General features: G+C 65.4%; 51 protein-coding genes and 1 tRNA gene (1 of these 52 running past the window's edge). 21 read left to right on the top strand and 31 right to left on the bottom strand.

The genetic code is table 11. From position 1 onward, the window contains the following. Window positions 1–367, bottom strand: the start of a protein-coding gene (locus ABIC78_RS00260; protein WP_062783137.1) for a DEAD/DEAH box helicase. It extends 1,199 nt beyond the left edge of the window; 367 of the gene's 1,566 nt are visible here — the first part of the coding sequence; the start codon lies at window positions 365–367; its stop codon lies off the left edge, out of view. Between the two features lie 298 nt (window positions 368–665). Between ABIC78_RS00260 and ABIC78_RS00255 the strand changes: the two genes are divergently transcribed. After that, a complete protein-coding gene (locus ABIC78_RS00255) occupies window positions 666–866 on the top strand; it encodes a DUF1289 domain-containing protein (protein ID WP_354487150.1) in 201 nt (66 codons plus the stop codon). A 214-nt stretch (window positions 867–1,080) separates the two neighbouring features. Beyond that, window positions 1,081–1,668 (top strand): TMEM165/GDT1 family protein, encoded by a 588-nt coding sequence (locus ABIC78_RS00250; RefSeq protein WP_022675603.1) that lies wholly within the window; start codon window positions 1,081–1,083, stop codon window positions 1,666–1,668. A 110-nt stretch (window positions 1,669–1,778) separates the two neighbouring features. On the opposite strand, the gene ABIC78_RS00245 is transcribed toward ABIC78_RS00250, so the two are convergent. The 7 genes from ABIC78_RS00245 to ABIC78_RS00215 form a co-directional block, all read right to left on the bottom strand. Then, a complete protein-coding gene (locus ABIC78_RS00245; protein WP_028657678.1) occupies window positions 1,779–2,399 on the bottom strand; it encodes a MarC family protein in 621 nt (206 codons plus the stop codon). A gap of 1 nt (window position 2,400) precedes the next feature. Beyond that, window positions 2,401–3,165, bottom strand: a complete 765-nt coding sequence (locus ABIC78_RS00240) for a hypothetical protein (protein WP_054131616.1) — start codon at window positions 3,163–3,165, stop codon at window positions 2,401–2,403. Between the two features lie 75 nt (window positions 3,166–3,240). Continuing rightward, window positions 3,241–4,134: a bifunctional methylenetetrahydrofolate dehydrogenase/methenyltetrahydrofolate cyclohydrolase FolD gene (folD, locus tag ABIC78_RS00235; RefSeq protein WP_022675600.1), complete on the bottom strand. Its 894-nt coding sequence runs from the start codon at window positions 4,132–4,134 to the stop codon at window positions 3,241–3,243. A 4-nt stretch (window positions 4,135–4,138) separates the two neighbouring features. Beyond that, complete coding sequence (locus ABIC78_RS00230) at window positions 4,139–4,432, bottom strand: YggT family protein (protein WP_022675599.1); 294 nt, start codon at window positions 4,430–4,432, stop codon at window positions 4,139–4,141. A gap of 113 nt (window positions 4,433–4,545) precedes the next feature. Beyond that, window positions 4,546–5,136: a hypothetical protein gene (locus ABIC78_RS00225; RefSeq protein ID WP_108338588.1), complete on the bottom strand. Its 591-nt coding sequence runs from the start codon at window positions 5,134–5,136 to the stop codon at window positions 4,546–4,548. 88 nt (window positions 5,137–5,224) lie between these two features. Then, window positions 5,225–6,139 carry an acetylglutamate kinase gene (argB, locus tag ABIC78_RS00220; protein ID WP_022675597.1) on the bottom strand — a complete coding sequence of 305 codons (915 nt, stop codon included), beginning with the start codon at window positions 6,137–6,139 and terminating at the stop codon, window positions 5,225–5,227. Window positions 6,140–6,204: 65 nt separating this feature from the next. After that, window positions 6,205–6,885 carry a queuosine precursor transporter gene (locus ABIC78_RS00215; RefSeq protein ID WP_028657676.1) on the bottom strand — a complete coding sequence of 227 codons (681 nt, stop codon included), beginning with the start codon at window positions 6,883–6,885 and terminating at the stop codon, window positions 6,205–6,207. 101 nt (window positions 6,886–6,986) lie between these two features. On the opposite strand from ABIC78_RS00215, the gene ABIC78_RS00210 reads away from it, so the two are divergent. Continuing rightward, entirely contained in the window at window positions 6,987–8,255 is a 1,269-nt protein-coding gene (locus tag ABIC78_RS00210) for a NupC/NupG family nucleoside CNT transporter (RefSeq protein WP_022675595.1), read from the top strand. Window positions 8,256–8,374: 119 nt separating this feature from the next. On the opposite strand, the gene mutS is transcribed toward ABIC78_RS00210, so the two are convergent. Continuing rightward, window positions 8,375–10,975, bottom strand: a complete 2,601-nt coding sequence (gene mutS, locus ABIC78_RS00205) for a DNA mismatch repair protein MutS (RefSeq protein WP_459541057.1) — start codon at window positions 10,973–10,975, stop codon at window positions 8,375–8,377. Between the two features lie 196 nt (window positions 10,976–11,171). Between mutS and ABIC78_RS00200 the strand changes: the two genes are divergently transcribed. Together ABIC78_RS00200 and ABIC78_RS00195 are read left to right on the top strand one after the other, a co-directional pair. Continuing rightward, window positions 11,172–12,800: a hypothetical protein gene (locus ABIC78_RS00200; RefSeq protein WP_354487144.1), complete on the top strand. Its 1,629-nt coding sequence runs from the start codon at window positions 11,172–11,174 to the stop codon at window positions 12,798–12,800. A gap of 90 nt (window positions 12,801–12,890) precedes the next feature. After that, on the top strand, window positions 12,891–15,155 hold the full coding sequence (locus tag ABIC78_RS00195; protein ID WP_354487142.1) for an NADP-dependent malic enzyme: 2,265 nt from the start codon (window positions 12,891–12,893) through the stop codon (window positions 15,153–15,155). A 72-nt stretch (window positions 15,156–15,227) separates the two neighbouring features. On the opposite strand, the gene thiS is transcribed toward ABIC78_RS00195, so the two are convergent. Together thiS and ABIC78_RS00185 are read right to left on the bottom strand one after the other, a co-directional pair. Then, window positions 15,228–16,238 carry a sulfur carrier protein ThiS gene (gene thiS, locus ABIC78_RS00190; protein ID WP_309804919.1) on the bottom strand — a complete coding sequence of 337 codons (1,011 nt, stop codon included), beginning with the start codon at window positions 16,236–16,238 and terminating at the stop codon, window positions 15,228–15,230. A gap of 40 nt (window positions 16,239–16,278) precedes the next feature. Continuing rightward, entirely contained in the window at window positions 16,279–16,653 is a 375-nt protein-coding gene (locus ABIC78_RS00185; protein WP_062783115.1) for a MerC domain-containing protein, read from the bottom strand. A 157-nt stretch (window positions 16,654–16,810) separates the two neighbouring features. Between ABIC78_RS00185 and ABIC78_RS00180 the strand changes: the two genes are divergently transcribed. The 3 genes from ABIC78_RS00180 (at window position 16,811) to rpsI (ending at window position 19,106) form a co-directional block, all read left to right on the top strand. Then, a complete protein-coding gene (locus ABIC78_RS00180) occupies window positions 16,811–17,920 on the top strand; it encodes a COX15/CtaA family protein (protein ID WP_169041631.1) in 1,110 nt (369 codons plus the stop codon). A 158-nt stretch (window positions 17,921–18,078) separates the two neighbouring features. After that, entirely contained in the window at window positions 18,079–18,558 is a 480-nt protein-coding gene (gene rplM / locus ABIC78_RS00175; protein WP_022675321.1) for a 50S ribosomal protein L13, read from the top strand. 2 nt (window positions 18,559–18,560) lie between these two features. Continuing rightward, the gene (rpsI, locus tag ABIC78_RS00170; RefSeq protein WP_022675320.1) at window positions 18,561–19,106 is read left to right on the top strand and encodes a 30S ribosomal protein S9; all 546 of its coding nucleotides are present in this window, start codon (window positions 18,561–18,563) and stop codon (window positions 19,104–19,106) included. A 107-nt stretch (window positions 19,107–19,213) separates the two neighbouring features. Here rpsI and ABIC78_RS00165 read toward each other — a convergent pair whose 3' ends face one another. From ABIC78_RS00165 to coaBC, 4 genes are all read right to left on the bottom strand, one after another. Beyond that, window positions 19,214–20,317, bottom strand: a complete 1,104-nt coding sequence (locus tag ABIC78_RS00165) for a helix-turn-helix transcriptional regulator (RefSeq protein WP_354487136.1) — start codon at window positions 20,315–20,317, stop codon at window positions 19,214–19,216. Window positions 20,318–20,393: 76 nt separating this feature from the next. Further along, the gene (locus ABIC78_RS00160) at window positions 20,394–21,527 is read right to left on the bottom strand and encodes an aminotransferase class I/II-fold pyridoxal phosphate-dependent enzyme (RefSeq protein ID WP_354487134.1); all 1,134 of its coding nucleotides are present in this window, start codon (window positions 21,525–21,527) and stop codon (window positions 20,394–20,396) included. 8 nt (window positions 21,528–21,535) lie between these two features. Beyond that, window positions 21,536–22,015 carry a dUTP diphosphatase gene (gene dut / locus ABIC78_RS00155; protein WP_354487132.1) on the bottom strand — a complete coding sequence of 160 codons (480 nt, stop codon included), beginning with the start codon at window positions 22,013–22,015 and terminating at the stop codon, window positions 21,536–21,538. Then, window positions 22,012–23,259, bottom strand: coding sequence for a bifunctional phosphopantothenoylcysteine decarboxylase/phosphopantothenate--cysteine ligase CoaBC (gene coaBC, locus ABIC78_RS00150; protein ID WP_354487130.1), 1,248 nt, complete (start codon window positions 23,257–23,259; stop codon window positions 22,012–22,014). Before coaBC ends, dut begins: the two co-directional genes overlap by 4 nt. Window positions 23,260–23,410: 151 nt before the next feature. Between coaBC and ABIC78_RS00145 the strand changes: the two genes are divergently transcribed. Together ABIC78_RS00145 and ABIC78_RS00140 are read left to right on the top strand one after the other, a co-directional pair. Next, window positions 23,411–23,830 (top strand): hypothetical protein, encoded by a 420-nt coding sequence (locus ABIC78_RS00145; RefSeq protein ID WP_062783100.1) that lies wholly within the window; start codon window positions 23,411–23,413, stop codon window positions 23,828–23,830. Between the two features lie 6 nt (window positions 23,831–23,836). Continuing rightward, a complete protein-coding gene (locus ABIC78_RS00140; RefSeq protein WP_022674587.1) occupies window positions 23,837–24,241 on the top strand; it encodes a hypothetical protein in 405 nt (134 codons plus the stop codon). 101 nt (window positions 24,242–24,342) lie between these two features. Here the strand turns inward: ABIC78_RS00140 and ABIC78_RS00135 are convergent, their stop codons facing one another. From ABIC78_RS00135 to ABIC78_RS00125, 3 genes are read right to left on the bottom strand one after another with little or no spacing between them, the layout of a single operon-like run. Continuing rightward, the gene (locus tag ABIC78_RS00135) at window positions 24,343–25,479 is read right to left on the bottom strand and encodes an acyltransferase family protein (protein ID WP_354487127.1); all 1,137 of its coding nucleotides are present in this window, start codon (window positions 25,477–25,479) and stop codon (window positions 24,343–24,345) included. Then, on the bottom strand, window positions 25,476–27,110 hold the full coding sequence (gene ubiB, locus ABIC78_RS00130) for a 2-polyprenylphenol 6-hydroxylase (protein WP_084390759.1): 1,635 nt from the start codon (window positions 27,108–27,110) through the stop codon (window positions 25,476–25,478). Before ubiB ends, ABIC78_RS00135 begins: the two co-directional genes overlap by 4 nt. A 15-nt stretch (window positions 27,111–27,125) precedes the next feature. After that, the gene (locus ABIC78_RS00125) at window positions 27,126–27,863 is read right to left on the bottom strand and encodes a class I SAM-dependent methyltransferase (protein ID WP_354487125.1); all 738 of its coding nucleotides are present in this window, start codon (window positions 27,861–27,863) and stop codon (window positions 27,126–27,128) included. A 60-nt stretch (window positions 27,864–27,923) separates the two neighbouring features. On the opposite strand from ABIC78_RS00125, the gene mutM reads away from it, so the two are divergent. Continuing rightward, window positions 27,924–28,736, top strand: a complete 813-nt coding sequence (gene mutM, locus ABIC78_RS00120) for a bifunctional DNA-formamidopyrimidine glycosylase/DNA-(apurinic or apyrimidinic site) lyase (RefSeq protein WP_354487123.1) — start codon at window positions 27,924–27,926, stop codon at window positions 28,734–28,736. A gap of 135 nt (window positions 28,737–28,871) precedes the next feature. Beyond that, entirely contained in the window at window positions 28,872–30,644 is a 1,773-nt protein-coding gene (locus tag ABIC78_RS00115; RefSeq protein ID WP_354487121.1) for a diguanylate cyclase, read from the top strand. A 281-nt stretch (window positions 30,645–30,925) separates the two neighbouring features. On the opposite strand, the gene ABIC78_RS00110 is transcribed toward ABIC78_RS00115, so the two are convergent. The 3 genes from ABIC78_RS00110 to ABIC78_RS00100 form a co-directional block, all read right to left on the bottom strand. Next, window positions 30,926–31,825 carry an HNH endonuclease gene (locus ABIC78_RS00110; RefSeq protein WP_354487119.1) on the bottom strand — a complete coding sequence of 300 codons (900 nt, stop codon included), beginning with the start codon at window positions 31,823–31,825 and terminating at the stop codon, window positions 30,926–30,928. Window positions 31,826–32,202: 377 nt separating this feature from the next. Further along, window positions 32,203–33,051, bottom strand: a complete 849-nt coding sequence (locus ABIC78_RS00105; RefSeq protein WP_354487117.1) for a hypothetical protein — start codon at window positions 33,049–33,051, stop codon at window positions 32,203–32,205. Window positions 33,052–33,128: 77 nt separating this feature from the next. After that, window positions 33,129–33,749: a DUF2026 family protein gene (locus tag ABIC78_RS00100; RefSeq protein ID WP_354487115.1), complete on the bottom strand. Its 621-nt coding sequence runs from the start codon at window positions 33,747–33,749 to the stop codon at window positions 33,129–33,131. A 128-nt stretch (window positions 33,750–33,877) separates the two neighbouring features. Here ABIC78_RS00100 and ABIC78_RS00095 point away from each other — a divergent pair, with 128 nt between their 5' ends. From ABIC78_RS00095 to ABIC78_RS00075, 5 genes are all read left to right on the top strand, one after another. Further along, window positions 33,878–34,651: a hypothetical protein gene (locus ABIC78_RS00095; RefSeq protein WP_354487113.1), complete on the top strand. Its 774-nt coding sequence runs from the start codon at window positions 33,878–33,880 to the stop codon at window positions 34,649–34,651. A 217-nt stretch (window positions 34,652–34,868) separates the two neighbouring features. Further along, a complete protein-coding gene (locus ABIC78_RS00090) occupies window positions 34,869–35,057 on the top strand; it encodes a hypothetical protein (RefSeq protein ID WP_354487111.1) in 189 nt (62 codons plus the stop codon). Then, the gene (locus ABIC78_RS00085; RefSeq protein ID WP_354487109.1) at window positions 35,054–36,199 is read left to right on the top strand and encodes a phosphoribosyltransferase-like protein; all 1,146 of its coding nucleotides are present in this window, start codon (window positions 35,054–35,056) and stop codon (window positions 36,197–36,199) included. Before ABIC78_RS00090 ends, ABIC78_RS00085 begins: the two co-directional genes overlap by 4 nt. A 181-nt stretch (window positions 36,200–36,380) precedes the next feature. Beyond that, entirely contained in the window at window positions 36,381–37,532 is a 1,152-nt protein-coding gene (locus ABIC78_RS00080) for a reverse transcriptase family protein (RefSeq protein WP_354487107.1), read from the top strand. Between the two features lie 131 nt (window positions 37,533–37,663). After that, window positions 37,664–39,148, top strand: coding sequence for an ApeA N-terminal domain 1-containing protein (locus tag ABIC78_RS00075; protein WP_354487105.1), 1,485 nt, complete (start codon window positions 37,664–37,666; stop codon window positions 39,146–39,148). Between the two features lie 51 nt (window positions 39,149–39,199). Here the strand turns inward: ABIC78_RS00075 and ABIC78_RS00070 are convergent, their stop codons facing one another. Further along, window positions 39,200–40,288 carry a DUF4238 domain-containing protein gene (locus tag ABIC78_RS00070; RefSeq protein ID WP_354487103.1) on the bottom strand — a complete coding sequence of 363 codons (1,089 nt, stop codon included), beginning with the start codon at window positions 40,286–40,288 and terminating at the stop codon, window positions 39,200–39,202. A gap of 443 nt (window positions 40,289–40,731) precedes the next feature. Between ABIC78_RS00070 and ABIC78_RS00065 the strand changes: the two genes are divergently transcribed. Further along, entirely contained in the window at window positions 40,732–41,541 is an 810-nt protein-coding gene (locus tag ABIC78_RS00065) for an IS5 family transposase (protein WP_354487102.1), read from the top strand. Between the two features lie 58 nt (window positions 41,542–41,599). Here ABIC78_RS00065 and ABIC78_RS00060 read toward each other — a convergent pair whose 3' ends face one another. Then, entirely contained in the window at window positions 41,600–42,844 is a 1,245-nt protein-coding gene (locus tag ABIC78_RS00060) for a tyrosine-type recombinase/integrase (RefSeq protein WP_354487100.1), read from the bottom strand. A 164-nt stretch (window positions 42,845–43,008) separates the two neighbouring features. After that, window positions 43,009–43,082 (bottom strand) — tRNA-Gly (locus ABIC78_RS00055). A 164-nt stretch (window positions 43,083–43,246) separates the two neighbouring features. Between ABIC78_RS00055 and ABIC78_RS00050 the strand changes: the two genes are divergently transcribed. Continuing rightward, the gene (locus ABIC78_RS00050) at window positions 43,247–45,367 is read left to right on the top strand and encodes an acetate--CoA ligase family protein (RefSeq protein ID WP_354487098.1); all 2,121 of its coding nucleotides are present in this window, start codon (window positions 43,247–43,249) and stop codon (window positions 45,365–45,367) included. A 67-nt stretch (window positions 45,368–45,434) separates the two neighbouring features. Here ABIC78_RS00050 and ABIC78_RS00045 read toward each other — a convergent pair whose 3' ends face one another. From ABIC78_RS00045 to lgt, 6 genes are all read right to left on the bottom strand, one after another. Then, window positions 45,435–45,968: an adenine phosphoribosyltransferase gene (locus ABIC78_RS00045; protein WP_168353322.1), complete on the bottom strand. Its 534-nt coding sequence runs from the start codon at window positions 45,966–45,968 to the stop codon at window positions 45,435–45,437. A gap of 106 nt (window positions 45,969–46,074) precedes the next feature. Then, window positions 46,075–46,893 carry a cytochrome c1 gene (locus ABIC78_RS00040; RefSeq protein ID WP_022678058.1) on the bottom strand — a complete coding sequence of 273 codons (819 nt, stop codon included), beginning with the start codon at window positions 46,891–46,893 and terminating at the stop codon, window positions 46,075–46,077. Between the two features lie 33 nt (window positions 46,894–46,926). Then, the gene (locus ABIC78_RS00035) at window positions 46,927–48,201 is read right to left on the bottom strand and encodes a cytochrome b (RefSeq protein ID WP_022678057.1); all 1,275 of its coding nucleotides are present in this window, start codon (window positions 48,199–48,201) and stop codon (window positions 46,927–46,929) included. An 11-nt stretch (window positions 48,202–48,212) separates the two neighbouring features. Continuing rightward, window positions 48,213–48,806 (bottom strand): ubiquinol-cytochrome c reductase iron-sulfur subunit, encoded by a 594-nt coding sequence (gene petA, locus ABIC78_RS00030; RefSeq protein ID WP_054132825.1) that lies wholly within the window; start codon window positions 48,804–48,806, stop codon window positions 48,213–48,215. Between the two features lie 238 nt (window positions 48,807–49,044). Continuing rightward, window positions 49,045–50,097 (bottom strand): class I SAM-dependent methyltransferase, encoded by a 1,053-nt coding sequence (locus ABIC78_RS00025; protein ID WP_354487093.1) that lies wholly within the window; start codon window positions 50,095–50,097, stop codon window positions 49,045–49,047. A gap of 7 nt (window positions 50,098–50,104) precedes the next feature. After that, the gene (gene lgt / locus ABIC78_RS00020; RefSeq protein ID WP_354488094.1) at window positions 50,105–50,941 is read right to left on the bottom strand and encodes a prolipoprotein diacylglyceryl transferase; all 837 of its coding nucleotides are present in this window, start codon (window positions 50,939–50,941) and stop codon (window positions 50,105–50,107) included. A 298-nt stretch (window positions 50,942–51,239) separates the two neighbouring features. Here lgt and ABIC78_RS00015 point away from each other — a divergent pair, with 298 nt between their 5' ends. After that, window positions 51,240–54,035, top strand: a complete 2,796-nt coding sequence (locus ABIC78_RS00015; protein ID WP_354487091.1) for a [protein-PII] uridylyltransferase — start codon at window positions 51,240–51,242, stop codon at window positions 54,033–54,035. Between the two features lie 14 nt (window positions 54,036–54,049). Then, window positions 54,050–54,631 carry a YqgE/AlgH family protein gene (locus ABIC78_RS00010; protein ID WP_062788697.1) on the top strand — a complete coding sequence of 194 codons (582 nt, stop codon included), beginning with the start codon at window positions 54,050–54,052 and terminating at the stop codon, window positions 54,629–54,631. Between the two features lie 19 nt (window positions 54,632–54,650). Here the strand turns inward: ABIC78_RS00010 and ABIC78_RS00005 are convergent, their stop codons facing one another. Continuing rightward, complete coding sequence (locus ABIC78_RS00005; RefSeq protein ID WP_354487088.1) at window positions 54,651–55,901, bottom strand: surface lipoprotein assembly modifier; 1,251 nt, start codon at window positions 55,899–55,901, stop codon at window positions 54,651–54,653. Window positions 55,902–56,423 lie beyond the last annotated feature (522 nt).

Genomic DNA, 56,423 nt, shown 5'->3' with positions numbered 1-56,423 from the left:
CCAGGCGGCGGGCCTGCTTGCCGATGGGAATGCCGCCGAACACGCAATCGACCGTCAGGCGCAGGTTCTTGGCATAGCCCTTCATGTTGTCGGCAATCTGGGCAGCCAGTTCGCGCGTGGGCGACAGCACCAGCATGCGGCACGACGCCGGCTTGCGCGGCTGCGGATCGGCGGCCAGGCGGTGCAGCGAGGGCAGCGCGAAGGCAGCGGTCTTGCCGGTGCCGGTCTGCGCGATGCCGAGCAGATCGCGCCCTTCGAGCAGCGCGGGAATCGACTGGCGCTGGATCGGGGTGGGATCGGTGTAGCCCTTGGTTTCAAGCGCGCGGAGAATCGGCTCGGCAAGGCCAAGGTCAGAAAAATAGGACATGGAGTTCCAATGCTTTGCAATGCCTCCCAAGGCCGGCCACGACAATGCGCGACAGGCCCGATGGGTGCAGGGTCGAACGTGCGACCCCTTGCGTGATAAAGGGAGGCGGGTGGGGCACGATGCGCGCAGCCGGGGCGGATCGTTTCCGTAGCGACGGTCGATCTCACGCTTGCCCGGGCCTCTGTCACCTGCCGCTGGATCGCGGCGGGCGCATCGCACCTGCTGCCGCGTCCTTAGGGGCAATGGCGGCAATGCGCAAGGAAATTGCGCTGCGCTGCACCCAGGCCTAGGGCGTGGCATGGATTCTTCCGGCCATCCTGCCCCACCCGCCAGCCCCTGCACGGGGGTGTGCAGCATCGCGCCCGATAGTGGTCTGTGCCGTGGCTGTGCCCGCACCATGGCCGAAATCACCGCATGGTATCGCGCCGGTGCTGAAGAAAAGCGTGCGATCCTGGCACGTTGTGAAAAACGCCTTGCCACCGGCTACGTGGCACCCTAACCGATCGGCCACGTCACTTGGGGAGTAGCCACCGCGCGTCGCGCGCGGCGCCCAGCGTCAACATGCTTGGTCGAGAGATCATGGCGCGGGCAGAGGCAGGCCGGACACGGCCCGCTGCGGGCAAGACCAAATGGCAGCTGTGTGATTCGCTCGGCCGGGCGGAAACACGCGCTGTCGTTTGTCTTCGTCTCGCCCGGCCCGGAACGTATCACCCATGGCACCCTTGTTCGAAGCCTTCAGCACCTCCACCGCCGTGGTCGCGCTGGCCGAAATCGGCGACAAGACCCAGCTTCTCGCCATTGTCCTGGCCACGCGGTTCAAGCGGCCAGTGCCGATCGTGCTGGGCATCCTCGCTGCCACGCTGGTCAACCATTTCCTGGCGGCCCTGGTCGGCATGGTCGCGGCCGACCTGCTCGATGGCCTGTGGTTCCGCTATGCCATTGCGGGCGGCTTCATCGCCATGGGCCTGTGGACCCTGGTGCCCGACAAGCTCGATGACGAGGACGACGCGGCGCGGCCGGCGCGCTTTGGCGCGTTCCTGACCACGGTGGTGGCGTTCTTCCTGGTGGAAATGGGCGACAAGACCCAGGTGGCGACCATCGCGCTGGGCGCGCGGTTCCACGATGCCGTGGCGGTCACGGCCGGCACCACGCTGGGCATGATGCTGGCCAATGTGCCGGCGGTGTTCCTGGGCAATGCCCTGATCGCGCGCGTGCCGATGAACCTGGTGCGCATGGTTGCCGCCGCGCTGTTCATCGTGATCGGCAGCTGGCTGCTGGCGCAGACGGCTGGTCTGGTTTGAGGGTTGGGGCGCTGCGTTGGCGCCCTTCGACAGGCTCAGGGCGAACGGGGGGCATTATCCCCCGGAACCGTTCGGGCTGAGCTTGTCGAAGCCCTTGTCGCGAACAGCGCTTAAAACTGGGTGCGCAGCCCGTCGATCACGAATTGCGCCGCAAGGGCCGCCAGCAGCACGCCCAGCAGGCGGGTGACCACCGCCTCTACCTGCTCGCCCAGCACGCGGATGATCGGGCGGGCGGCCACCAGCGCAACAAAGCTGAGCACCATGACGACGCCCAGCGCGGCGAGCACCACTGCGGTTTCCTCGGTGCCGTGGGCGCGCGCGGTCAGCAGCATGATCGAGGCGATCGAGCCCGGCCCGGCCAGCATCGGCATGGCCATGGGAAAGACCGAGACGTCTTCCACGTGGGGCTGGGCATTGCGCACCTTTTCCGCGCGTTCCTCGCGCCGTTCGGTGCGCTTTTCGAACACCATGTCGAGTGCGATCAGGAACAGCATGATGCCGCCGGCGATGCGAAAGCTGGCGAGTTCGATGTGCAGCGCGCCGAGCAGGGCTTCGCCGAACAGGGCAAAGACCACCAGGATGCCGGTGGCGATCACGCAGGCGCGCAGCGCCATCTGCGTGGCCTGGCGCGCGCTGGCATGGGTGGTCAGCCCGGCATAGATCGGCGCGCAGCCGGGCGGATCGATCACCAGAAACAGCGTGGTGAAGGCGGACAGGAACAGTTGCAGCATGTCAGCCACCTTGGCGCTGGTCGGGGGCGGCGTCCAGATGGACAATGTCGGCCATCACGCCGTCTTTCCACTGCCAGGCGCGAAACGCGCGGCTGCCATCGGGCCGCACGGTGGATCGCCAGGCCAGGGTGCCATCGTTGGATTGCGCGGTCTGACTGTCGGACCCGGCGGGCGCGTCGTCAGCGGGAATCGCGCCAGCCAGGGGGCGCTGCACGATGGGCGCGTTCTTGGCGGGCTTGGGCGCAGGGCGATCGTCTGCGCCGGCTGGCATCGGCCGGGCCGGGCAATCGGCCACCAGGCCGATCAGGAATTCGGGCGCATCGGGCAGGCTGGCGGCCGTGCCCTCCAGCGACAGGCGCCATTGGTAGTTGCCCTTCTTGGCGTGGCGCTGCCACACCGTGGCATACCAGCCGCCGGTTCCGGTGGCGGTTTTCCAGCGGCCACGGGTGATGCCAAAGCTGCCGTCGCAGGCGATCCACGCGGCATCGGGCTGATGCGGGTGGCCCGGCATGGCATCCTTGCGGCGCAGCAGGGGATCGGCTGCCTGGCGTGGCGGCAGGATAAGCTCGGCCCCTTCGGCCATGCTGGTGGCCAGTCCCTCGCGCGGGCCCTTGGCCTGCATGGCCTGGGCCGTAGCGATATCGGCGCCGATCAGCGCGCTGGGATTGGCGATCATCCGCACGCGTCCGCCGGCCGGCTGGGCCAGGGCGGGGGCGGCAAGGCAGAAGGCAAGCGCAAGGGCGATGCCGGGGGCACGAAACAGCATGCCCCGGTTCTATCGGATGCCGGCCCGGGGGCCAAGCAAGCACTTGGCAATGAAACGTTCCGCCAAGAACCGTGATCAGATCGCGTCAGGCGCCAGGGCCAGGCCGGCGTGGCGATAGGCCGCCACCAGCGTGTTGCGCAGCAGCACGGCAATGGTCATCGGGCCGACCCCGCCGGGCACCGGCGTGATCGCGCCCGCCACCGCAGCGGCTTCGTCATAGGCAACATCGCCGACCAGGCGCGTCTTGCCTTCCACGGCACCGGCCACGCGGTTGATGCCCACGTCGATCACCGTGGCGCCAGGCTTGATCCAGTCACCCCGGATCATTTCCGGGCGGCCAACGGCGGCCACGACGATATCGGCGCGGCGCACCACATCGGGCAGGTTGCGGGTGCGGCTGTGCGCCACGGTCACCGTGCAGCTTTGCGCCAGCAGCAGCTGGGCCATCGGCTTGCCCACAATGTTGGAGCGGCCGATGACCACGGCATCGAGCCCGGACAGATCGCCCAGCCGGTCTTGCAGCAGCATCAGGCAGCCCAGCGGCGTGCACGGCACGAAGCCGGCCTGGCCCACGGCCAGGCGCCCGGCATTGGTGACGTGAAAGCCATCCACGTCCTTGTCGGGGTTGATCGTGGCGATCACCTTCTGCTCGTCAAGATGGCGGGGCAGCGGCAACTGCACCAGAATGCCATCAACGGCGGGATCGGCGTTTAGCTGTTCGACCAGGGCCAGCAGCGTGGCTTCGTCGGTATCGGCGGGCAGCTTGTGTTCGAAGCTGGCCATGCCGGCTTCCACCGTGCTCTTGCCCTTGGAGCGGACATAGACCTGGCTGGCCGGGTCTTCTCCCACCAGCACCACGGCAAGGCCTGCCTGGCGCCCGGTGGCCTGGGTGAATTCGGCCGCCAGAGTGGCGATGCGCGCGCGCAGGTTGGCCGCAAAGGCCTTTCCATCGATAACGTTGGCAGTCATGAAATCAGTACCCCGAGGCGGCCAGGCCGTTGAGCAGGATCGACAGCAGGCGCAGCAGCACGATCAGCACCATGGGCGAAAAATCGATACCGCCGGTGTTGGGCATGAAGCGGCGGATCGGCGCCAGCAGCGGATCGAGAATGGCATTGAGCGCGCGCCAGATCGCGACGACCGCGTTGTTGCTGGTGTTGATCACGTTGAAGCTGATCAGCAGGCTCATCACGAACTGCACGATCACGACCATGCTGACAACGCTGATCAGGTAATCGATCATCTGGACAAGGGTATAGAGCAGCACGGGCGGCGTTCCTTATGGCGGCAGCGGTGCTGCGCTTTAGCCCAGGCTAGGCCCCAAGGGCAATCGGGTGAACGCCGCCCTTTTGCGCAAGATTTCGTTGGGTCTTGGCCCGCTCAGGGCATCAAGGTGGTGCTGTCGATGTGCCAGCGCAGCTGCTCGGCGGTGGCGCCCGGCACATCGTTGACCCGGCGCAGCACCACTTCGCCGGTCAGGCGGCGGGCGCCGTCGATGATCGTCACCGGGGCCGTGTAATAGATCGATCCGGCGGCGCCTTCGGACTGGCCGGGATCGATCGTCACGCGCGGTTGCACCAGCTTGCCCCAGCGCGCGGTGAATGCCTTGGTGTCGAGCCCGCTGCCCTTGCCGTGATCGCCCCAGAACGCGCGGACCGAGGCCCAGTCGCGCGCTTCCACCGCCGTGCCCCAGGCGGCCAGCACCTTGCCCGGATCGCGCCGCGCGTTGAGCGCTGCGGCGTAAGCAGGATTGGGCGCCGGATCGGCTGCGGCTGCGTCAGTCGCGGCAGGCTTTGACGCTACATCGGGCGCGCTGTCTTCGCTCGGCAGGTCAGAAGGCGCCACGATCCAGGCCGGCGGGGTGGTTTCCGCACTGTCTGGCGCGTTGGCAGAGGCTTGCGGTGCGGGATCAGGCCGCCGGTCACATCCCGCAAGGTTGATGACGATGGCAGAGGCGAGGGCGGTGGCCATGCAGGAACGGATCATGCCCCTAACCACGCTTGGCATCGGCTTTCGTTCCATTCCCTGCCTGCCTGGCCCGTTTCGGCGCGCGCGGCTTTCAGCGATGGATCAGCGTGCCGGCGCCGCGCGCGGTGAAGATTTCCAGCAGCATGGCATGGGGCACCCGGCCATCGAGCACCACCGCCGCCTCGCACCCGGCCTCCACCGCGTGGACGCAGGTTTCCAGCTTGGGGATCATGCCGCCGCTGATCGTGCCATCGCGCGTCAGCCCGGCGATGTCGTGCGGGGTCAGGTCGGTCAGCAGGCGCTTGTCCTTGTCGAGCACGCCCGGCACGTCGGTCAGCAGGAACAACCGCGAAGCGCCGAGCTTGGCCGCGATCGCGCCAGCCATGGTATCGGCGTTGATGTTGTAGGTGTGCCCGTCCTTGCCCACGCCGATCGGCGCGATGACCGGGATGAAGCCAGCCGCGCTGGCGGTGTGGATGATGGTCGGATCAATCTCGGTCGGTTCGCCGACAAAGCCCAGATCGACCACACGCTCGATATTGCTTTCCGGGTCTTTGGTGGTGCGTTCCACCTTGGTGGCGGTGACCAGGCCGGCGTCCTTGCCGGAAATGCCCAGCGCCTTGCCCCCGGCCGCCGCGATCCAGCTGACCAGTTCCTTGTTGATCTTGCCCGACAAGACCATCTCGGCCACTTCGGCCGTGGCTGCATCGGTCACGCGCAGGCCGTCGATGAAGTGCGATTCCACGCCCAGCTTCTTGAGCATCGCGCCGATCTGCGGGCCGCCGCCGTGCACCACCACCGGGTTCACGCCCACTGCCTTCAAGAGCACGATGTCTTCGGCAAAATCGCGCGCGGCATCGGGATCGCCCATGGCGTGGCCGCCATACTTCACCACAAAGGTCTTCCCGGCATAACGCTGCAGATAGGGCAGCGCCTCGGTCAGCGTTTCCGCCTTGGCGAGCATGCTGGTGCGATAGGAGTCGGTCTGATCGATGTTCGTGGCCATGATGGCGGCGCCTTAGCCGTCTTCGACCGAATTTGCAGTGAATATTTGCGCCGTGAAGATTTGTGTCAGGCGCGATCGAGCCGGCGGCCCAGCCGCACCGCCAGCCAGATCAGCGGCGGCACCATCAGCGTGGACAGCAGCAGCTTGGCGCCGAGTTGCCCGGTCATCAGCGCGCCGATCGGCAGCGGGTGCCCATCGGCGCCCTTTTCGCCCCAGAACGACAGGGTGATGAACAGCACGGTATCGGCCACCTGGCTGAGCAGGCTGGCGAGCCAGGCGCGCAGCATCAGCCGCTGCCCCTGGCCTCCGCCGATGCGGGCAAAGACATGCACGTTGAGCGTTTGCGACACGCCATAGGAAATCAGCCCCGCCAGCTGCATCCGCGCGCCCTGGCCCAGCACCGTGGCAAAGGCTTCCTGCCCCTGCCAGAACGGCGCGGGCGGCACGGCGTGGATCACCAGGGTAAGCAGCACCATCGAGACGATCAGCGGAATGAAACCCAGCCGCACCAGCGTGGTCGCGGCCTTCTGGCCATAGAGTTCGGCCGTGGTGCTCGACAGCACGACCAGCAGCAGAAAGCAGAAAATGCCCGATTCCACCGCCAGGCTGCCGACCACGGGCCAGGTGCCCAGGCTCGCGATCTTGGCTCCCAGCACCCCGGCAAGAACCACTAACCCGCCGTAAAGCAGGGAAAATACGAACAGTGCGCGGGGCAGGGAGACGGTCTGCGGCGCGGATGAAGGCATCTTTTCCATCGGTGGCCTCTATCCTGATTTTGACGCGGCGCCAAATATGGTTAGGAACGAAACCGTCTAAATCCCCCGTACGTGGAGTTGGCGATCCCGCCATGCGCATTCTTTCCAGTCTTGGCGGCATGGCGCTGCTGTTTGCCATCGCATTCCTGCTCTCCTCCAACCGCCGCGCCATTCGCTGGCGGGTGGTGCTGCCAGCCTTTGCCCTGCAGGCGGGCCTGGCCGCGCTGGTCCTGAGCTTTCCTCCGGGCAAGGCAGCGCTGCAGGGGGCGGCCAGCGCGGTGCAGCAGTTGCTGTCCTATTCGCGCGCCGGGGTGGAATTCGTGTTCGGCGATCTTGCCCGGCCCGAACTGGGCGGCAAGAGCGTGGCGATCGCCGTGCTGCCGCCGATCGTGTTCTTCGCCGCGCTGATCTCCATCCTCTATTACCTGGGCATCATGCCGCTGGTGATCCGCTGGATCGGTGGCGCGCTGGAAAAGGTGACTGGCATCAGCCGCGTGGAATCGCTGTGCGCGGCGGCCAACATCTTTGTCGGGCAAAGCGAATCGCCCTTGGTGATCCGCCCTTATCTTGCCGCGCTCTCGCCCAGCCAGGTGTTCACGGTGATGAGCGTGGGCATGGCCGGCGTGGCCGGCACGATCCTGGCCGCCTATGCCGGACTGGGCGTGCGGGTGGATTACCTGGTCGCGGCGGCGTTCATGTCGGCACCGGGTGGGGTGTTCATGGGCAAGCTGATCATGCCCGACGTGCCCCCGCTGCACGATGCGGTTGATGCCGATGCCGACGCCGCGCTGACCAATCCGCACATCAAGCCCTCGCTGGAAGAGGCGCCCGAAGAACAGCGCCCGGCCAACCTGATCATGGCCGCCGCGCAAGGCGCGCAGACCGGGGTGAAGCTGGCCGTGGCGGTGGGCGCGATGCTGCTCGCCTTCGTGGCGCTGATCGCGCTGGCCAATGGCATGCTCGGCTGGGCCGGCGGCTTCTTTGGCCATCCCGGGCTGACCTTCCAGCAGATCCTCGCGCCGATCTTTGCGCCGGTGTTCCTGCTCTTGGGCGCGCCCAACTGGGCCGAAGCAATGCAGGCCGGCGGCCTGTTCGGCACCAAGATCGTACTCAACGAATTTGTCGGCTTCATCGATCTGCAAGAGGCCAAGGGCCTTTCCGATCACACCATCGCGATCGTCACCTTTGCGCTGTGCGGCTTTGCCAATTTCTCGTCGATCGCCATCCAGATGGCGGTGACCGGCGGCCTGGCGCCAAACCAGCGCCCGGTGATCGCGCGGCTGGGCATCAAGGCGCTGTGCGCCGGCGCGCTGTCCAACCTGATGAGCGCGGCACTGGCGGGGCTGTTTCTGTCGCTTTGACATCAAGCCCCTCCGTCGGCCTTGCGGCCGCCACCTCCCCATCGCTGATGGGGAGGACCTGAAGATCCTCCCTGCCGAAGGCGGGGAGGGGGACCGCCGCGCAAGCGGTGGTGGAGGGGCTATGCGTTTGCCTCGCGCTTGAGTTCATAAAGCAGATCGAGCGCGGCGCGGGGTGACAGCGCATCGATATCCAGCGCGTTGAGCTTGTCGCGCAGCGCATCGACCTTGTCCTCGGCCGCTTCGATGGCGGCGGCAAACAGGGGCAGGTCGTCAAGGCCCGCAGCCAGGCCACCGGTCGCGGCGCGGCCCTTTTCCAGCTTGTCGAGCACGCTGCGCGCGCGCTTGACCACGGGTTCGGGCACCCCGGCCAGGCGCGCCACGGCCAGGCCATAGGACTTGTCGGCCGGGCCCTGCGTCACCTCGTGCAGCAGGACCAGATCGCCTTTCCACTCGCGCGCCCGCACATGGTGCAGCGACAGCGCCGGGCAGGTTTCCGCCAGGCGCTGCATTTCGTGGTAATGGGTGGCGAACAGGCAGCGGCTGCGGTTGGTTTCATGCACCGCCTCGGCCACGGCCCAGGCCAGGGCCAGGCCATCATAGGTCGACGTGCCGCGCCCCACTTCATCGAGGATGACGAAGCTGCGCGGGCCGGCCTGTTGCAGGATCGCGGCGGTTTCGACCATTTCGACCATGAAGGTGGAGCGCCCGCGCGCCAGGTTGTCGCTGGCGCCGACGCGGCTGAACAGCCGGTCGACCAGGCCCACCGTGGCATCAAGCGCGGGAACATAGCTACCGGCCTGGGCCAGCAGCACGATCAAGGCGTTCTGGCGCAGGAACGTGGACTTGCCGCCCATGTTCGGCCCGCCGACCAGCCACAGCCGGTCAGCCTCGGCCAATTGGCAATCGTTGGCCACGAACCGCTCGCCCGCCTTGGCCAGCGCGGCTTCCACCACCGGGTGGCGGCCGCTGGTGATTGCCAGCACCGGTTCTTCCACCACCTGCGGCAGGCACCAGCCGCCCTCGCCGGCGCGCTCGGCATGGCTGGCGGCCACGTCGATGCGGGCCAGCGCGGCGGCGGTGGCGGCAATGCCCTCGCGTGCGGCGACGGCCTGGGCGATCAGGTCTTCGAAATGGGCTTCCTCGGCGGCCAGGGCATGGCCGCCGGCCTCGGCGATGCGGCTGGCTTCCTCGTGCAGGGCCAGCGCATTGAAACGCACCGCGCCGGCCATGGTCTGGCGATGCGTAAAGCCGGAATCGGGCGCCATCAGCCGGTCGGCATGGCGCGCGGGCACTTCGATGAAATAGCCCAGCACGCCGTTGTGGCGGATCTTCAAGGCGGCAACGCCGGTCTCGTCGCGGTACCTGGCTTCCAGCGCGGCGATGGCGCGGCGCGAATTGCCGGCTGCGGCGCGCAGTTCGTCTAGCCCGGCATCATAGCCTTCGGCGATGAACCCACCCTGGCTGCGCTCGGTGGGCGGGGTGGGCACCAGGGCGCGGGTATAGAGATCGACCAGCGCGCCATGGCCGGCCAGATGCGGCAACAGCGCGGCGATCAGGGCCGGGCGATCGGCGCGCGCCGAAAGGCTGTCGTGCAGGTGCCGCGCCTGGGCCAGGCCATCGCGCAACTGGCCCAGATCGCGCGGCGAACCGCGCCCGGCGACGACGCGGCCCAGCGCGCGGCCGAGATCGGGCACAGTGCGCAAGGTGGCGCGCAGATCGGCCCGCAGCAGCGGATCATCGACCAGCCACTGCACCGTTTCCAGGCGGGCGCGGATCTGCGCCAGATCGAGCAGCGGCGCGGCGAGGTCTTCGGCGAGCAGGCGCGCGCCCGCACCGGTGACGCAGCGATCGATCGCCTCGGCCAGGCTGCCCTTGCGCGTGCCGCTCGCTGATACCAGCACTTCCAGGCTGGCGCGCGTCGCCTCGTCCATCGCCATGTGCGCATCGGCCCCGCGCGCCACCGGCGGCAGCAGCAGCGGCAGGCGCCCGCGCCCGACGTGGTCGAGATAGGCGATCAGCCCGCCCGCCGCCGCCAGCATGGCCCGGCCGAACATGCCAAAGCCATCGAGCGTGGCAACGCCGTGCAGTTCTTTGAGGCGCGCTTCGCCCGCTGCGCTGTCAAACGTGCGGCCGTCGCGCGGCACGGCATCGAGCGGGGCATCGGCCCAGCCATCGGGGGCGACGATCTCGCGCGCACCGAGCCGGGCGAGCGCGGCGCCGAGCCGGTCGGGCGTGCATTCTTCCAGTTCCATCCGCCCGGTGGAAATGTCGCATGAGGCGAGGCCCACGCTGTCGCGCAGCGGGCAGAGGGCGGCCAGGACATTGGATTCGCGCGGGTTGAGCAGCGCTTCCTCGGTCAGGGTGCCGGCGGTGACGAAGCGCACGATATCGCGTGCCACCAAGGCCTTGGAGCCGCCGCGCTTCTTGGCCTCTTCCGGGCTTTCCACCTGCTCGGCAATGGCTACGCGGCAACCGGCTCGGATCAGGCGGGCAAGATAGCTTTCCGCCGAATGGACCGGCACGCCGCACATCGGGATCGGCGCGCCGCCATGCTCGCCCCGGCTGGTCAGCGCGATATCGAGGATCTGCGCGGCCTGGCGGGCATCATCGAAGAACAGCTCGAAGAAATCGCCCATGCGATAGAACAGCAGGCAATCGGGCGCCTGGTCCTTGAGCGCCAGATATTGCGCCATCATCGGGGTTGGGGCGGGGGTGGACATCGCGCTATCGCTAGCCCAGGCGGCGCGCATTCTCAAACCCGCAGGCGGGCCTTATGAACAGGCCGGATAGGCCGGCAGGGCGGCCTGCGGGTGTCACGGCTCCCCATGGCGGCATCGGCGTGATAAGGGCAGCCGCTCCACGCCCAGTATCCATCCCTGTTTCCACCCCAGCCCGACGCAGCGCAAAAGAGGCCTGATGCAAGTTTTCCCCCAGCGATTCCGGTTTCTGCTCGATTGGCGCGGCGGGGGTCTGCCCTGGCTTTCAACGCCGGCGATCATCCTGGGCGTGCTGCTGATCTGCTTTCCGTTCGTGCTGGTCGATGTGCCGCCGCTGATCGACGTGCCGGGACACATGGGTGCCGCCGCGATCGAGGCGGCTGGGCCGGATAGCCCGCTGGGCAAGTATCTGGGCTGGAAGTGGGTGTTCACGCTCAACATCGGCGGCGACGTGCTGATGAAAGTGCTGGGCGGCTGGCTGGGGGTGCTGGCAGCCGGGTGGTGGAGCACGGTGCTGGCCACGGGCCTGTTTGCCGGCGGCTGCCTGGCCACGGTGCGGGTGGCCAATGCCCGCGGCGGCCATGGCGCGCCCTGGGCGCTGATGTGGGTGTTCAGCTTTCCGCTGCTGACCGGGTTCCTCAACTATATCCTGGGCACCGGCCTGTCGCTGTGCGCCTTTGCCGCGGCGATGGCGCTGGAGGACCGCCCGCGTGACCGCGCCGGCCTGCTCGTGGTGGCCCAGCCGCTGGCGATGCTGTGCCATGCCATCGGCGGGCTGCTGCTGGCGGTGATGGTGGGCGCCAATGCCTTTGGCCGCGAACTGGACAACCTGCCGGCCGGTTGGTGGCGCCCGTCGCGCTGGCGCACGGTGATCGCCACGCACGATTGGAAGGCCGCCGCCGGGCGCCTCATCGTGCTGTGCTGGCCGCTGCTCGCCACGGTGCTGACCATCGTCTTGTGGAAGCTGTTCTCGCCCGAACCAGCGCGCAGCCTCAATGCCTGGCGCTGGGAACAGAAGGGCGTGTTCCTGGGCATCACCTTGCGCGACCAGTCGTTTGCGCTCGACGTGATCACCACGGCCGCCGCCTATATCCTGCTGCTCGGCGGGTTCTGGCTGGGCGGGCGGTGGAACTGGCAGCGCGGCCTGCCGGGGCTGTGCGTGCTGATCCTCTATGTGATCATCCCGAGCGATATCAACGGCAGCGCCTTTGTCGACGTGCGCCTGCTGCCCCCGGCGATGATGCTGTTGCTGGGCCTGCAGGACTGGAGCGGCGCGCGCCCGCGCGTGGCCCGCGCCGTGGCCTATGCCGGGCTGGTTCTGCTTGGCCTGCGCACGGTGGTCACGGCGGCCAGCTTCGCCGATTATGCCGATGACTATCGCCAGCAGCTATCCGCGCTCGAACATATCGAGCCGGGCGCCCGCATCCTCACGTTCGTGGAACATTCCTGCCTGGAGGAAGCGTGGCGCAACACCCGGCGCGATCACCTCGCCAGCCTGGCTAGCGTCTATCGCCAGGCCTGGGTGAACGACAACTGGGCCGTACCCGGTCTGCACATGGTCGTGCCGCGGTTCCGCCCGGCGCGCAATTTCGCGGCCGATCCGTCGGAATTCGTGTGGTCGCGGCGCTGCGCCAGCGGGCGGCTGCGCTCGATCGACTCGGCCCTGCGCTTTGCCCCGGTGGAACGGGTCGATTACGTCTGGCTGATCGATACCGGCCTGCCGCGCAACCCCGATCCACGCCTGCGCCTGGTGTGGCAGCAGGGGCGCAGCCTGCTGTTTGCCGTGCGGCCGCTGGGCCTGCCCAAATGGCAGGCGCGCGATTTGTAAGGGATCATTTCGTGCGCGCTCAAGCCTTCCCTAGCGCATTCGAATGTGCAAGGGGGCAAGACGAGTTTCCAGTCTGCCGGGAGTGCGCGAATGTCCGAGGAAAGCAACGTCCGTTTCACCGAACGCGAAGCGCTTTTCTATCACAACACGATCCGGCCTGGCAAAATCGAGATCATCGCCTCCAAGCCGATGGCCACGCAGCGCGATCTCAGCCTGGCCTATTCGCCCGGCGTGGCCGTGCCGGTGCTGGCCATCGCGGACAATCCCGCCACGGCCTATGACTATACCGCCAAGGGCAACCTGGTGGCGGTGATTTCCAACGGCACCGCCATCCTGGGCTTGGGCAATCTGGGTGCCTTGGCGTCGAAGCCGGTGATGGAAGGCAAGGCGGTGCTGTTCAAGCGCTTTGCCGATGTCGACTCGATCGACATCGAACTCGCCACCGAAGACCCCGAAGCATTTATCGAGGCCGTCGCCCTGATGGAGCCCAGCTTTGGCGGGATCAACCTGGAAGACATCAAGGCCCCGGAATGCTTCATCATCGAGCAGGCCCTGCGCGAGCGGCTGAAGATTCCGGTGATGCACGATGACCAGCACGGAACCGCGATCATCACCGCCGCCGGCCTGCTCAATGCCTGCCACCTGACCGGCCGCGCGATGTCCGAGGTCAAGGTCGTGGTCAACGGCGCGGGCGCGGCGGCGATTGCCTGCACCGAGCTGATCAAGGCCATGGGCGTGCGCCACGACAACGTGATCATGTGCGACCGCACGGGCACGATCTATCGCGGCCGTACCGACAGCATGGACCAGTGGAAGAGCGCGCACGCCGTCGATACCCCGGCCCGCACCCTGGAAGAGGCGCTCGATGGCGCCGACATTTTCCTGGGCCTGTCGGCGGCCGACGCGCTCAAGCCCGATTGGGTCAAGAAGATGGCGCCGCAGCCGATCATCTTTGCGATGGCCAACCCCGATCCCGAAATCAATCCCGACGCGGCCAAGGCCGTGCGCCCGGATTGCGTGATCGCCACCGGCCGTTCCGACTATCCCAACCAGGTCAACAACGTCCTGGGTTTCCCGTACATTTTCCGCGGCGCGCTGGATGTGCAGGCCACCGCGATCAACGAGGAAATGAAGATCGCCGCGGCTTCTGCGATCGCCGAACTGGCGCGCGAGCCGGTGCCCGAGGAAGTGGCTGCCGCCTATGGCAAGAACCACCAGTTCGGCCTGGACTACATCATTCCCGCCCCGTTCGATCCGCGCCTGATGGAGCGGGTTTCCTCGGCCGTGGCCAAGGCGGCGATGGAAACCGGCGTGGCGCGCAAGGCGATCGAGGATTTCGAAGCCTATCGCGAAAGCCTCAAGGCGCGGCTCAACCCAACGACCTCGGTGCTCACCAACGTCTATGCCAGCGTCAAGCAGAACCCCAAGCGGGTGGTCTTTGCCGAGGCCGAGCAGGAAGTGGTGCTGCGCGCCGCGATCCAGTTCCGCGATTTCGGATATGGCACGCCGGTGCTGGTCGGCCGCACGCAGGGCGTGCTCGACAAGCTTTCGGAACTGGGCGTGTCCAACCCGTCCAGCTTTGAAATCCACAACTCCAATGTCTCGCCGCTGGTCGAAGACATGGTCTCCTACCTCTATCCGCGCCTGCAGCGCCGGGGCTTCCTGGAACGCGACGTGCGCCGCATGGTCAACAACGATCGCAACGTGTTCGCCTCGCTGCTGCTGGCGCTGGGCCATGCCGACGCGATGATCACCGGCACGACGCGGCCATTTGCGCAGACCATGAAGGAAATCCGCCGCGTGCTGGGGCCCAAGCCCGGGCACCTGCCGTTCGGTGTTCACCTGATGGTGGGCAAGAACCGCACGGTGTTCCTGGCCGATACCACGGTCAACGAACGCCCCAACGCCGAGGAACTGGCCGATATCGCTATCGAGACGGCCGCCGTTGCCCGCCGCATGGGCCACGAACCGCGCGTGGCGTTCCTGTCGTATTCCACGTTCGGCAATCCCTACGGCAAGTGGCTCGATGCACTGCGCGATGCGGTGGCGATCCTCGATGAACGCCAGCCGGGCTTTGAATACGAAGGCGAAATGGCGCCCGATGCCGCGCTCAACCCGCGCATCATGCAGACCTATCCGTTCTGCCGCCTGTCTGGCCCGGCCAACGTGCTGATCATGCCTGGTCTGCAATCGGCCAATATCTCGGCCAAGCTGCTGCGCGAGCTGGGCGGCAACGCCATGATCGGCCCGATGCTGCTCAACATGGAAAAGCCGGTGCAGATCGCCCCGATGACGGCAACTGCACCCGACCTGCTGACCCTGGCGGTGCTGGCTGCGGCAGGCATCACCGCCTGACAGGGCTGAAGACAAAAAAGGGGGCGCAGGCCATGCGGTCTGCGCCCCCTTTTTTGTGCAAGTTTGATCCGATCAGATCAGCCCGGCGAGCGGGCTCGACGGATCGGCATAGCGGCGCGTGGCCATGCGGCCGGCAAGATAGGCATCGCGCCCGGCCTCGACTGCGGCCTTCATCGCACGGGCCATGCGGATCGGGTCTTTGGCCTCGGCAATGGCGGTGTTCATCAGCACGCCGGTGCAGCCCAGTTCCATCGCCACGGCGGCATCGCTGGCCGTGCCCACGCCGGCATCGACCAGCACCGGCACCTTGGCCCCTTCCACGATCAGGCGGATCATTACCTTGTTCTGGATGCCCAGGCCCGAGCCGATCGGCGCGCCCAGCGGCATGATCGCCACCGCGCCGGCTTCTTCCAGCTGGCGCGCGGCGATCGGGTCGTCGGCGCAATAGACCATCGGCAGGAAGCCTTCCTTGGCCAGCACTTCGGTGGCGCGCAGGGTTTCGCGCATATCGGGATAGAGCGTGCGCGCCTCGCCCAGTACTTCCAGCTTGACCAAGTCCCAGCCGCCCGCCTCACGCGCCAGGCGCAGCGTGCGGATGGCGTCTTCGGCGGTGAAGCAGCCCGCGGTATTGGGCAGGTAGGTGACCTTGCGCGGATCGATATAGTCGGTCAGCATCGGCGCCTTGGGGTCCGACACGTTGACCCGGCGCACCGCGACGGTGACGATTTCCGCGCCCGAGGCCGCCAGGGCGGCCGCGTTCTGGGCAAAATCCTTGTACTTGCCGGTGCCCACGATCAGGCGCGAGCGGAAGGTGCGGCCGGCCACCGTCCAGGTATCGTCCGGCGCCGCACCATCGCCATCGCCACCACCGACGAAATGCACGATCTCTAGCACGTCGCCATCGGCAAGCGGCACCTGCGCCAGGGTGGAGCGGGGCACGATATCGCCATTGCGCTCCACGGCCACCTTGGCCGGATCGAGGTCCAGGGTGCGCACCAGATCGGCAATCGTGCCGGGAGCAGCGCGGCGCGGTTCGCCGTTGAGCGTGAGCGACAGGGTCGAGCTTTGCGGGTTCGTGGCCATGGCTGCGTGCTTTAACGACGGCACGGCATGGTGCAAGGCTTCAGCAGGCATTCCGCCGCATGTTGACCACATGGGCAGAGGCTACCAGCAGCACGCCGGCGATGGTCAGTACCGATTCGGCCGCGCCGTGGCCGACCATCACCGCCGCCGTCATCAGCGCCAGCCCGGCCAGGCCCAGCGTCAACGGCAGGCGATGGCCGTGGCGCAGCGCGCCCATGCCGATCGTGGCGGCACTGATCACGATCGCCAGGACGAGGCCGATGTGATGGATTTCGGGGTTGAGCAGCACGCCGCCGCCCAGGCCCAGCACGCCAACCAGGAACAGCCCGGCCAGGCAGTGAATCATGCACAGCCCCGAGAGGATCACGCCGAAACGGTCGAGCCGGCTGCGCAGGGTGAGGAGTGCCTGGTTCATGGCGCGCATATATGTAATGTTGTATCATGATTCAAGGGTTTTGACGGAAGGCCGTTGGAGCCCCGTGGGAAGGACCACTGGCGGCCAGTCGCAAAACCGCGCTTCCCCCAAATGCCACTTGCGCGGCCTGGCGCAAGGCGCGAGAGAACGGCCCATGATGGCTTCCCGCACTGCTCCGCCTGCATCGGCGCCCCATGCTTCTGCCACGCCGCGCGCGCCTGCCACCCAGGCGGTTCCGACGCAGGGCCTTGTGCGCTGGCTGGCCGTGGTGGCCGCGATGATCGTGGCGATCGTGGTGGTGGGCGGCATTACCCGGCTGACCGAATCGGGCGTGTCGATCACCGAATGGAACGTGGTGTCGGGCGCCTTGCCGCCTCTGACTCAGGCGCAGTGGCAGGCCGAATTCGATGCCTATCGCCAGACCCCGCAATATATCCTGGTCAATGGCCCGGCGGGCATGACGCTGGCGACCTACAAGTTCATCTTCTTCTGGGAATGGGTGCACCGCCTCTTGGCGCGCACCATCGGCCTGGCGTTTGCTGTGCCGCTCGCCTGGTTCTGGCTACGCGGCAGGATCCCGGCCGGCTATGCGCCGCGGCTGCTTGCGCTGCTGGCGCTGGGCGCGTTGCAGGGCGCGGTGGGCTGGTGGATGGTCAAGTCCGGCATCGTCCACGATGTGAAGGTCAGCCACTATCGCCTGGCGACCCACCTGGGCGTGGCGCTGTTCACCCTGGCCGGGATCGTGTGGACCATGCTCGACCTGCGCGCGCTGGCGCGGGGAGAGGCGCGGGCGCGGCTGACGGGCCTGGGCGCACTGGCGCTGGGCATGCTGGCGCTGCAACTGGTCTATGGCGCATTCCTGGCCGGCCTGCGCGCGGGCGTGGTCGCGGGCGCCGGCTGGTTTTCGTGGGATGCCTGGCCATTGATGCAGGGCAGCTTCTTTCCCGCCGGCGTGGAATGGGCGCGGGGCGCCTGGGCCACGCTGACCGGCGATCCCTATCTCGTGCACTTCTTCCACCGCTGGTGGGCCTGGGCGGTGGTGGCCGTGTTGGTGGTGATGGCCCGCCGGCTGCGCCGGGCAGGGCAGCGCCGGGCCTCCATCGCCATTCACAGCGCTTTTGGCACGCAGGTGCTGCTGGGCATCGCCACGGTCTATAGCGGGGTTTCGCTGTGGCTGGCGGTGCTGCACCAGCTGTGCGGCGCGATCCTGCTGATCTGCACGGTGTGGGGGGCGCATGCCCTCGGCCGGGTCAAAAACGCGGCCTGATCAGCGCATTTTTGGGAGAGGTATTATTTTACCTCTCCGCAAAGGCCCGGTTTGCTTGACTCTTGGGGCGCTTTGCAACAAAGGCGCGGTTCTTCACCCCGTTTGTGCCAAGTCTGGCACGCGATGGGGTAACCCATCATCCAGGGAACCGAACAGCCATGAAGGCTCTCAGCAAGGTCACCCGGTCGATCAAGCCGGCCGAGGTGGAAAAGAACTGGCATCTTATTGATGCCGAAGGCCTGGTGGTCGGCCGTCTGGCCGTCATCATCGCCAACCGTCTGCGCGGCAAGCACAAGCCCAGCTTCACGCCCCACGTCGATTGCGGCGATCACGTTGTCGTGATCAACGCCGACAAGGTGCGCCTGACGGGCAACAAGCTCAAGGCCAAGACCTATTACAAGCACACCGGCTACGCCGGCGGCATCAAGGAAGTCACCGCGGACAAGGTCCTGGGTGGTCGCTTCCCCGAGCGCGTGCTGGAAAAGGCTGTTGAGCGCATGATCCCCCGTGGTCCGCTCGGCCGCGCCCAGATGCGTGCGCTGCACCTCTATGCCGGTACCGAACACCCGCATGGTGGCACCCAGCCGGTGGCGCTCGACGTCGCCTCGATGAACCGCAAGAACAAGGTGGGTGCCTGATCATGGCCGATAACGACACCGTCTCGAGCCTGGCCGACCTCAAGAACCTGACGTCTGCCGCTCCCGCTCCTGCTGCTGCCGAAGCGCCCGCCGCCGAAGGCGACGCGCCGGTTGCTCCCGCTGCTCCCACCGCCCCGCTGCGCGATCGCGAAGTCGACGCTTTCGGTCGCTCCTATGCCACCGGCCGCCGCAAGGATGCCGTGGCCCGCGTGTGGCTCAAGCCCGGCAGCGGCAAGATCGTGGTCAACGGCCGCGACCAGGAAGTGTACTTCGCCCGTCCGACCCTGCGCCTGGTGATCAACCAGCCGTTCCAGGTTTCTGACCGCGAAGGCCAGTACGACATCATCGCCACCGTCAAGGGCGGCGGTCTGTCGGGCCAGGCTGGCGCCGTGAAGCACGGCATCGCCCAGGCTCTCTCGAAGTTCGAACCCGCGCTGCGCGGCGCCGTGAAGGCCGCCGGCTTCCTCACCCGCGACAGCCGCGTGGTGGAGCGCAAGAAGTATGGCCGCGCCAAGGCACGCCGCAGCTTCCAGTTCTCGAAGCGCTGATCGCGCTTCGACTGGCGGTTCTCGAACCGCCAGGCACGCTTCGGCAAAGAACGCATCAAGGGCTGGCCTTCGGGCCGGCCCTTTTTGTTTGCGGGTTTAGGCGCGGGTCAGCATGCCCCGTCCGCATCGGCCGGGCTGCGCAGCGAGGCGAGCAGGACGGCCAGTTCGCTCTGGCGGGTCACGCCGGTCTTGGCGAAGACGTGCTTGAGCTGGGTGCGCACGGTGGCGGGCGAGGCGGCGTGGCGCTGGGCGATATCGGTGGGGGACAGGCCCTGGGCCACCGCGCGGGCGACGCGGGCTTCGGCCGGGGTCAGGTCGAACAGCGCGCGGATCAGGTCGGCGCCCGGCACGCTGGGATTGCCGGCGCTGGCCAGGATGATCACCGCGCCGGCGCTGTCAAAGGCATCGTGGCCAGCCCCGCGCAGCGGCACGAGGTGCAGCGCATGGCGGGCCAGGCCGGCCGCGTCGCGCAAGGGCAGCGAGGCACCGCCGGGGTTGCCGCTGCCGGCTTGCAATCCCACGATCGCGGCGCGCAATTGGCTGTCGCAGGCAGGGTGCAGGGCGCGCAGGGCGCCGGCGCGCTGGGTCAGCAGGTGGTCCATCGCCTGGGTGAAAAGGGCGTTCATCGCCTCGATCCGGCCAACCGGATCGATCACCGCCGCTGCCACGCTCACCAATTCCAGCGCACCGACTGCGGCCGACAGGCGCTGCATCCGCAATTGTGCGCTCAGCGCCAGGGCGCGGGCGAGGTGCGGCCGCAGACTGTCGAGCTGCCGCGCCGCCGTGCGCGAGGCGGCATGGCTGGAAAAGCCTTCCACTGCCAGGATCAGGCCATCGTCCCCCGCGCCCTGAACCAGCGTTGCCGCGCCGGCGTCGGCACGGTGCGGCGTGAGGAATTGCGCATAGATTGGCAGCGTCGCCAGTTCTTGCGAGGTGTGCAGGTCGCTGTCGGTCAGGAAGCCGGGATGCGCGCCGCGTTCCATCAGGCGGCCCACGCGCGTGTTGTGGGCGTTGAAGCCCTGCTCCATGAACGCCTCGGTCATGGCGCGCACGCCATCGGTGGAGGTGATCGCCATGCCTTGCGGGCCGATGCGGATCAGGTTGCTGCCTTGTGCGCCCAATCGCTCGGCCAAGGACTGCAATACCGCCAGCCAGCGTTCGGGCACGGCCGCCGCTTCATAGATATCCCCGATCAACCCCGCATCGAACATGCCCGCTAAATTACCTGCCCACCCGTTCCCCACAGGCAGGTTAGCGCAGATTGTTACAGGAAAACAGCCGGCTTGATCAGAGCTTCCGCTTTTCGAGATAGGCGCGGAAGGCCGCGATGCTGTCGGGCACGTCGGCCCGGCCAAAGCCGATACGGAACCGGTCAGTGGGGACAGGGCCCAGTTCGGAATGATAGATGCCCGAAGGCAGCAACAGCACGCCGGCCTGGGTCACCAGGTCTTCGCAGAACGCGTCCACCGTACCCGGTCCGCGCCAGCGCGGATAGCCCACGCAGCCGCCATCCGATCGCGTCCATTCGAACAAGTGCGGATAATCGGCAAAGAATGCATCGAGCAGTGCAAGGTTGGCGCGCACCAGGGCGTTGTTGCGCCCAACGATGCGCTCGCCTGCACGCAGGGCGATGATGCCCAGCGCTTCGCTCGGCGCAGAGTTGCAGATCGACAGGTAGTGCTTCATCCGCTCCATGCGTGAGAGCAGTTCCTGATCCTGGCAGGCGATCCAGCCGATGCGCAGGCCGGGCAGGCCATAGGCCTTGGACAGCACATTGAGCGACAGGCCGCGCTCATAGATATCGGCCACTTGCGGCAGGTGCCGCGCCGGGTCGGGGCCGAGCAGGCGATAGACCTCGTCACTGAAGATCCAGATGCCATGGCGGCGGCACAGCGCCACCAGCCCATCGAGCGTGGCGCGATCGGGGATGCAGCCGGTGGGATTGTGCGGGAAATTGATCGACACCAGCCGCGTATTGGGGCGGATGGCGGCGGCCACGCGATCGAGATCGAGCCGCCAGCCCTGGTCGGGATCGAGCGGCACCCCCGTGACGGCGCAAAGCGAGAGCGGCACGGTTTCGGCGGCCTGGTAATTGGGCGTGATGACGATGGCGTGATCGTCTGCCCCCAAGAGCACGTGGTTGGCGACATAGATGCCTTCCTCCGCGCCGGCAAAGCACAGCACGTTGTCGGCCGCCATGGCATCATAGGTGCGGGCGATTTCCGCGCGCAGCACCGGCGCGCCGAACGTCTGGGTATAGCCCAGCCATTGCGCGTCGAAGGCGGCGGCATCGGCCGGATCGGCCAGCGCCAGCAGTTCGCGCACGGTCATGCTCTGCGCGTCGGACGCGGTCAGGTGGTGGCGGGCGGCAAATTCCCAGTGCGAGAAATAGGCCTCCAGGCGGAAATCGGGCAGGTTCATGCGCGCGCTCAATTGCCCAGGGCCACAACGCCACCGGTCGAGCCAAAGCCACCAGCCCCGCGCGCGGTGTCATCCAGTTCGCCCACCTCGAGCCAGGTGCCACACACCACCGGCGCCAGCACCAGTTGCGCCACGCGATCGCCGCGCTGGATCGAAAAGCTTTCGCTGCCGTGGTTGATCAGGATAATCTTGAGTTCGCCGCGATAGTCGCTGTCGATCGTGCCGGGGGCATTGGGCACGGAAATGCCGTGCTTGAGCGCCAGGCCAGAACGCGGCCGCACCTGGATTTCAAACCCGTACGGGATCGCCAGGGCCAGGCCCGTGGCCACGGCATGGCGGGCGCCCGGCGCCAGGTCCAGATCCTCGGCCGCAACCACGTCCATCCCGGCAGCACCATCGGTGGCATAGGCGGGCAGGGGCAGCCCCTCGCCATGCGGCAGGCGCTTGAACATGATGGGGACCGGGCTGGAATGCGATGAGACGGTCATGCGGGGGTTCCGTTGGCAAGTGTGTGGGCGATGCGGGCGACGATGGCCTGGGCCACGGCGTCCTTGGGCATTTCGGGGAGGCTGTCCACGCCCTCGGCATCGATGATGTGGACGGTGTTGGCCATCCCGCCCATGACGTCGCCCGAAACGTCGTTGGCCACGATCCAGTCTGCCCCCTTGCGCGCGCGCTTGGCCACGGCGTGGGCGATGACATCGTTGGTTTCGGCGGCAAAGCCGACCACCAGCGCAGGGCGGCGCGGATCGCGGCACAGCGTGGCCAGAATATCGGGATTTTCTACCAGGGCGAGCGGCGGCGGGGTGCCACTGCCATCCTTCTTGAGCTTGTGCGCGGGGGCATCGGCGGTGCGCCAATCGGCCACGGCCGCCACCATCACCGCCACGTCTGCAGGAAGGGCTGCGTTGACCGCCGCGGCCATCTCGCGCGCGGTTTCTACGTCCACACGATCAACGCCGGGCGGCGTCGGCAGCGTGACCGGCCCGGCCACCAGCGTCACGCGCGCGCCGGCCTGTGCGGCGGCGGCGGCGATGGCAAAGCCCTGCCGCCCGCTCGATCGGTTGGCGATATAGCGCACCGGATCGATCGGTTCGTGGGTAGGGCCGGCCGTCACCAGCACATGGCGCCCGGCGAGTGGGCCAGGGGTGGGCATGGGCAGGGGCGTTGGCGCAGCGAACGGGTTGGCATGGCCTTCCAGCTGTGCCTGGATCGCCGCCCAGATCGCCTCGGGTTCGGGCAGGCGGCCGGGGCCGAATTCGCCACAGGCCATCGCGCCGACATCGGGTTCCAGCACGGTCACGCCCGATGCGCGCAAGGTGGCGACATTGCGCACGGTGGCGGCATGTTGCCACATGCGCACGTTCATCGCCGGCACGGCCAGTACCGGCTTGTCGGTCGCCAGTAGCAGCGTGGTGGCAAGATCGTCGGCAATGCCGGCGGCCATGCGCGCCAGCAGATCGGCCGTGGCCGGGCACACCACCACCAGGTCTGCCTGGCGCGACAGCTGGATATGGCCCATTTCCACTTCGTTCTTCAGATCCCACAGCGTGGTGTGCACGGGATTTTCGCTGAGCGCGGCCAGCGTCATCGCCGTCACGAAATGGGCGCCGCCCTCGGTCAAGACGCAGGTGACATCGCCCCCGCCCTTGCGGATCAGGCGGACGAGTTCGCAGGCCTTGTAGGCGGCAATGCCGCCTCCGACGATCAGCAGGATACGCGTGGATGGCATGACGCGGCTTGTGCCGCCTTGCCGCGGCAGGCGCAAGGTTTTGCGCCAGGATGGGGCGAAAACGGCGGATTTGCGTCGTTCATTTTCTTTGCAAGCCGTCCGAAAGTTTGTCAGACTTGCGACAAATAGAACAGGGCGTTGGAGAGACTCGATGCGTGTGGTGCTGACCGCGCTCGTGCTGCTGGCCGGGCTGGTGGATCTGATCATTGTCGGCTCTTCGCTGCTGACGCCGCATGATGGCGCCGAACTGGCGCGCGCGGCGCATGGTCTTTCGATCATCCGCGCGCATTGCACCTCGTTTTTCAGCGTGGCCGCCGTGGCGATGATCGCCGGCGCACTTTGGCGCAACGGCGATCTGCTGCTGGTACCCACGTTCATCTTCATCGGCGCCCTGGCCGAACGGCTGGTCAATCTCGTCGCCTTCGGCACCTATGCCAACTGGCTGCTGCCGATGGTGCTGGACGTGGCGCATATTGCCCTGCTGCTGGGCGCGCGGCACGCATTCCGCCAGGCTGAGGAAGACGCGGTGCCTGCACCTGCCCCCGCGCCGCACCGCGCCAACCTGGCCTGAACCGCGATGCCGATCCGCTTTGCCCTGACGGCGCTGGTATTCCTGCTCGGCCTGTTCGATGTCTTCATGGCCGCTTCGTTCCTGTTCACGCCCCACGCCGGTGCGGCCATCCTGGGTGTGAGCGCGGCGGTTCCGGCCGGCTGGGCCACGATCCGCGCCGATTTCACCGCATTTTTCGGCGTGGCGGCGCTGTGCATGATGGTTGGCGCCTGGCGCCGCAACGGCGACCTGCTGCTGGTGCCGGGCCTGCTGTTTGGCGTCGCGCTGATTGGCCGGGCGCTCGATCTGGCGCTGGTTGGCGCCTATCCTGGATGGGCCCAGCCGATGGCGGTGGAAGCCTTGCACGTGATCGTGCTGGGTGCCGCATGGCGCATCCTGCCGCACCATCGCGTGGGGGAATTGGCAGGGTAGGGCGCTTTTTGCGCTTTGACACGCTCAGGGCGAACGGAGCCGGAGTGCAAGGAACTGGCTCCGATCCCCTTTCGGGCTGAGCTTGTCGAAGCCCGCCAGCGCTACGCCCGAGCCGCCTTGCCACTCCATCGCCCCGCCCAGCGCAGCACCGCCTTTTGCGCCGGGCGTTCGATCCAGCGGTGCGAGGCAAAGCCGGCCGCCACGGACGCCACCAGGAAGAAGATCAGGAATGCAGGTTGCTGCGCGATGGCGCGGCTACCCAGCGTGGCATCGATCAGCAGCACCAGCGCCACCTGCATCGGGAAATGCCACAGGTAGATGCCATAGGACGCCTCGCCCCACTGCCGGCCAAAGGCGAGCAGGTCGCGCTTGTCGGCCAGGTCGATCGCCAGCGTGGCAAACAGCACGGCAAAGGTTCCGGCCAGGATCGTGGCGTCTTCGGCGTGGTAGCGGGTGGTGGCGATCCAGGCGGCGGCAACGCAGGCCACTGCGCTGCCCAGCAGCACCGGCACCGGCAGCCAGCCCCTGAGCGCGGCGGCATAGACCGCCACGCCCATGAAGAAATAGCCGATGCAGGTCAGCACCGGCTCGTCGGGCCAGCCCAGGAAGAACAGGCGCAGGACGATCACGGCCACTGGCAAGGACACCAGCAAAGGCGCGCGGCGCATCGCCGGCAACAGCACCCAGAACGCCGCATAGGCGAGGATCTCGGTGGAAAGCGACCAGCTTGGGCCGTTGAACGACTGGTTGTGCTGCCAGCCCCAATAGTGCGCCAAGGGGATGGAAAGCAGGAAATGCTTCCAGTCCTGCTCGTGATAGATGAACGCCGTGCCGTTGATGTGGGTATAAAGCGCCTGCAACCCGGCCACGAGCACCAGCGTCAAGAGGTGCAGTGGCCACAGGCGCGCCACGCGGGCCAGCCAGAACCGCTGCATCGCCGTGCTGTCGGCAAAATAGACATGGGCAAAGACAAAGCCCGAGACCGCCCAGAAATACTGCACCGCCATGTGGCCATAATCGAACAGCCAGCGCAGCGGGTGATAGAGCGGGATCATCGCGGCGCGGTTGACGTGAAAGCCATAGCCGACCGGCGGCACGAAGAAATGCTGGTAATGCCAGAACAGCACGAAGAACGCGGCAATGACGCGTGACAGGTCAAGCGCGTTGAAATGGCGCTTGGCCAGCCGCAGCCCGGGCAACGGTGCCGGGCGCGGTGCAGGACCGGCAGCCGCGTTCACGGATGGCGATGCCAATCATCGGCCGGCGGTGGCGGCGGCATATCTTGCGGATGGGGCGGATGCGGATGGTGCCAGGCCTGAAGCCCCAGCACTGCCGCTGCACCGAGGGCTGCGGCCAGGACCAACCCGGCCCAGCCGCCTGATCCGCCCTGCGCTTGGCCATCGCGGCGTTTGCGTTCCCACATCAGGTCCACGTGCGGAAGCGGCGGGGCTTCGGGCGCACCGCCCTTGGGCGGGAAGCGTTCCTCGATCCGGCGGATCAGCGCCGGCACGCGCAGCAGCGTGGCGGCATCGTCCTGCACGCGCTGGGCAATCGCGGCTTCCGGCCCCAGTTCGTCGCGTATCCAGTTGCGCACGAACGGCGCTGCCGTTTCCCACATGTTGATATCGGGGTCGAGCTGCTGCGCGATCCCTTCGACCATGACCATGGTCTTTTGCAGCAGCAGCAGGTGCGGCTGGGTCTGCATGTCGAAATCGCGGGTGATGGCAAACAGCCCGTCGAGCATCTGGCCGACCGAAAGGTCTTTCACCGGGCGGCCGCGCATCGGCTCGCCCACCGCCCGCAGCGCCGTGGCAAACTCGTCCACCGAGTGATAGCTCGGCACGTATTGCGCTTCGAAATGGATTTCGGCCACGCGCTTGTAGTCGCCCGTGGTCAGGCCATAGAGAATTTCGGCCAGCCACTGCCGCGCCTGGCGATCGATCCGGCCCATGATGCCGAAGTCGATCGCGGTGATCGTGCCATCGGCCTCCACGAACAGGTTGCCCTGGTGCATGTCGGCATGGAAATAGCCGCCGCTGATCGCCTGGGTCAGGAAGGCCAGGACCAGGCGGCTGGCCATTTCCTTGCGATCGTGGCCGGCGGCATCGATCGCGTCGAGATTGCTGATCTTGACGCCATCGATCCAGTCCAGCGTCATCACGCGGCCATTGGTGCGGTCCCAATCGATGCCGGGCACGCGATAGCCGGGAAAGGCGTGCATCGCATCGGCCAGTTCCGACGCGCTGGCCGCCTCGCGGCGCAAGTCCACCTCGCGCGCGGTCCAGCGCTTGAAATTGGCGATGATCAGGCGCGGGCGCAGGCGCCCGGCCTCGCCACCCAGCGCCTCCAGGTGCGCGGCGGCCCATTCATAGGTCTCGATATCGCGGGCCAGCTTTTCGCGCACGCCGGGGCGCAGCACCTTGACCGCCACCTTGCGCCCGTCGACCGTCCACGCCTGGTGGACCTGCGCGATCGAGGCGGCGCCGACGGGTTCTTCGTCAAAGCGCGAAAACAGGCTTTCTAGCGGGCGTTCGAAACTCGTTTCGATCTCGCGCCGGATCAGCGCGAAATCGACCGGGGGCAGCTTGTCCTGCAGGGCGAGCAGATTGCGCGCCGCTTCCTCGCCCACCAGGTCGGGCCGGGTGGCCAGCGTCTGCCCCAGCTTGATCGCCGCCGGGCCGATCGCGCGAAAGGCACCGGCATAATCGGGCACTACCGGCTGGCGCGTGCCGAACCGGGCGATGCGGCACAGCCGGCGTACCGGCGCCGGCGTGTTGGGGCTTTCTTCCAGCAGGCGCAATGCGCCGTGGCGCGCCAGGATGCGGCCCCAGCCCAGCAGGCGGCGGATGTGGGTGGCAGGACGGGTCACGGCAAAGGCGCTCGCTTAGACTTTCCAGCCAGAGTGGATCGCCACCAGGCCACCAAGGATCGGTTCCACCTTGGTGTGGCGGAACCCGGCGGCTTTGATCATGCCTTCGAATTCGTCCATCTTGGGAAAGCGACGGATCGATTCGATCAGATAGCGATAGGATTCGGCATCGCCGGCAATGGCCTGGCCGATCTTGGGCACCAGCTTGTGCGAATAGGCGTCATAGACTTCGGCAAAGCCGGGCCACTGCGTGGTGGAAAATTCCAGGCAGAAGAACCGCCCGCCGAACTTGAGCACGCGGTGCGCCTCGGCCAGGGCCTGGTCGATGCGGGTCACGTTGCGGATGCCGAACGCGATCGTATAGGCATCGAAGAAGCGATCCCCGAACGAGAGTTCCTCGGCATTCTGGCGCGACCATACCAGGCCGTCGATGCCGCGCTCCATCGCCCGCTCGATGCCCACGTCGAGCATGTCCTGGTTGATGTCGGAAACCGTGATCGCGGCGCCCTCGCGCGCCATGCGAAAGGCGATGTCGCCCGTGCCGCCGGCCATGTCGAGAATCTGCTCGCCCTCGCGCGGTTTCACGCGGGCGACGAAGCGGTCCTTCCACACGCGGTGCATGCCGACCGACATGGCATCGTTCATCACGTCGTACTTTTTGGCGACGCTGGAAAACACCGCACCGACGCGGGCGGTCTTTTCCTCAGGGGTGACGTCCTCGTAACCGAAGGACACGCTATCCGGGCTGGTCATGGTTCAGGGCCTTTAAAGGGGAATTGCCGCAGGCGCAAAGCATGATAGCAGGAGCGCACGATGCCCGAACTACCAGAGGTTGAAACCACCGTTCGCGGGCTGGCGAGCATTCTTGCCGGCGAGACGATTTCCCGCGTATCCGTGCGCCGCGCCGATCTGCGCCGTCCGTTTCCGCCAGACCTGGCACAGGCGTTGACCGGCGCGCGGGTCAGCGGGCTGTCGCGCCGCGCCAAATATGGCCTGATCCACACCGACCGCGCACGCACCATGGTGTTTCACCTCGGCATGTCGGGGCGCTGGCGAATCGACCCTGACGAGATCGGCAAGCACGATCACCTGGTGCTGGAAACCGGCAACGGGCATGTCCTCGCGCTCAACGATGCGCGGCGTTTCGGCTCGGTTGACCTGGTGGACGACGACGCGCTCGATGCCTGGGCGCCGTTCGCCGCGCTGGGGCCCGAACCACTGGGGTCGGGGTTGACCGCGCAGCACTTGGCCCGCGCCTTTGTCGGCCGCATTGCCGCGATCAAGCTCATGCTGCTCGACCAGCGGATCGTCGCCGGGCTCGGCAACATCTATGTGTGCGAGGCGCTGCACCGCGCGCGCATCCATCCCGAGCGCGAGGCTGGCACGGTCTCGCTGCCCGCGCTCAAGCGGCTGGTGCCGGAAATCCGCGCCGTGCTCGAAGAATCGATCGCGGCGGGCGGCTCGACCCTGCGCGATTATGCCCGGCCCGATGGCGAGCTGGGATATTTCGCCAAGGATTTCCTCGTCTATGGCCGCGAGGGCGATCCATGCGCCTGCGGCCGGCCAGTGGCGCGCGTGGTGCAGGGCGGCCGATCGACGTTTTTTTGCAGCGTGTGTCAAAAGTAACATTGCCGAGGTCGATTTCTCTTTAGCGGCTCGTCTGTTACACCACGCCTTCGGGTCAAAACAGGTTGGGTTGCCTTGGTCGGATCGCTGTCTCATCGTATCCTTTTGCTGTGTGCGGCGCTGGCCGGGCTGATCATGATTCTGGCTGGCGCCCTGCTGGCCGTGACGGTGCAGATGCACAACAACCTCGGCTGGCTCGATCACTCGTCGCGCGTGCTGCGCACGGCCAACCATGCGCTCGGCAGCCTACGCGTGGCCGAATCCGGCCAGCGCGGCTTTACCTTGACGCACAACCCAGATTTCGCCCGCGCGGTTGGCCCGGCCTTGGCGGCGGCACGGCGCGACAGTGCGGAACTGGTCACCCTGACGACCGACAACGGCGAACAGAACGAGCGGGCGCGCCAGTTGCAGGTGCTGGTCAATGGCCGCGCCGATACGCTGGAGGCGACCGCCAACCTGGCGCGCCGCGGCGCGTTCGACCAGGCGCGCGAGGCGACAGCGGCCGGGCGCGGGCTGGAACTGATGCAATTGGTCGATGCCAAGGTGAACGACCTGCTGCTCGACGAGCGGGCGCTGGCGGCCGATCGCATGGCAGCGGTGGAGCAATTGCTGCGGGTCACGCGCTGGCTGGTCATTCTCGGCACGCCGTTGACACTGCTGATGCTGGCGCTGGTGGCGCGCTCGCTGATCCTGCGCATCCGCCGCCCGGTGGGGGCGATGCTGGCGGTGATGGGCGATCTTGGCGCCGGGCAGCGCCACGCGCGCATTTCGGGCGAAATGGGCTCGCGCGAGTTCGAGCGGCTGGCTAGTGGCTACAACGCCATGGCCGATGAACTGCAACGCGCCGTGGCCAACCAGGCCGAGGCGGCCGAAAACCTTCAGGCGGCCAATGCCGCGCTCAGCCACAATGCCGATACCCTGCGCGAACGGGGCGAGGTGATCGAGATCCTGGGCGGCATGGCGCATCGCATGCAGGCCGCGCGCACCGACGATGAACTCGCCGCGATCATCCGCGTGTTCGTGCCACGCGTGCTGCCGCAGATTCCCGGCGCGCTGTTCGTGCACAACAATTCGCGCAACCTGCTGGTGCCCACGGCCACCTGGGGCGGGCTGGAATCGGAACAGGCCGGCTTTGCCCCCGAAGAATGCTGGGCGCTGAGGCGCGGGCAAAGCCATTATGTGGACGAGCCCGGCTCTGACATCGTGTGCCCGCATGTCGGCGCCGGGGCCGATCACTACCACTGCGAACCGCTCCTGGCCGGTGGCGAGGTGATCGGGGTGCTCTATCTCAAGGGCACGATCGGCACCGAAAGCCGCTTTCGCCTGGCAGTGTTGAGCGAGAATATCGCTTCGGCCCTGGTCAACCACCGCCTGCAGCGCGGCTTGCGCGAGCAGACCATCCGCGATCCGCTGACCGGGCTGTTCAACCGCCGCTATCTAGAAGAAACGCTGGCCCTGGAAATGGCCCGTGCCTCCCGCTCGGGCGCGCCGCTGACCGTGGTGATGTGCGATATCGACCACTTCAAGCGCTTCAACGACGAATTCGGCCACGATGCCGGTGACCAGGTACTGCAGACGGTCGCGGCCGAACTGCGCCGCCGCTTCCGCGATGGCGATGTGGTCTGCCGCTTTGGCGGCGAGGAGTTCGTGGTGATCGCGCCAGCGACGGACGCCAACGTGCTGTCCGCCAGGGCGGAAGAAGTACGCCAGGCGATCAGCCTGCTGACCGTGCGCCAAGGCGAACGCGCCCTCGGTTCGGTCACCATGTCGTTCGGCCTCGCCACTTGGGCGCCGGGCATGGACCGCGAAGGCGTGGCCCTGCTCAAGGCCGCCGACGCCGCACTCTACGCCGCCAAGCGCGACGGCCGCAACCGCCTGGTAATCGACCCGCAAGCCCTGGCGGCCTGAGGCATCGGCCTGCTGCACAGATGGCGCGGTAGCGGGAATCCAATTGGTAAACTAACAATTTGTTATGATTTCAGTATGTTGTGTGATTCGGAAATCGGTCCATCACCCGTGCCCCTGTCAAGGAAAATGTGACCCGGTTCGGTTCTCACGAGCTGGGAATCCAATGCCCGATTCGGCTGAGTCGCAGACCATATCTTCGCGCCTCATTCCGTCGCCGATTGGCACCGGAGCAGGGGAACAAATTCGGTACGACTGCCGCCCAGAAAAATGCAGCAGCAGCTTCAGAGCTTGAAGCGCTGCTCCCGGTGCCACCTGACAAATTGCGGATGCGGGCGATCAGCTTCGCGCTGTGGCAGCAAGATTCGGCCAGTGGCATTGATGACCGATCGGATGCTGTCAGGATCATTGGCCTGCCGCGAAATCATGATGCGCATGTCGTCGTCCAGTCCGATCAGACCTCGGTCGAACATCCAATGTGCGGTGCCGGAAAGGGCCAAGCCGTTGCTCACAATGTCAGGCCCACTAGCTTCCACGGGGCGGATGTGAGCGGCCTCAACTTCGGCCCGCCCGCCACCGTTGATGAGCTTTAGCCCGGTGACGGCACAGCGTTCATCATAGGCTCGCAACACAATTCGGCGAAACACGCGATCGCGCACTACGCGGGAAACGATAGCGGAAACGCGTTCCCTCGCCTCATCGAAAACAAAGGGGGCTGACTCTTCACGAACAATCTGTTCGTCGATTAGGAAATCTGTCCGTGGCAGCAGCGGCTTCTCATCAGCCAGTCCGGCTGCCACGATACGATTGAAGTCGCTGGAAGACACGCCTCGAACGGCGGCTTGAGCTCGCCCGGAAATGGCTCCAACCTCGTTGAGCAGACCGCGTTCGACCGGCCCATTTTCATCAGAAAACGGAACAGGGCTTGCGAAATCCAGATAGCTGCCGGGCGAGATCAGAGCGAGGTACATGCCGGACGTTGTCGGGTCGGCGATGATACGCTCGACTTTGGCCACTGCGTAGTAGCCTCGCGTGCCTGTAACCTTTCTCGGCTCGTAGTAAATAATCCAGTCGCCGACGCAGGCTCGGGCGCGCTCCAGATACTGTTTCGGAAACTGGTATCGCTCGGCCGGGGTGTCGTCGTAGATCGAATCAGACCGATGGATGAAAACGCCGAATGCCATGACAGAAAGATAGCCTGAAAGCAGCCTGTCGAAAAAGGTTAAAGTTCGCGGCTTAAGACTGGGTAGTACGACGTTGCAGCCTTATTGGCTGCCGATCGAATTGTGTTGTTCGGGTGTGAGCCGCCAACGGCGGGCGAGCATCAGTCAGGGAATTGCCGCCCTCAAACCGGACGTTCGCGGGGCGAATCCCGCTCCCGAAAGCAGTCTTTCGTTCATCGGCATTACGGATTCTCTGATCGGCGCCCTCTGATCCATCTCCTACGTGTCCGGTGTTAGGCAAGAGGGCAGATTTGACGCTCCCGTTTGACCGAATCGATGCCGCGGTCTGCACTCGCCGAGATCTCGGTCGTCGGGCGCCAGACGCGCTGGCCCGGTCCCTAGGCTTGTGGCGCGATGCCCTCGAATTTGGCGGATGCCACTGCCAGCGCCGCAATCAACCCGGGGGTCTTGGGAAGCATATCGGCCTTGGCCTGGCCGCCCAACGCGCGGACGACGCGATCGAATAGCCATCCGAGCTTCATCCAGACCTTGGGATCTTCGGTGCTCGTCAGTTCCATGCTGAGACGGTTCGCGACGCTCGACAAAGCCGTGCCGCCGCTGACCATAACCGGCTGACTTTGGATTTTTGCTCCGGAGAGCTCGTTGAACCGATCAAGCGTTTGCTGCTGGATGGGCAGCTCTCGCTGAATTCGGTCCCAGAATCTCGGGCTGAACGGATCTAGGAACTGTTCTTCGCCCAGGCTAATGAAATCGGTGCCGATCGGGGCCTCCATCGCCAGCGGATCGAGCAGGACCCGAGGGAATTGGGCTAGCTTGCTTTCCAGATGATAGGCGCGGTTGAGCGCCGGGCCAAAGACAATATGCTCGTCATGATAGAGGTTGCCGATGGTGACGCCGCCGCGCATCCAGAACCCATGGACTGCAAGGCCAAGCTGGGTGATCGCCAGGCTCTGCAGGAGCCAGTGCACTTCGCCCGGCTCGAACGGCTTGCTGAAGACCACATTGTCGGAGAAGGTCGTTATGCGCGCCCCTGCATCGCCGACCTGTGCCGCAGTGGCATTGAACATCCGGACCGCTGACGCGAGCCTGCCGATATGGCGTGGATCCTCTCCGGCGGTGTCGATCTCATTCTTCCAGCCCAGGATATCGAAGAAGAAGACGAGCCTCTTCTCGTAGTGGACCTCTCCGAAGCAAAGTTCCGTCTCGTCCAGGATCATCTCATCCACTCGCTGCTCATTGTTCGGCCGGACAATCTCGGACCGTCACGGGTCGCAAGGGGCCGGGCAAGGGCGCGCACCCGTCTCTACCAAGCGCCATTCGCGGTCGTGTTCGCGAGCGCGAGATGCGTCACCGTCCCCTTTTCGTCGGCCATCGCGAAGGTCGGCGCCTGGCGCGCGCGCCGCTTTCCGTACCATGCAGTCGCGACGTTAAGCAGGTCAGCGTTGAGCTGGCGGTCGAAGAAATGGTCAGTCAGCTCCTGGGTGAGATCGGGATTGGGATAGTAACGAAAGTCGCCGGCCTGGCGCAGTGCGTCGAGGCTGGGCGCCTCGTCCTCTAGGCGCCTCTGCATCATCTTGCGTGGCAGCGGGGCCGCGCCGGGCCTGGCGGCGAATGCCTCCCGATAGATGGGGGCCATGAAGTCGAAAACATGAGTTTTAGTCTGGACCCACATGTGGAAGGCGTCATCCGCCGAGACCAACTGGTCTTTCTCGATCCTGCCGAAAAAGGCGATCTCCTCGGCGTCGCTCATCGCGAAGCTGAAGGCTCCAGCTACGACCCGCGCGTCGATGCCATATTCTCGGTTCAGGACATAGGCGCCGAAGGTCGCGAAGAAGGTGCAGGCTTTCTCGGCGTTTGCCTCGGGAATGCCCAGCAGGACGCCATGAACCACTTGATAGACACGATTATATTCGGTGAGCGGCAATAGAAATCTACTCATGGGCCTCCGGCGTCGCGGCAATATTGGATGCGGACAGGACGGCGACTATATCGCGGACATGGCAGGAGACTATATCGAATTGGGGCGCCGATTCCGGCGTGCGAATGAAAAGGATGAGCGTCCTTTCGTGGGGTTGTTCGATCGCAGCTTTCGGGGGGAAAGCCGCGCGGGAAGAAGGCGAAGGCCGGATGAACCAGCATAACCTGATGGTGTCGGTGCTCACCGCCGCGGGCGGCGAGCCGATCGAGAGTCATGCGGCGCCCGGCTATACGGGCAAGATCGCGGATATCCTGTCCCCGGCGGACAATGTGATCGTCGAGGTCAAGTCGCTCACCACGGATCGGGCGGCATCGGACGAGACGTCGGAGGCGGTTGGAGAGATGTTTTCGCGCCACACGCATATGGGAGCACCTGTAATATTCGGCACTGTGACGGTGAAGTTGCATGATCTACCGTACGCGATCGCCATGAACACGCTGCGGATCGCTGGCAAAAGGGTCTTGGCCGAGGCGAAAGCCGCGAACACGCAGCTTAAAGCGACGAAGGCTGCGCTGGGTCGGCCAGAGGCGATGGGGCTGCTGGCCCTGATCACCCCGCCTTTTCGGCTGGATCGGCATTCGATCGTGGCCCTTGTGGGAGACGCGATGCGGGACAATCGGTGCCGGTCCATCGATCAACTCTTCCTGGTCGAAACCCCCCTCGCGGCGCCCGAGCCTTATCGTCGGCGGGGAAACAGCTTTATGTCTTTGCATTCGCGACCCGATGCTGATCGAATCCTACCTCAGCATCTCGCCGAAGCGATCGGGCGCGCCTGGGGCAAGATCACCGGGCAATCGGCGGGCCGCGGAAATGAAGAGGATTATCACCGCTTCGGAGCGACATCTTGAACCGCTCTCATATCGGACATTCAGCTGTGAGTATCTGCTCCCTGCAACCTGCCTTTCGTTAACCCATCGGGTCCTGCGCTGCGTTCGCCCGACCCTGGGGAATTCTCGACGCTCGCACGCGACATGTGGGACTGCAGCTATTGTCAGAAGCCGACGTTTGACGTTCACCCTTCGACATCCCCATTGTAGACGTCGGGGACGACGATATGGTGTTCGTATGTGGCAACTATCTTTCCTTGCTTTGGAGTCCTCGGCTTCCGTTGGTCAACAGCACATTACTTTCCGTGACGAGACCTTCGAGGCGCACCACAACCCAGACCTGTTCTTGCTCGAAGAGTTCGGCATTAACTGGCGGCGCGCCGATGATCATGCGACGGTCTATCATGATCCGGACTGGGCGGCGTGACTGTTCCGCGCTCGGAACATCCACGCGTTGCGGCTTGGCTTGAGAATTTCGCAGTCCCGCGACGCGATACCGCGCGTTTACTCATCGATGCGCTCGAATTGATTAGCGAGACCGATCTGCGCCGCGAGATGATCGCTGCGACACTGGCCTTGTTACCGGACCTAGCTGGGCCAATCGCCGCGTTCCCTGCACGCGAAGTATCGCCCGGAGAATCCGCGCACGCGGAAGGACGGGCGGGCCGCTACCAACTCCTAGAGCCCGGGCTACCCGGCAGCGAGGCGGTGCTCGCCAACATCCTGACCGGCGTGCTGCGCGAGGGCGGCGGCTCAGCGGGGCTGCTTGGTGGCCATGGTCTTGAGAGTTTGCGCGAGCACAAGGTCCGCACGATCCTGCTACTCGACGATTTCAGCGGATCGGGCAGCCAGCTGATCAAGTTTCATAAGGCGCTCCGGCGTCACAAGACGATCCGCAGCTGGACCTCTTACCATCTGATCGAATTTCATATCCTGGCTTATGCCGCCACAGACAAGGCGGCGCGCCTACTGCGCCGGCGCTTCGGAGACGATAAGGTCCATATTCTTCGCGCCTGCCCGACCTTCGAAGGCGCCGGGTGGACGCCCGAGCAACGCGCCGAAGTGGAGGTGCTGTGCCGAGCTTCGGCGGGGCGCCGTAACAAGAACTGGGCCTTGGGCTTTCGCGACAGTCGCGCGCTGATCGCTTTCGAGCACACCGCGCCCAACAACCTGCCTTATATCCTGTGGAAGGTCGCGACCGGTTGGAACTACCTGTTCGCATATAAGGGGGTGCCTAACGACCTGCTGCGGCTGTTTACAATGCGGCCCGACCCGCCGCGCGAACCAATGGTTGGGAGCGCCGGTGCCGCCCGGCTCAGCCAGACCATCGATCTGCTCGCCCGGCGCGTCTATGAGGCCGGCAATATCGCCGAAGTGCTGCGCGTCAGCATTGCCGAGGCCGAACGCTTGCTGCGCCTTGCTCATAGCCTTGGGTTGACCAATGCCCGTCACCGACTGACCGACGCCGGCCGCGTCGAGCTCAAACGCTGGCGCGCCGCGCATCCGGTTCGGGTATTGCCTAATCGCGACCAACCCTATTATCCTAAGCAACTGAGGGCGGAGCGCTGAGCATCCAGCTTCCCCCGGCCATAAAGGCCGGACCAGGTCGCGGGGTTCCTGCGGCGGGCTGGCGCGTTGTGCTTCGCCTGGGAAACGGAGTCGCTGAGATCGACCTTAGTGAAGCGAACTTCCGCTCCGACGATGTCTGGGCTCGTCCGCTCCACTATGGCCTCCTTACGGGTCAAAGTGGATGATCAGCGCTTCGCCCCACCAATATCGCGCCGATGGTCGCGCGCGCGGCAGAGCCGAGCCGGTGCTCGATGCCGCACTCGCTCAGGCCGCAGACCCCGAACACCGAGGTGCCCCCGCGATTCTAACGCTGATGCATCTCGCCCAGCGTATGGACGTCAGCTACAAATTCCTGCGCTCGGTGATCGCCAGCAAGGAAGGCACACACTACCGCGACTTCCATATCAGCAAGCGCGATGGCGGCGGTCGGCGCATCGCGGTGCCTTCGCCCGAGCTGATGGCGGTCCAGCGCTGGATCGTCCGCGAGATCTTGCGCGACCGGCCCGTGCACCGCGCCAGCTTCGCTTATGCGCGCGGCAGCTCGATCTACGCCTGCGCGCAGCGGCACGCCGGTGCCGGCTGGCTGCTCAAGCTCGACATCCACGACTTCTTTGAAAGCATACCTGAAAAGTCGGTCTACCGCGTGTTTCGCGAGATCGGCTATGCGCGTCTGGTCTCTTTCGAGCTGGCGCGGCTCTGCACCCGCCCTTGGGTAGCGCCGCCGCGTGGGAAGCGCGCTGAGCGCAGCGTCGCAAATCACAGCCGTCGCGGCATCGAAATCTATCGCCGCGAGCTGACCGGCTATCTGCCACAGGGCGCGCCGACTAGCCCGATGCTCTCCAACCTCGTCTTCCGCGTCCTCGACGAACACCTGAGCCAGCTCGCCACCCGCCATGGGCTCATCTACACGCGCTATTCGGACGATCTGACCTTTTCCGGACCGGCCAGCGGGTTTAGCCGCGACCGCGCGACCGCGATCATCGGCGAAGTGCGCGATCTGCTTGCGACGCGTCGGTTCCGGCTGCACGAGCGAAAGATCACCATCGTGCCACCTGGTGGGCGCAAGGTCGTACTCGGCCTGCTGGTTGATCGCTCGGCGCCGCGACTCTCGCGCGAGCTGCGCGGCCGTCTCGAGGACCATGTCCGCGGCATCGAGAGATTCGGAATCGCCCCGCACGCCGCGGTGCGCGGCTTTGCCTCGGTAACCGGCATGGTCAATCATATCGCAGGGCTACTCCGCTTCGCCGGGCATATCCAACCCGCATTCGCCGATCCCCTGCGCGCGCGTTTCGCCACTGCGCTGGCCCAGTGGCGCTGGTCACCGGTCGACTGATCGCCTTGCGCTTTGGCGAGGATGGCCGGCGAATGATGATCGGGTTCCCCCCAAAGCCGGCTGACATCAAACTACCATGGCGCGTTCACGGATTCTCTTCGCACCGCTGTTAAGTGCGGCTAGGAAGGCCTATGCGCACAGCAAGCGAACTTGAAGCCGCCTATTCTCGCGAACCCGTCCGTCTACTCGCAGACGACAATAAGGGAAGTGGGGTCCTGTCGCTCTCAGGCCGCTGCACCGTTGTGACTTTAACCGCCGACAATTTTCTCAACGAACGCGACCTCGACACGGGCTGGTTCGACCTCACCCTCGAAACGAATAACGGCAGCAAAATCTTACTCCACAACGCGCTGACATCGCAGTCGGGCATGCCACATGGCGAGCGGCGCGAATGGGAGTTCACGATCTTTCCCAACATCGTTCTGTTCAACGCCGAGACCGTGCTGCCCGGTGGCCGGGTGCGCGAAATCCAGTTCACGGCTGACGGCCTCGAAGACATTTTCTACTATGAGATCGCTGAGTGGCAGTCGCTCTACAAAGCGACGCCCGACACGCTGAAGCAGGTTCGCGCCCTTCGCGATGTCGAAAGACTTTATCCGCGCGACTATGCCTATTTCTCGCCGGAAAGCGTCTACATTGTTCACAGGCTGCCACGGGTGCTGCGCGAACGGGTTGGCAATGTCACCTATGAGATATTCCTCGGGCACAGCCAAAGCCACCACCGAAAATCGCTGACCATATCCTCGGTCGCAATCGCTACGATCCGGTTCGCCGATGAGGTCTCGATCGACGAGGCACTTAACGCCGCGTGGGCATGGCGACGCTTCTTTCAGCAGATCGCCATGCGCTCGCTTCCCTTCACAACCCTGAGCTGTCGTGGAAAAACGAAGCGCGGTGACCGCCACAGTGACATCTACTTGTCGAACATGGAAACCGTGATCCCCCGGGATCGGAACGAGATGTTCGATTTCGGCCCGAGAGATGTGCCCTATGGTCAATGGAAGCACCGCAAGAAATTCGCGACCGTGATGCGTCAGTGGCTTGAGCGCGATAATAGCCGCCGTCTATTTCGCGTTCGGCTCGATCGTGTTCTCGAACGTATGCGGAAGGAATCCTCTACGAAACTCGTCGCCGATTTGTGCAGCGCAATCGAGAGCCTGAGCGAGTTGCGCGCCCCGTCCACCCTATCAGATGCGGACTTGACAGCGATCGTCGACGCCGCCGCAAAAGCCGGCACGGAGGCGACGCCGGCGGTGCCGCGCGATCGGCTGCTAGGCATTTTGTCGCTCCTCCAGCATCAAAGCCTGCCGCAGCGCCTCAAGATGCTGGCCGCGGCGATTGTATCCGAGGTGCCCAAGAAAGATGCGAAGATGGTGATCAAGATCGCACGCGATCTGCGTACCTTCGAGGCGCACGGCGATCACTGGGATGAAATGACCGTTCCTTTAGTAGCGCCTGTGCTCGACATGCTCGCCAGCATGTGTGTGTTGTGGGATCTGACGACATGCGGGATGCCGGCCTCGTTCGACGACCGCCGGCTATCCGCCTCGAGTCGGGCGCATTGGTTCGCGCAGGAAATACGCTCGCGATTATTGCAGAAAGGCGAAAAGGCGTAGCTATGTCAAAGCTGTCTGCCAGCGGGCAATTCCCCGCCGACCTGGCCTCTCTTATCCGACCCGGCGATATGTAATCGGCTTGTCCGAGACGAAGTCATGGATCCTGGCTCGGCGAACGATGGTGCGCCCGTTCGTGAAGCCGTGAGCACCGTGTCGATACTTCAAGATGGAGGGCCAACGAGGAGGTGTGGGCCATTCCCGGGCCAAGTGGAACATGATGGCGTCCTCGCCAGCAATCTCGTCCGGGGTTCCGACGTCGTATCTCGTGTGGGTCACGCCTTCATCTGCCTTCTTGGCCACTGTAAAACGGTCCCAGCGATCGGGTCTGTGCTCCCTCGCTGCCTTGAACTCGGCGGCAACGAGCGGCGCGTCTTCCTCACGCCTGAAGTAGATGGCCGAGATGGCTCGCATATACTGATGCACATTGAACGCCTGTACATCTGAAGCACGATCGAGGTCGACCCAGCCCGGCGAGGACGCGCTGACGGAATAGACGGCGGGATCGTAGATCAGGGCCAGGAAGCGGGGGCCGAGCGGCATGAGCAGGACTAGTCCGGCGGCGTTCGATCCGAACGTCTTGATGGAGCGTCGCTGGAGGAGCCAACGATTCGTTGTCACGGCCGGATCGTCCGACGTCACGAAGTCCCGGTTGGAACGATTTCTAACGATCGCCACTTTGAGGTCGTCCAGCACCCGCTCCTGCATCTGCTCACTGAATGACAGCATGAGCTCAACCATGACGCGCTCGCGTGTGGGGTCCTGGCGTGCGTCCCACTCGTTGCCGTGCCGCTCCTCCGCCATGCGAAAGAAGCTCGCCATCTCCCACATGCGTGCGAACCCGCGCTCAATCTGTTCGGCCGTGCGGTGGGACTGCAGCAGGGTAAAATAGCGTAGAAGCCAGCGGTCAGTGTCGTCGAGGCCACTGTGGTCTGCAGCGAGACGTCCGATCACCCCGCTGTAGCGACCTTCGATCTGGCTTAGTAACCGCTCGAGCTGCCCATCCTTCCCGTAAAGATATGGGCGAGAACACTGGCCCTTGACCGGTGCGCCGAACACCGCTCGATCCTGCGCGGTCAGATACATGTTCACCGCGTGTCCGCCGCCCTCGACCGAGAACGGCTTGAAGTGCGCCTTCGGCACGAAGTGCTGGTTCCTGTAGTCAGCCAACGCGCCCTCACCCCGTCCAATGATGCTCCATCTCTTGAGGGTAGAACATAACAACGCCGCGAAACAATTGGAAGAGACTAGCGGCCTGGGACAGTCCGTGCGCGACAGGTTCCGTCGATTGCGCCTCGATAAGATCGCTGGTTCAAGCTGACAAGCCGTATACCACTTGAATAAAAGGACGAACAGTCCGCGAAGGGCAGCGCTGCGCCTGCCGCCGGCGTAGTCCCAGTGACCGTCTGGGAGGGCGCCATGATATCGGTTGAAGGCATCGAGATCCCGGAGCGCGCCCGGAAGTTCGCGGCGGTGGTCGGTGGCTAAATGACGAGCAACTTCCGGGGGCCGGCAAACAAGTAGTTGGATAGCTGGTTCTAGAGGCTGTTATGGACTTGCGGGTCTGAATGGATTCAAAGGCTTGTATGGAGCAACGCCGCAAGCCCTATCCGTCAGACGTCTGCGATGAAGAATGGTCGTTGCTTGCGCCCTATCTGACGCTTTTGCCCGAGGATGCCGGGCAGCGCGAACACAGCCTGCGCGAGGCTTTCAACGGCTTGCGCTACATTGTGAAGACTGGCGCGCCTTGGCGATGGATGCCCAACGACCTGCCGCCGTGGCCGGCAGTTTACCAGCAGACGCAGCGCTGGCTGGCGGCGGGATGCTTTGAGGCGCTGATAGACGATCTTCGCGTGGTGCTGCGTCTGGCATCCGGCCGCAAAGCCGAACCAAGCGCCGCGATCATTGACAGCAGAACCTTGCGTTCGACACCCGAAAGCGGCGAGCGCGGTGGTTATGATGGAGCCAAACGCAAGAAAGGCTCCAAGGTGCATATCGCGGTCGATACGCTGGGCAACCTGCTGGCCTTGCATGTCACATCTGCCAGCGCTCAGGATCGCGGTGAGGTCGAAACCATGGCCAGAACCATCCAGGCGGTCACCGACGACAGCGTGGAAATAGCCTGGGTCGATCAGGGGTACACCGGTCAATTCACCGCCCAGGCGGCTGCACGGCACGGCATCGATCTCAAGGTCGTCAAACTGCCCGAAGCCAAACGTGGCTTCGTTCTGCTGCCGCGCCGATGGGTTGTCGAGCGATCCTTCGCATGGGCCACGCGCTTCCGCAGGCTCGTCAAGGATTACGAGCGCTATGCCCAGACACTGGCGGGCCTCCATCTTGTCGCCTTCGCAACAATCATGAGCAAACAGGCCATCTCTTTGATGACAGGTTCATAACAGTCTCTAGATAACGGCGGCCGCTGGTGGGATTCCATCGTGGGGAGAGTGATCGCTATCAGTCGAGCGCTGTTTGCCCGAAATTCGGCCGCAGCACCTTGGCGCCGTCGCGCAAGCTATCAAGATAGTCCGACCAGTGCTGCATCATGCGCACACGCTCGTCCCAGTATTGCCCGCGCGTGTAGGCGCGTCGCACGGCATTGGCTTCGACGTGGGCGAGCTGGCGCTCGATGGCGTCAGCATTCCAGATGCCCATTTCGTTGAGCAAGGTTGCGGCCATGGCCCGGAAGCCGTGGGCGGTCATTTCGTCCTTGCCGTAACCCATGCGGCGTAGCGCGGCATTGATGGTGTTGTCAGACATCGGGCGCGTGGCCGAGCGGAGTGAGGGAAACAGGTAGATACTGTAGGTCGGATCGTGCGCGATATCGCCGATGATGGCCAAGGCTTGCCTCGATAGCGGTATGGCGTGGGGCCGGCGCATCTTTGCCTTGTGTTCCGGGATGATCCAGACTTTGCGCTCGAAGTCGAACTCCTTCCATTCAGCATGGCGCAGTTCACCGGGCCGCACAAAGACGTGGGGGAGGAGACGCATGGCGACTCGGGTCTGGTGGTCGCCCTCGTAATCCTCGATCGACCGAAGGAGGGCACCGGCTTCCTTTGGTGTGGTGATCGCGGCGCGGTGCACGACTTTGGGCGTGACCAGGGCGCCACGCAGGTCCGCGCAAACATCGCGCTCGGCGCGCGCGGTGGCGATGGCGTAGCGGAACACCTGGCTGCATGTCGCGCGAACGCTGGTGGCGGTGTAGAATTTCCTGGTGCGCTCGATTTTCTTCAGCGCAAGCAGCACCTCGTGCGCGGTGAGCTTGGCGATGGGGCGATTGCCGATCGCCGGCATGACGAGCCCCAGCTGCCACTGATATTTCTTGATCGACGCTGGGGCCTTCTCCTCAAGTTGGACCTTCTCCAGCCATTCATCCGAGACCGTCTTGAAGGTGTTGGCGAACGAGATGGATTCCTGGATCTTGTTGAGCTTGGCCTGATCGATCGGGTCGATACCATCTGCCAGCAGGCGTCGCGCGTTGAGGAGTCGCTGCCGGGCATCGGCCAGCAGCAATTCCGGATAGCGCCCGAAGGTCACCGTCCGCTGCAGGTTGTGGAAGCGGTAGTTCATCCGCCAGTACCGTGCGCCGGTCGGCTTCACCAGAAGGTACAGACCGTCGCGGTCGGACAGCTTGTATGCCTTGTCCTTCGGCTTGGCGCGCGCGACCGATGATGCCGTCAGCCCTGATTTCCTTTCGCCCATTTGATGGACCTCCCTTCAGCTCGGTTGGCTGCAGGTCCATCAATGTGCCCATTTTGTTCTGATATTGGGTGAAACATCGCCGGAACTGCCGGGACATTATACCAAAAAAAGCTGTAAAAAACAGCCGCTTACGGGGCGTCTTGGGACCTCCTGAGAGGAGGCTCTGGAGCGGGTAGCGGGAATCGAACCCGCATAACTAGCTTGGAAGGCTAGGGCTTTACCACTAAGCTATACCCGCCCGCATCCAGGCTTTGCGCTTGCCATGGGCAGTCGGGTTTCGTCAACCCCGGGCTTACCAATCATTCCGGCGTTTGCGGTGGATGGCCTTTGGGCCAGTCGCGCACTCGCCGCTTGCCGCGTTTCGCTGATTGTTATAAGTCATAGCGAAATTCGGAGGATGTCATGGCTGTTGAACCCGTTCTCTCGCATCAGGCGATCGCCCGTTTCCTGCGCCCGCAATCGGTGGCCGTGGTCGGCGCGTCGGACAAGCCCGGCGCGCTGGGGGCTACTTTGCTCAGCAACCTGGATCGCAATGGCTATGCCGGGGCGATCTATCCGGTAAATCCCAAGCGCAGCGAAATCGGCGGGCGGCCCTGCTATGCCAGCGTCGATGCCCTGCCCGAAGGGGTGGACGTGGCAGTGCTGGCCATTCCGCGCGTTGGCGTGCTCGATGCCGTGCGCAGCCTGGCGGCGCGCAAGGCGGGCGGCGTGGTGATCTTTTCGGCCGGCTTTGCCGAAGGCGGGGAAGAGGGCCTGGCCGAGCAGCGCGAGATTGCCCGGCTGGCGGCTGAGGCGGGCATGGTGGTGGAAGGCCCCAATTGCCTGGGCCTGGTCAACTATGTCGACCGCATTCCGCTCACGTTTGTGGAAACCGATGCCGTGCCGCCGGCCGGCCGGCGCGCGGTGGGCATCGTTTCGCAATCGGGCGCGATGGCGGCGGTGCTGGGCACCATGCTGCTGGCGCGGGAATGCGGGGTTTCCTATTCGGTGTCGACCGGGAACGAGGCAGCGAGCGGCGTGGAGGACTATGTCGATTGGCTGGTCGACGATCCCGACACCCACGCCATTGCCATGATCGTCGAGCAGTTCCGCAAGCCGCAGCGCTTTCTGGCCGCGGCGCGTCGCGCGCGGGCGGCGGGCAAGCCGGTGGTGCTGCTGCATCCCGGCAAATCCAGCGCGGCGCGCGAATCGGCGGCCACGCACACCGGGGCGATGGCCGGCGATTACAAGCTGATGCGCGCGATGGTCGCGCGCGCCGGCGTGATTTTTGCCGAAACCCTGGAAGAACTGGGCGATATTGCCGAGATCGCGGCGCTGTGCCCGATCGCGCCTTCGGGCAAGGCGGCCGTGCTGGGCGAATCCGGCGCATTCAAGGCGCTGACGCTCGACCTGGCGGAAGAACTCGGCCTGGAACTGGCCGCGCTGCATGATGAGGATTCGCCGGAACTGCGCGCCGCGTTGCCGCCGTTCGTGCCGGTGTCGAACCCGCTCGACATCACCGCGCAGGGCCTTTCGGAGCCGGCGATCTATACCCGCACGCTCGACGCCCTGCTGGCCGACGACCGCGTCGGTACGGTTCTGGCCGGGATCATCCAGGCCGAGGCGATTACCTGTGCGATCAAGTTCCCCGCCATTCTTGCGGCGGTCGAAGGCAAGACCCTGAGCAAGCCGCTGATCTTTGCCGGGCTGGACGAAGGCGCGCAGGTTCCTGCCGAGCGCGTTGCCGCGCTGCGGGCGGCCGGGGTGCCGTGGTTCCCCACCACCGAGCGCGCCTTGCGCGCCATCACCCGCCTGACGCACTGGTCTGCCCGCGATCTGACGGCCACCGATGCGCCGGCGCTGCCGGTAGCGGGCCTTGCCGATGTTTCGGGTGTCGTTCCCGAATACAAGGCCAAGCAGCTGCTCGGCCCTGCCGGCGTGGCCTTTCCCAAGGGGCAGTTTGCCGCGACGCCCGATGATGCTGTGGCCGCAGCGGACGCGGTGGGCTATCCCGTGGCGATGAAGGCGCAGGCGGCGGCGCTGGGCCACAAGAGCGACGCGGGCGGGGTGATCCTGAACCTGGCCGATGGCGATGCCGTGCGCGCCGCGTGGACGCGCATGTTTGCCAATGTCGCGGCCTATGATGCGGCCATCACGCTCGATGGCGTGCTGATCGAAGCGATGGGCAAGCGCGGCGTGGAAATGATCGTGGGGGCCAAGAACGACCCCGAATGGGGACCGGTGGTGCTGGCCGGGTTTGGCGGGGTGACCGCTGAAATCCTTCAGGACGTGCGCCTGCTGACGGCCGACCTGACCCAGGAAGCGGTCGAGGCCGAACTCATGCAGCTCAAGAGCGCGGCGCTGCTGGCGGGCTATCGTGGCTCTCCGGCGCTTGATGTGCCGGCCCTGGCCGCGCTGATCGTCAAGGTGGGCCAGGTGTTGCGGGCCGAGCCGTCGATCCGCGAAATCGATCTCAACCCGGTGATCCTGCACCCGCAGGGCGAAGGCGTGGTTGCGCTCGACGCGCTGATGCTGGTGGATTGACGGAGCGGCTGACCCGCCCTCCCTGCGCGGCGTCGCAAAGGGCGGGTGGGTTGTGGCGGTGCTGCCGTCAGTGCCCGGGGAAGTCCATCAGGGCGTCTACCACCAGGCCCGCGTTGCGCAGGCGCTGCGCCCCGGCCAAGTCGGGCAGGTCGATCACGAAGAACGCATGGGTCACTACGGCGCCTGCCTCGCGCAGAAGTTGTGCCGCGGCCAGCGCCGTGCCACCGGTGGCGATGAGATCATCGACGATCGCCACGCGCTGTCCTGGCGCGATGGCGGTGGGATCGATTTCCAGCCTGTCGGTGCCATATTCCAGGTCATAGTCGACGCTGAGCGTCGGCACCGGCAATTTGCCCGGCTTGCGCACCGGCAGAAAGCCCAGCTGCGCGCGCGCAGCCGCAGCGGCGCCAAAGATGAAGCCGCGCGCCTCCATCCCGGCGATCAGGGTTGCGCCGCTGGCCTGTGCCCGGGTGGCAAGGTGGTCGATCGCGGCGGCAAAGCCGGTGGGATGGCTGATCAGCGTAGTCACATCGCGAAACAGCACGCCCGGCACGGGAAAATCGGGCACGGTGCGGATCAGGGATTTGAGGTCGCAGGTCATGAAGCAATGTCCAAGGCAATCGGGAAAAGTGGCCGCCAGTGCCGACAACCCATGAAAAAGGCCACCGTTTCCGGTGGCCTTTTCGTTTTGGCGCTGTCGCCCGGCTTTAGTGGACCCGGGCCCAGATATTGCGCTTGGCCAGATAGGCCAGCACGGTGGCGGCGAGGAGGAAGCCGAGCACGGCCCAGCCGGTCTGCTTGCGCTTTTCCATCTTGGGTTCGGCGGTCCAGGTCAGGAACGCGGCAACGTCGGCAGCCATCTGCTGCTTGGTGGCCTTGGTCCCGTCGCCATAGGTCACCTGGTCGTCGGCCAGCGGCGCGGGCATGGCGATGTTCAGGTTGGCGAAGTAGGGGTTGTAGTAGAGGCCATCGGGCGTCTTGCTGTCGGGGAACCGCTTGAGCAGTTCGGCCGGCTGATCCTGGTAACCGGTCAGCAGCGAATAGACGTATTCCGGGCCTTCATGGCGGGCCTTGGTGACTAGCGACAGGTCTGGCGGGTTGCCGGTGCCGGCGTAATAGACCTTGGGGAAGTGATCGGCCGGCACGTTGTCGCGCTGGGTTTCATCACCGGTCTTGGGATCGACGACCTTGGCCTTGTTCGACCAATCCTTGGCGATCGCCTTCACTTCCGCTTCGGAATAGCCGAGCGCGGCCAGATCGCGGAACGCCACGAAGTGGAGCGAGTGGCAGTTGGAGCAGACTTCCTTGTAAACCTGGAAGCCGCGCTGCAGCTGGGCCCGGTCAAACTTGCCGAAGGCGCCGTTGAACGAGAAGCCGGGTTCAGGCTCGTGCGGGGCGAGGTGATAGACCTGCACCGCCGTGGCGGGTTCGGGCTCGCGGATCGCCTGGATCGCGCCCACTCCGAACGACCAGAGCAGCGCCACGGCGAAGAAGAGGCCGACAAGAGGACCAAAAAGACGGACCATGGGGTTCTCTCTCTTTGTGCGGTTCGCGCTGGCTCAGGCGGCCGGGGCGGTCTGGTCATCCTTGCCCAGCACCGCTTGCGTGATGGAGAAGGGCAGCGGGGCCGGCTTCTCGATCGAGGCGACGATCGGCAGGATCACCAGGAAGTGGAGGAAATAGTACGTGGCGGCGATCTGCGAGATCAGCACATACTTGGTTTCGGCCGGCGAGCCGCCGCAGAAGCCCAGCACCAGCACGTCGATCACGAGCAGGTAGAAGAACTTGCGGAACAGCGGGCGATAGTGGCCCGAACGCACCGGCGAGGTATCCAGCCAGGGCAGGAAGAACCACACCAGGATTGCCGAGAACATCGCCAGCACGCCCATCAGCTTGGCCGGGATGAACAGGAAATCGGCAGTGAAGGCGCGCAGGATCGCGTAGAACGGCCAGAAGTACCATTCGGGCACGATGTGCGCCGGCGTCGAAAGCGGGTTGGCCTGGATGTAGTTGTCCGGGTGGCCCAGCGCGTTCGGCAGGAAGAACAGCATGGTGCAGTAGAGGATCGCGAAGACCCCCAGCCCGAAGCCATCCTTGGCGGTGTAATAGGGGTGGAACGGCACGGTGTCGGATTCGGTCTTCACTTCCACGCCGGTGGGGTTGGACGAACCGGGAATGTGCAGCGCCCAGATGTGCAGGATCACCACGCCCAGGATCACGAAGGGCAGCAGGAAGTGCAGGCTGAAGAAGCGGTTGAGCGCGGCGTTATCCGGCGCGAAGCCACCCAGCAGCCACTGCTGCAGCGGCGTGCCGACCACCGGGATGGCCGAGAACAGGCCGGTGATGACCTTGGCGCCCCAGAAGCTCATCTGGCCCCAGGGAAGCACATAGCCCATGAAGGCCGTGGCCATCATCAGCAGGAAGATGGTGACGCCCAGAAGCCAGATCATTTCGCGCGGGGGCTTGTACGAGGAGTAGAAGAACCCGCGGAAGATATGGATATAGACCACCACGAAGAACGCCGAGGCGCCGTTGGCATGCGCATAGCGCAGCATCCAGCCCCAGTTCACGTCGCGCATGATGTGCTCGACACTGTCGAATGCCACGCCGGAATTGGCGGCATAGTGCATCGCCAGGACCACGCCGGTCACGATCTGGAGCATGAGGCACACCCCGGCGAGCACGCCGAAGTTCCACATGTAGTTCAGATTGCGCGGCACCGGATAGCCGGCGCCGACAGCATTATAGACGAAGCGCGGCAGTGGCAGCTTTTCGTCCAGCCACTGCATCAGCGGGTGGCTTGGCTTGTAATGTTTCGCCCAGGGAAAGCTCATCGTGTCTATCCTCAGCCGATCTTCACGACAGTGTCGGACGTGAATTCATAAACCGGCACTTCCAGGTTCTTGGGTGCCGGGCCCTTGCGGATGCGCGCGGCGGTATCATAGACCGAGCCGTGGCACGGGCAGAAATAGCCGCCGAATTCGCCCTTCACCTCGCCTTCGCCCGCGCCCAGCGGCACGCAGCCCAGGTGGGTGCAGACGCCCATGGTGATCAGCCAGTTGGTCTTGCCCGGCTTGGTCCGCTCTTCCAGGGTCTGCGGATCACGCAGGCTGGAAAGCGGCACCTTGTCGGCCTCGCTGATTTCCACCGGGGTCAGGTTGCGCACGAAGACCGGTTGCTTGCGGAACACGGCCTTGATGGCCTGGCCGGGCGCGATCTGCGAGATATCGATCTCGGTCGAACTTTCCGCCAGCACGTCAGCCGAAGGTGCCATTTGCGAAACCAGCGGCACGAGCACCGCCAGTCCGCCAACACCTGCAAAACTCACCGCTGCGATATTGATGAAATCGCGCCGCCGCACGCCTTCATCGGCGCCCGCACCGTCATGGACGGCGGGCGAATCTGTGCCGCTTGCGTTCACAATTGCCTCATCAGCCATTGATAATCCCTGCCTGCTGCCACCCCGCCTGGAAACGGCCGGGCACGGTATTTCCCCCTCCTTGCGCGCGGCGGCGAACATCGCCGGGTATCATGCGCGCCGGGCCGCCGTGGTATGCACGTGCCAGACCCAAACAGTTATAACGCGTGATAGCCACAGAACTGCGGCTTTGCCAACAAGCATTTTAGTGTAGCAACGGGCCGTATTTTGCGCTGCCGCAATGCAATCGACAAACTGGCTAGAATGCTGCGCTAGTTGGCCAGTGCGGTGCAGTAAATGCCATTGCCTTGAACAGGTTGCCCATTTCGGCCGGATCAACCAGGCGGGCCAGTGCACGCGCCAGGGCGGGGCCATGGTCGGGTGCATGGCGAGCCAGGGTAGCCGCGCGTGCCTCGATCCCCAGCGATCTTAGGAATTCACCCTGCGTGACAATACCATCGCAGCGCGCGCCAGCCGCGGCGATCACCGGCACCAGCGCGGCAAAATCGACCAGCGCGGTAAGGTCTGCTTCGCCGGGATGCGCAAAGGGATCGACCTTGTGGTGGGCGCGCACGGCCTGGAGCGTGCTGCCATCGCGGGGCTCGGCATGGCCATAGTCGATCCACAGCGCCACGCCGCCCTGTGCGGCCAGCCGCGCGGCAATATCGGCCGTGACGGCCGCCGCCGCAGGGCAGGTTTCGATGATCGTGCCTTCGGGCGCATCGGCGCGATCGGCGGGAACGGCCGCGTCCATCGGGCGGGTGCCGGCCACTGGCAGCAGGCGTTCGCCCGCCGCGTCCCAGCCGATCATCCGCTCGCGCCAGCCTTCGGCCATGCGCACGATCTGGCGCACGGGCAGGGCATCGAGGAATTCGTTGCCCACCACCATGAGCGGGCGATCGGTCGGCAGCGTGGAAAAATCATCGTGCCAGGCGGCGTCGGGGAAACGCTGTCGCTGTATGCCGCGCAGCGCCGGGCTGGTTTCGACGAAGTGCACATCGGGCACCAGGCCGTGGCGCGCGGCAGCGCGCAGCGCATCGAGTGCCAGGGTGCCGCGGCCGGGCCCGGCCTCGACATAGGCGACCGGCTGCGGCTTCCCGGCGCGAATCCAGATGTCGGCCAGCCATAGCCCGATCATTTCGCCAAACATCTGGCTCACTTCCGGGGCGGTGATGAAATCGCCGGCCGTGCCCAGCGGATCGCGCGTGCTGTAATAGCGCGCGTTGGATTCTGCCATAAAGTGCGCCACGCTGATCGGGCCGGTCGCCCGGATCAGCCTGGCAAAGACATCGCGCAGGCTTTCAGTGGCCATGGTCTGGTCAATCGGCCGGGGGCGGCGCCACGGTTCCCAGCGGCGGGCGCGCCATGGCCCGAACCAGCAGGGTGAGGCCGATCGCCAGCATCGGCAGGGTCAGCCACTGGCCCATCGACAGCCCGGTGCGCAGGGCAAAGTCTTCGAGCTGGGCATCGGGTTCGCGATAGAATTCGACGATGAAGCGCGACAGCGCATAGCCGGTGGCAAACGTGCCCATCAGCAGGCCCGGCCGCCAGCGCGCGCGGGTTTTCCAGAACAGCGTGATCAGCACGGTGGCCAGGATCACCCCTTCGAGCAGCGCTTCATAGAGCTGGCTGGGATGGCGCGGATTGGGACCGGCGCCGGGAAAGACCATGGCCCAGGGCACATCGGCGGTGGTGACGCGGCCCCATAGCTCGCCATTCACGAAATTGGCGCAGCGGCCGAAGAACAGCCCGATCGGCGCGCATGGGGCGATATAGTCGCACACCCGGATAAAGCTCAGCTGGTTGCGCCAGCAGACAAAGGCGATCGCCAGCACGGTGCCGATCAGGCCGCCATGAAAGCTCATGCCGCCCTGCCACAGCTTGACCAGTTCGCTGGGGTGCGTCCACAGTTCCGGAGCATAGAACGTGGCATAGCCCAGCCGTCCGCCCAGGATGATGCCCAGCGTGGCATAGAAGAACAGGTCATCGGCGTGGCGCTGGGCCATCGGCGCCCCCGGCTGGCGGATCATGCGCGAGAGATGCCAATAGCCGAGCAGGATGCCGGCGAGGTAGGCCAGCGAATACCAGCGCAGCGCAAAAAAGCCGAAATCCCAGGCGATGGGCGAGAGATGCAGTTGCTCCCAATGCAGCGGCATGTGCGATGAGGCAGCCGCAGCGGCAGAAAGGGCCGGAAAAAGGGACAAGCGCGACGCTCCGTATTCGGTGAACTGATGGCCGTGGGCCAGGCCTTGCCAGCCTGCCCAGGTTCGCGCGCCTTCTGGCACAGGGGCCAAGCTGCTGGCAAATCCCAAAAGCGCGGCAGCGCCGTTACAGCCCGGTCGCAGTCGTTCGCGCGCGATCCTGCCCGAAAGGGGGAGGCCAATCGGCGATTATCGTGAAAACTTGGATGCCTGCGCTGTTTCCCCTTAACGCCACCTCGTTTAATGAGGGGGCATGACCTTGCCCCGCATCGCCCACCAGCGCGCCATTATCGACCGTCGCACCCTTGCCGAGGCGGTGACCCAGGCCGTGGCGCAAGCCGATGGCGATCCCTCGCGCGCCCGGCCCGTGGTGGTCGAGCATCTGCGCGCCGCGCTGGCCCATGGCCGCGAGGAACTGGCCCGGCGCCTGCGCGGCAGGCCCTCGGCAGGTTATGAATGCGCCCAGGGCCAGGCCTTCCTGGTCGACCAGCTGGTGCGGGTGATTCACGACTATGTGATCGGCCAGGTCTATCGCGCCAGCAACCGCACGACGGGCGAGCGCATCGCCGTGCTGGCCGTGGGTGGCTATGGCCGGGGCGAGATGGCGCCGCATTCCGATGTCGACATCGCCTTCGTCACCCCGAACAAGCCCACCGCGTGGTGCGAGCAGGTGATCGAGGCGATGCTCTATTTCCTGTGGGACCTTGGCCTCAAGGTCGGTCATTCCAGCCGCTCGCTCGATGATACGGTGCGCATGGCCAAGAGCGACCTGACGATCCGCACCGCGCTGCTCGAAGGGCGTTACGTCTGGGGCGATCGCGACGTCTATGAAGAAGCGGCGCGTCGCTTCTGGGCCGAGGTCGCCGCCGGCACCGAGCGCCAATTCGTCGCCGAGAAACTGGCCGAACGCAACGAGCGGCACAAGCGGCTCGGCGACAGCCGCTATGTGGTCGAACCCAATGTGAAAGAGGGCAAGGGCGGGCTGCGCGACCTGCACACGCTCTACTGGATCGGCAAATATGTCCACAAGGTGCGCGATCCATCGGAACTGGTCGATGTCGGCCTGCTCACGGCGGCGGAATATCGCGCGTTCCACCGCGCCGAGAATTTCTTCTGGGCGGTGCGCTGCCACCTGCACATGATCACCCGCCGCGCCGAAGACCGCCTGACATTCGACCTGCAACGCGAAGTGGCCGCGCGCATGGCCTTTGCCGATCGCCCGGGCAAAAGCTCGGTCGAGCGCTTCATGCAGTTCTTCTTTCTCCAGGCCAAGCAGGTCGGCTCGCTCACCGGCGTGTTCATGGCCCAGCTCGATGAACAGTTTGCCCGCACCAAGCCCGGCTTCTTCGCCGCGCTGCGCCAGCGCCGCAAGCGCAAGGTTTCGGGCTTTCCCATCGTCGCGGAAAAGGTGTCGGTCCCGGGTGACAATTTCTTTACTGTCGATCCGGTGCGCCTGCTCGAGATCTTCGTGGTGGCCGACAAGCACGGGCTGGAAATCCATCCCGATGCGATGCGCCTGGCGCGGCGCGATGCTGGCCTAATCGATGGCGCGGTGCGCAAGGACCCGCGCGCCAATGCCTTGTTCCTGGAATTGCTGACCAGCCCGCATGATCCCGAAACCGTGCTGCGCTGGCTGAATGAGGCCGGCGTATTCGGCCGCTTCATTCCCGATTTCGGGCGCGTGGTGGCGCAGATGCAGTTCGACATGTACCACCACTATACGGTGGACGAGCATACCATCCGCGCCATTGGACTGCTCGCCCGCATCGAAAAGGGGGAGGAGCGCGAACTGCATCCCCTGGCCAGCAACGTGGTGCAGAAGGTTGCCTCGCGCCGCGTGCTCTATGTTGCCACGCTGCTGCACGATATCGCCAAGGGCCGCCGCGGCGATCACTCGGTGCTGGGCGCCGAGGTGGCGCGGAAGCTGTGCCCGCGGCTGGGCCTGTCGGCGGCAGAGACCGAACTGGTATCCTGGCTGGTGCGCTGGCACCTGTTGATGAGCGCCACCGCGTTCAAGCGCGATCTGGCCGACTACAAGACGATCGCCGATTTCGCCGCGCAGGTGCAAAGCGCGGAGCGGCTGCGCCTGCTGTTGATCCTCACCATCGTCGATATCCGCGCGGTCGGGCCAGGGATCTGGAATTCGTGGAAGCGCCAGCTGCTCGGCGATCTGTTCATCCAGACCGAGGAAATGCTGCGTCTCGGCCACAAGCAGCACGGCCGGCCCGAACGCATCGCCGCCAAGAAGAAGGCGGTGGGCGAACTGCTCAAGGAACGCGATGCGCTGATTGGCACGGTCGGCCGGCAGCTGAGCGATGCCTACTGGATTGCCGAACCCGAAGACATCATCGCGCTCAATCTCCAGCAGATGGACACCGCCCTGGGTGAGCCGCTGTCGGTAGAGGCGCATTATTATCCGGCGCGCGGGGCAACGCTGGTTACCGTGCTGGCCGCGGACCACGCCGGGCTGTTCTATCGCCTGGCCGGCGCGATCCACCTGGCGGGGGGCAACATCATCGATGCGCGCATCCACACCACCCGCAATGGCCTGGCCGTGGACAATTTCCTGGTGCAGGACCCGCTTGGCCGCCCGCTCAACGAAGCGCGCCATATCGAACGGCTCAAGAACAGCATCGCCGATGCCCTGTCCAACCGGGTCAAGCTCATGCCCCAGCTCGCCGCGCGGCCGCTCGCTCGCCCCCGGGCCGAAGCGTTCGACGTGCAGCCGATCGTGATCTTCGACAACAAGGCGTCCAACCGCTTCACCGTGGTGGAAGTGGGCGCACGCGATCGGCCCGCGCTGCTCGGCCGCCTGGCGCATGCCCTGTTCGATTCGCGGCTGGTGGTCCATTCCGCTCACATCGCCACATATGGCGAACGCGCGGTCGATACGTTCTATGTCACCGATATCCTGGGTGAGAAGGTGACCAGCGAGAACCGCCTGCGCAACCTGGAAAAGCGCCTGATCGACGTGGCCGAAGACCGTGGTCCGGGGGGCGCCAGCGAACGCGCTGCCACCGCCGCCGCTGCCGCATCGGCCGCCGCCTGAAAAAGTCTGCCATCATGACCGAACCTGCCGCTGCCGATCTTGCCCCGCACTATCTTGCCGGGCGCCTGCTGCTTGCCATGCCCGGCATGATGGATCCGCGCTTCGATCACGCGGTGCTCGCGCTGTGTCTGCACGATGCCAACGGCGCCCTCGGCATTGGCCTGGGCGAGGAACGCGCCGGCATCCGCTTTCACGGCCTGCTGGAAGATGTAGGCATAGATCCGGGCCATGCGCCCGATGTGCCGGTGCTGCATGGTGGCCCGATGGAAACCGGGCGCGGCTTCGTGCTGCACACCCCCGATTGGGGCGGCGAGGGCTCGGTCACGGTCAATCCGCTGTGCACGCTCTCCGCCTCGATGGACGTGCTGCGCGCGATTGCCGAAGGGCGTGGCCCCTCGCGCTGGCTGGTGGCGCTGGGCTATGCCGGCTGGGGACCGGGGCAGTTGGAAGAAGAAATGCACCACCACGGCTGGCATGCCGCCGAAGGCTCGCCCGCGATCCTGTTCGATACCCCGCGGGAACAGCGCTGGTCGGCCACCTGGCGCGCCGCCGGTATCGATCCCGCCCATCTTGCCGCCGATACCGGCCACGCCTGAATCCGCAGGGAGCGCACGCTCAAAATGCGGCGGTAATGCCCACTTCGGCCGCGACCCGGCGATAGTCATAGATGCCCACTGTCGATCGGTTGCGCTCCCACCGCAACCGCGTGATCGGGGCCAGACCCTGCCATTGCAGCGCACGCCAGGTCGTGCTGGCCACCACGGAAAAGCGGTCATCCATCCGGCGGCGCGGATAGAGGAACAGCCGGGCATCGGCCTCGAGGTGGCTGTAGCTGGCGCTGATTACGGCGGTGGTCCGGCCGATTTCGCGAAACGCATAGACCGCGCCACCGCCGGTCACGTCCGACCAGCCCGCGTCGCGTGCCTTCGTGCGGTTGACGAAGGCCTGCACTCCGCCCCCCAGGCGGGCCGATACCGCACGATCGAGCCCGGCCGACAGGGCAAAGACATCGCCGGTCTGCAAGGCATTGCGCCGGTTGGCGGTATGGGTCACGCCCAGGCCGAGGCGGCCCTGCATCGTCTTGCCCATGGGATGGAGGAAATCGGCACTCACCCCCACCGACGTGCTGTACGGCTTTAGGCCATACCATCGCCAGGTCGGCCCGGCGGCCAGCGTCAACCGGTCGGCACCCAGCGTATATTCCGGGCCGGCCTGGATGCCGATCAGGATATCGTCAAAGCGTTCGTCGCGGTAAAGATCGCCCGATCCATTGGCCCGCACCAGCAGGGTGGCATTCTTTTGCAGCGGGGTACGAAAATAGGTCTGCCCGCGCAGCGCCAAACCCAGGCCTGATCTGGCCTTGGCATCCTGGTCCAGCGTGAAATCGCCGATCACCGTACCCAGCGTGTTCGACCGGGTGGCGCGGTTGATGTTGCTGTCGGGCGCCAGCGCCACGTCCAGGCTGCCACCAAAGGGTTTGCGCGCCTTGAGTGCTGCGGCATAGAACCGCACCATGCGCTCCACATCGGGCGGCAGGCCGCCGGCCTGGGCCGCGCGCATTTCCCGACGCGCGGCGCCAAGGTCGCCCATCATCGCCTGAACCCGCGCCAGTTCCAGGCGGACGCGCTGGGCGTTGGGTCGCTCATCCAGGATGCGGCGCAGGATCAGGGCTGCGTCCTTCAACTTGTGCTCGCGATCCGCCAGCATCAGCGCCAGGCGAAACCGCGCTTCGTTGCGCAGGTCGATATCGGGATTGTCCGCCAGGGCGCGATAGGCGGTTTCGGCGGTGGCACAATCGCCGCTGTCGCGGGCGCGGTCGGCGAGTTCGAACAACTGCGGTGCCGTTAGCGATATGCTGTCGGCCATCGCTGCCGCTGGGCAAGAGAGCGCCATGAGCAGGGCGGCGGCAAGATAAGGCTTGGAAATGGCTAAGCTCCCGAGTTTGCAACGAACTATTGCATCGGCCCGATGCCGTCCAGCGCGCGCTTGCGCAGCTTCAATCCGATTTGGCGTGGCGAATCCGACTCACACGGGGCGAGTCTGCGGATTTATCGCACTTCCGGCATGCGTCCATCACCGGCAATCGCTGCAAAATGGCAGAAAAATTTCAATCTAATCCATTGTTAAATATGAAATTATTCCAGCTATGGCACCCCTGTGGAAAAATGGCCGTTGACGCCTGTGCCACCCGTCCATATATGCCGCTTCACCGACGCGGTTCAGCCGGTTTTTCCGGTTCTTCGGGTGTTTCCTGAAGGGTTGTGTTGGTCGCCAGATAGCTACGGACGGCTTGGATTTCCGGTGAGAACCGGGGATTGATTGTTGTCCGGGTTTTGTTGTCTGGGTTGGTCTTTGACATTGTTGATTAGATGAAGGGACATGTGGGCG

Origin of the sequence: Novosphingobium sp. 1529 (assembly GCF_040544855.1) — a bacterium.
In the GTDB taxonomy this organism is placed as follows: Bacteria; Pseudomonadota; Alphaproteobacteria; order Sphingomonadales; family Sphingomonadaceae; genus Novosphingobium; species Novosphingobium capsulatum.
The sequence above is the reverse complement of the archived record's forward strand: the minus strand, read 5'-3'. Positions and strand labels throughout refer to the sequence as shown.

Bases quoted from the DNA above. Each gene is read 5' to 3' on its own strand.
- rplM (WP_022675321.1), top strand. From the start codon at position 18,079: ATGAAGGCTCTCAGCAAGGTCACCCGGTCGATCAAGCCGGCCGAGGTG.
- argB (WP_022675597.1), bottom strand. From the start codon at position 6,139: ATGGCCACGAACATCGATCAGACCGACTCCTATCGCACCAGCATGCTC.
- ABIC78_RS00145 (WP_062783100.1), top strand. From the start codon at position 23,411: ATGCGTGTGGTGCTGACCGCGCTCGTGCTGCTGGCCGGGCTGGTGGAT.
- ABIC78_RS00245 (WP_028657678.1), bottom strand. From the start codon at position 2,399: ATGCTGCAACTGTTCCTGTCCGCCTTCACCACGCTGTTTCTGGTGATC.
- ABIC78_RS00065 (WP_354487102.1), top strand. From the start codon at position 40,732: ATGGAGCAACGCCGCAAGCCCTATCCGTCAGACGTCTGCGATGAAGAA.
- ABIC78_RS00125 (WP_354487125.1), bottom strand. From the start codon at position 27,863: ATGACCAGCCCGGATAGCGTGTCCTTCGGTTACGAGGACGTCACCCCT.
- ABIC78_RS00225 (WP_108338588.1), bottom strand. From the start codon at position 5,136: ATGGCCACCGCCCTCGCCTCTGCCATCGTCATCAACCTTGCGGGATGT.
- ABIC78_RS00115 (WP_354487121.1), top strand. From the start codon at position 28,872: ATGATTCTGGCTGGCGCCCTGCTGGCCGTGACGGTGCAGATGCACAAC.
- ABIC78_RS00240 (WP_054131616.1), bottom strand. From the start codon at position 3,165: ATGCTGTTTCGTGCCCCCGGCATCGCCCTTGCGCTTGCCTTCTGCCTT.
- ABIC78_RS00015 (WP_354487091.1), top strand. From the start codon at position 51,240: ATGACCTTGCCCCGCATCGCCCACCAGCGCGCCATTATCGACCGTCGC.
- ABIC78_RS00140 (WP_022674587.1), top strand. From the start codon at position 23,837: ATGCCGATCCGCTTTGCCCTGACGGCGCTGGTATTCCTGCTCGGCCTG.
- ABIC78_RS00050 (WP_354487098.1), top strand. From the start codon at position 43,247: ATGGCTGTTGAACCCGTTCTCTCGCATCAGGCGATCGCCCGTTTCCTG.
- lgt (WP_354488094.1), bottom strand. From the start codon at position 50,941: ATGCCGCTGCATTGGGAGCAACTGCATCTCTCGCCCATCGCCTGGGAT.
- ABIC78_RS00250 (WP_022675603.1), top strand. From the start codon at position 1,081: ATGGCACCCTTGTTCGAAGCCTTCAGCACCTCCACCGCCGTGGTCGCG.
- folD (WP_022675600.1), bottom strand. From the start codon at position 4,134: ATGACTGCCAACGTTATCGATGGAAAGGCCTTTGCGGCCAACCTGCGC.
- ABIC78_RS00180 (WP_169041631.1), top strand. From the start codon at position 16,811: ATGGCTTCCCGCACTGCTCCGCCTGCATCGGCGCCCCATGCTTCTGCC.
- ABIC78_RS00195 (WP_354487142.1), top strand. From the start codon at position 12,891: ATGTCCGAGGAAAGCAACGTCCGTTTCACCGAACGCGAAGCGCTTTTC.
- ABIC78_RS00090 (WP_354487111.1), top strand. From the start codon at position 34,869: ATGTGGCAACTATCTTTCCTTGCTTTGGAGTCCTCGGCTTCCGTTGGT.
- ABIC78_RS00165 (WP_354487136.1), bottom strand. From the start codon at position 20,317: ATGTTCGATGCGGGGTTGATCGGGGATATCTATGAAGCGGCGGCCGTG.
- ABIC78_RS00255 (WP_354487150.1), top strand. From the start codon at position 666: ATGGATTCTTCCGGCCATCCTGCCCCACCCGCCAGCCCCTGCACGGGG.
- ABIC78_RS00095 (WP_354487113.1), top strand. From the start codon at position 33,878: ATGAGCGTCCTTTCGTGGGGTTGTTCGATCGCAGCTTTCGGGGGGAAA.
- ABIC78_RS00110 (WP_354487119.1), bottom strand. From the start codon at position 31,825: ATGGCATTCGGCGTTTTCATCCATCGGTCTGATTCGATCTACGACGAC.
- ABIC78_RS00025 (WP_354487093.1), bottom strand. From the start codon at position 50,097: ATGGCCACTGAAAGCCTGCGCGATGTCTTTGCCAGGCTGATCCGGGCG.
- mutM (WP_354487123.1), top strand. From the start codon at position 27,924: ATGCCCGAACTACCAGAGGTTGAAACCACCGTTCGCGGGCTGGCGAGC.
- ABIC78_RS00210 (WP_022675595.1), top strand. From the start codon at position 6,987: ATGCGCATTCTTTCCAGTCTTGGCGGCATGGCGCTGCTGTTTGCCATC.
- ABIC78_RS00160 (WP_354487134.1), bottom strand. From the start codon at position 21,527: ATGAACCTGCCCGATTTCCGCCTGGAGGCCTATTTCTCGCACTGGGAA.
- petA (WP_054132825.1), bottom strand. From the start codon at position 48,806: ATGGCTGATGAGGCAATTGTGAACGCAAGCGGCACAGATTCGCCCGCC.
- ABIC78_RS00185 (WP_062783115.1), bottom strand. From the start codon at position 16,653: ATGAACCAGGCACTCCTCACCCTGCGCAGCCGGCTCGACCGTTTCGGC.
- ABIC78_RS00005 (WP_354487088.1), bottom strand. From the start codon at position 55,901: ATGGCCGACAGCATATCGCTAACGGCACCGCAGTTGTTCGAACTCGCC.
- ABIC78_RS00215 (WP_028657676.1), bottom strand. From the start codon at position 6,885: ATGCCTTCATCCGCGCCGCAGACCGTCTCCCTGCCCCGCGCACTGTTC.
- ABIC78_RS00200 (WP_354487144.1), top strand. From the start codon at position 11,172: ATGCAAGTTTTCCCCCAGCGATTCCGGTTTCTGCTCGATTGGCGCGGC.
- rpsI (WP_022675320.1), top strand. From the start codon at position 18,561: ATGGCCGATAACGACACCGTCTCGAGCCTGGCCGACCTCAAGAACCTG.
- ABIC78_RS00010 (WP_062788697.1), top strand. From the start codon at position 54,050: ATGACCGAACCTGCCGCTGCCGATCTTGCCCCGCACTATCTTGCCGGG.
- thiS (WP_309804919.1), bottom strand. From the start codon at position 16,238: ATGGCCACGAACCCGCAAAGCTCGACCCTGTCGCTCACGCTCAACGGC.
- ABIC78_RS00075 (WP_354487105.1), top strand. From the start codon at position 37,664: ATGCGCACAGCAAGCGAACTTGAAGCCGCCTATTCTCGCGAACCCGTC.
- dut (WP_354487132.1), bottom strand. From the start codon at position 22,015: ATGACCGTCTCATCGCATTCCAGCCCGGTCCCCATCATGTTCAAGCGC.
- ABIC78_RS00045 (WP_168353322.1), bottom strand. From the start codon at position 45,968: ATGACCTGCGACCTCAAATCCCTGATCCGCACCGTGCCCGATTTTCCC.
- ABIC78_RS00035 (WP_022678057.1), bottom strand. From the start codon at position 48,201: ATGAGCTTTCCCTGGGCGAAACATTACAAGCCAAGCCACCCGCTGATG.
- mutS (WP_459541057.1), bottom strand. From the start codon at position 10,975: ATGTCCACCCCCGCCCCAACCCCGATGATGGCGCAATATCTGGCGCTC.
- ABIC78_RS00060 (WP_354487100.1), bottom strand. From the start codon at position 42,844: ATGGGCGAAAGGAAATCAGGGCTGACGGCATCATCGGTCGCGCGCGCC.
- coaBC (WP_354487130.1), bottom strand. From the start codon at position 23,259: ATGCCATCCACGCGTATCCTGCTGATCGTCGGAGGCGGCATTGCCGCC.
- ABIC78_RS00080 (WP_354487107.1), top strand. From the start codon at position 36,381: ATGATCAGCGCTTCGCCCCACCAATATCGCGCCGATGGTCGCGCGCGC.
- ABIC78_RS00040 (WP_022678058.1), bottom strand. From the start codon at position 46,893: ATGGTCCGTCTTTTTGGTCCTCTTGTCGGCCTCTTCTTCGCCGTGGCG.